This is a genomic window from Paraglaciecola arctica (genome assembly GCF_018861065.1).
Taxonomy (GTDB): domain Bacteria; phylum Pseudomonadota; class Gammaproteobacteria; order Enterobacterales; family Alteromonadaceae; genus Paraglaciecola; species Paraglaciecola arctica_B.
The window spans coordinates 1-57,671 of the sequence record NZ_JAHKQO010000026.1 but is presented as its reverse complement, the minus strand read 5'-3'; the positions used below and the strand labels follow the sequence as shown (position 1 = coordinate 57,671).

40 protein-coding genes (1 of these 40 running past the window's edge) are annotated in these 57,671 nt (G+C 41.7%); 20 read left to right on the top strand and 20 right to left on the bottom strand.

Annotated features, from left to right (window positions below):
- Nucleotides 1–792: the 5' portion of a sigma-54 interaction domain-containing protein gene (locus KO534_RS10090; RefSeq protein WP_252732071.1), read on the bottom strand. It extends 519 nt beyond the left edge of the window; 792 of the gene's 1,311 nt are visible here — the first part of the coding sequence; it begins with the start codon at nucleotides 790–792; its stop codon lies beyond the left edge, outside the window.
- Between the two features lie 270 nt (nucleotides 793–1,062).
- Between KO534_RS10090 and KO534_RS10085 the strand changes: the two genes are divergently transcribed.
- Entirely contained in the window at nucleotides 1,063–2,076 is a 1,014-nt protein-coding gene (locus KO534_RS10085) for a hypothetical protein (protein ID WP_215929530.1), read from the top strand.
- Between the two features lie 32 nt (nucleotides 2,077–2,108).
- Here KO534_RS10085 and KO534_RS10080 read toward each other — a convergent pair whose 3' ends face one another.
- Nucleotides 2,109–3,245 (bottom strand): ROK family transcriptional regulator, encoded by a 1,137-nt coding sequence (locus tag KO534_RS10080; RefSeq protein WP_215929529.1) that lies wholly within the window; start codon nucleotides 3,243–3,245, stop codon nucleotides 2,109–2,111.
- A gap of 319 nt (nucleotides 3,246–3,564) precedes the next feature.
- Here KO534_RS10080 and KO534_RS10075 point away from each other — a divergent pair, with 319 nt between their 5' ends.
- The 5 genes from KO534_RS10075 (at nucleotide 3,565) to KO534_RS10055 (ending at nucleotide 11,905) form a co-directional block, all read left to right on the top strand.
- Complete coding sequence (locus KO534_RS10075; RefSeq protein WP_215929528.1) at nucleotides 3,565–6,288, top strand: TonB-dependent receptor; 2,724 nt, start codon at nucleotides 3,565–3,567, stop codon at nucleotides 6,286–6,288.
- A gap of 113 nt (nucleotides 6,289–6,401) precedes the next feature.
- A complete protein-coding gene (locus KO534_RS10070) occupies nucleotides 6,402–8,045 on the top strand; it encodes a phosphodiester glycosidase family protein (protein WP_215929527.1) in 1,644 nt (547 codons plus the stop codon).
- Nucleotides 8,046–8,047: 2 nt separating this feature from the next.
- Nucleotides 8,048–9,049, top strand: coding sequence for an N-acetylglucosamine kinase (gene nagK, locus KO534_RS10065; RefSeq protein ID WP_354667922.1), 1,002 nt, complete (start codon nucleotides 8,048–8,050; stop codon nucleotides 9,047–9,049).
- 89 nt (nucleotides 9,050–9,138) lie between these two features.
- Nucleotides 9,139–10,464: a sugar MFS transporter gene (locus KO534_RS10060; RefSeq protein ID WP_252732070.1), complete on the top strand. Its 1,326-nt coding sequence runs from the start codon at nucleotides 9,139–9,141 to the stop codon at nucleotides 10,462–10,464.
- Nucleotides 10,465–10,528: 64 nt separating this feature from the next.
- The gene (locus KO534_RS10055) at nucleotides 10,529–11,905 is read left to right on the top strand and encodes an alkaline phosphatase (protein WP_215929526.1); all 1,377 of its coding nucleotides are present in this window, start codon (nucleotides 10,529–10,531) and stop codon (nucleotides 11,903–11,905) included.
- A 199-nt stretch (nucleotides 11,906–12,104) separates the two neighbouring features.
- On the opposite strand, the gene KO534_RS10050 is transcribed toward KO534_RS10055, so the two are convergent.
- Nucleotides 12,105–13,400 (bottom strand): methyl-accepting chemotaxis protein, encoded by a 1,296-nt coding sequence (locus tag KO534_RS10050; RefSeq protein WP_215929525.1) that lies wholly within the window; start codon nucleotides 13,398–13,400, stop codon nucleotides 12,105–12,107.
- A 411-nt stretch (nucleotides 13,401–13,811) separates the two neighbouring features.
- Here KO534_RS10050 and KO534_RS10045 point away from each other — a divergent pair, with 411 nt between their 5' ends.
- Nucleotides 13,812–14,705: a ThuA domain-containing protein gene (locus KO534_RS10045; protein ID WP_215929524.1), complete on the top strand. Its 894-nt coding sequence runs from the start codon at nucleotides 13,812–13,814 to the stop codon at nucleotides 14,703–14,705.
- Between the two features lie 92 nt (nucleotides 14,706–14,797).
- Here KO534_RS10045 and KO534_RS10040 read toward each other — a convergent pair whose 3' ends face one another.
- From KO534_RS10040 to KO534_RS10030, 3 genes are all read right to left on the bottom strand, one after another.
- The gene (locus KO534_RS10040; RefSeq protein ID WP_215929523.1) at nucleotides 14,798–15,226 is read right to left on the bottom strand and encodes an FKBP-type peptidyl-prolyl cis-trans isomerase; all 429 of its coding nucleotides are present in this window, start codon (nucleotides 15,224–15,226) and stop codon (nucleotides 14,798–14,800) included.
- A 53-nt stretch (nucleotides 15,227–15,279) separates the two neighbouring features.
- Nucleotides 15,280–16,083 carry a zinc-dependent peptidase gene (locus KO534_RS10035; RefSeq protein WP_252732069.1) on the bottom strand — a complete coding sequence of 268 codons (804 nt, stop codon included), beginning with the start codon at nucleotides 16,081–16,083 and terminating at the stop codon, nucleotides 15,280–15,282.
- A gap of 129 nt (nucleotides 16,084–16,212) precedes the next feature.
- Nucleotides 16,213–16,623, bottom strand: coding sequence for a BLUF domain-containing protein (locus tag KO534_RS10030; protein WP_215929521.1), 411 nt, complete (start codon nucleotides 16,621–16,623; stop codon nucleotides 16,213–16,215).
- Nucleotides 16,624–16,874: 251 nt separating this feature from the next.
- Between KO534_RS10030 and KO534_RS10025 the strand changes: the two genes are divergently transcribed.
- From KO534_RS10025 to KO534_RS10015, 3 genes are all read left to right on the top strand, one after another.
- Complete coding sequence (locus tag KO534_RS10025; protein ID WP_215929520.1) at nucleotides 16,875–17,339, top strand: immunity 22 family protein; 465 nt, start codon at nucleotides 16,875–16,877, stop codon at nucleotides 17,337–17,339.
- 143 nt (nucleotides 17,340–17,482) lie between these two features.
- Nucleotides 17,483–17,824, top strand: a complete 342-nt coding sequence (locus KO534_RS10020) for a hypothetical protein (protein ID WP_215929519.1) — start codon at nucleotides 17,483–17,485, stop codon at nucleotides 17,822–17,824.
- A 63-nt stretch (nucleotides 17,825–17,887) separates the two neighbouring features.
- Nucleotides 17,888–18,475 (top strand): CBS domain-containing protein, encoded by a 588-nt coding sequence (locus KO534_RS10015; protein WP_215929518.1) that lies wholly within the window; start codon nucleotides 17,888–17,890, stop codon nucleotides 18,473–18,475.
- Between the two features lie 87 nt (nucleotides 18,476–18,562).
- Here the strand turns inward: KO534_RS10015 and KO534_RS10010 are convergent, their stop codons facing one another.
- From KO534_RS10010 to KO534_RS10000, 3 genes are read right to left on the bottom strand one after another with little or no spacing between them, the layout of a single operon-like run.
- Complete coding sequence (locus KO534_RS10010; RefSeq protein WP_215929517.1) at nucleotides 18,563–19,276, bottom strand: CPBP family intramembrane glutamic endopeptidase; 714 nt, start codon at nucleotides 19,274–19,276, stop codon at nucleotides 18,563–18,565.
- 17 nt (nucleotides 19,277–19,293) lie between these two features.
- On the bottom strand, nucleotides 19,294–19,584 hold the full coding sequence (locus KO534_RS10005) for a transcriptional regulator (protein WP_215929516.1): 291 nt from the start codon (nucleotides 19,582–19,584) through the stop codon (nucleotides 19,294–19,296).
- Nucleotides 19,577–20,059 (bottom strand): hypothetical protein, encoded by a 483-nt coding sequence (locus KO534_RS10000; protein WP_215929515.1) that lies wholly within the window; start codon nucleotides 20,057–20,059, stop codon nucleotides 19,577–19,579. The genes KO534_RS10005 and KO534_RS10000 overlap by 8 nt, the downstream gene beginning before the upstream one ends.
- 278 nt (nucleotides 20,060–20,337) lie before the next feature.
- Here KO534_RS10000 and KO534_RS09995 point away from each other — a divergent pair, with 278 nt between their 5' ends.
- The 4 genes from KO534_RS09995 to KO534_RS09980 are packed head-to-tail and all read left to right on the top strand — an operon-like array spanning nucleotide 20,338 to nucleotide 24,472.
- The gene (locus tag KO534_RS09995) at nucleotides 20,338–21,873 is read left to right on the top strand and encodes a PQQ-dependent sugar dehydrogenase (RefSeq protein WP_215929514.1); all 1,536 of its coding nucleotides are present in this window, start codon (nucleotides 20,338–20,340) and stop codon (nucleotides 21,871–21,873) included.
- A gap of 2 nt (nucleotides 21,874–21,875) precedes the next feature.
- Nucleotides 21,876–22,679 carry a nuclear transport factor 2 family protein gene (locus tag KO534_RS09990; RefSeq protein WP_215929513.1) on the top strand — a complete coding sequence of 268 codons (804 nt, stop codon included), beginning with the start codon at nucleotides 21,876–21,878 and terminating at the stop codon, nucleotides 22,677–22,679.
- A gap of 12 nt (nucleotides 22,680–22,691) precedes the next feature.
- Nucleotides 22,692–23,753 (top strand): sensor histidine kinase, encoded by a 1,062-nt coding sequence (locus KO534_RS09985; RefSeq protein ID WP_215929512.1) that lies wholly within the window; start codon nucleotides 22,692–22,694, stop codon nucleotides 23,751–23,753.
- Entirely contained in the window at nucleotides 23,750–24,472 is a 723-nt protein-coding gene (locus KO534_RS09980; RefSeq protein ID WP_215929511.1) for a LytR/AlgR family response regulator transcription factor, read from the top strand. Before KO534_RS09985 ends, KO534_RS09980 begins: the two co-directional genes overlap by 4 nt.
- 70 nt (nucleotides 24,473–24,542) lie before the next feature.
- Here KO534_RS09980 and KO534_RS09975 read toward each other — a convergent pair whose 3' ends face one another.
- Nucleotides 24,543–26,921, bottom strand: coding sequence for a penicillin acylase family protein (locus tag KO534_RS09975; protein ID WP_215929510.1), 2,379 nt, complete (start codon nucleotides 26,919–26,921; stop codon nucleotides 24,543–24,545).
- A 192-nt stretch (nucleotides 26,922–27,113) separates the two neighbouring features.
- Here KO534_RS09975 and KO534_RS09970 point away from each other — a divergent pair, with 192 nt between their 5' ends.
- Nucleotides 27,114–28,178 (top strand): ABC transporter substrate-binding protein, encoded by a 1,065-nt coding sequence (locus tag KO534_RS09970; protein ID WP_215929509.1) that lies wholly within the window; start codon nucleotides 27,114–27,116, stop codon nucleotides 28,176–28,178.
- Between the two features lie 98 nt (nucleotides 28,179–28,276).
- Here KO534_RS09970 and msrA read toward each other — a convergent pair whose 3' ends face one another.
- The 5 genes from msrA to KO534_RS09945 form a co-directional block, all read right to left on the bottom strand.
- On the bottom strand, nucleotides 28,277–28,774 hold the full coding sequence (msrA, locus tag KO534_RS09965) for a peptide-methionine (S)-S-oxide reductase MsrA (RefSeq protein ID WP_215929508.1): 498 nt from the start codon (nucleotides 28,772–28,774) through the stop codon (nucleotides 28,277–28,279).
- Between the two features lie 2 nt (nucleotides 28,775–28,776).
- The gene (msrB, locus tag KO534_RS09960; RefSeq protein WP_215929507.1) at nucleotides 28,777–29,223 is read right to left on the bottom strand and encodes a peptide-methionine (R)-S-oxide reductase MsrB; all 447 of its coding nucleotides are present in this window, start codon (nucleotides 29,221–29,223) and stop codon (nucleotides 28,777–28,779) included.
- Between the two features lie 322 nt (nucleotides 29,224–29,545).
- Nucleotides 29,546–31,255 (bottom strand): GMC oxidoreductase, encoded by a 1,710-nt coding sequence (locus KO534_RS09955; RefSeq protein WP_215929506.1) that lies wholly within the window; start codon nucleotides 31,253–31,255, stop codon nucleotides 29,546–29,548.
- The gene (locus KO534_RS09950) at nucleotides 31,243–31,812 is read right to left on the bottom strand and encodes a gluconate 2-dehydrogenase subunit 3 family protein (protein ID WP_215929505.1); all 570 of its coding nucleotides are present in this window, start codon (nucleotides 31,810–31,812) and stop codon (nucleotides 31,243–31,245) included. The genes KO534_RS09955 and KO534_RS09950 overlap by 13 nt, the downstream gene beginning before the upstream one ends.
- Before the next feature lie 311 nt (nucleotides 31,813–32,123).
- Nucleotides 32,124–33,695 (bottom strand): phytoene desaturase family protein, encoded by a 1,572-nt coding sequence (locus KO534_RS09945; protein ID WP_215929504.1) that lies wholly within the window; start codon nucleotides 33,693–33,695, stop codon nucleotides 32,124–32,126.
- A gap of 543 nt (nucleotides 33,696–34,238) precedes the next feature.
- On the opposite strand from KO534_RS09945, the gene amt reads away from it, so the two are divergent.
- Nucleotides 34,239–37,295 (top strand): ammonium transporter, encoded by a 3,057-nt coding sequence (gene amt / locus KO534_RS09940; protein WP_215929503.1) that lies wholly within the window; start codon nucleotides 34,239–34,241, stop codon nucleotides 37,293–37,295.
- A 39-nt stretch (nucleotides 37,296–37,334) separates the two neighbouring features.
- Here amt and KO534_RS09935 read toward each other — a convergent pair whose 3' ends face one another.
- Nucleotides 37,335–38,723 (bottom strand): M20/M25/M40 family metallo-hydrolase, encoded by a 1,389-nt coding sequence (locus tag KO534_RS09935; protein WP_215929502.1) that lies wholly within the window; start codon nucleotides 38,721–38,723, stop codon nucleotides 37,335–37,337.
- Between the two features lie 173 nt (nucleotides 38,724–38,896).
- Here KO534_RS09935 and iadA point away from each other — a divergent pair, with 173 nt between their 5' ends.
- From iadA to KO534_RS09915, 4 genes are all read left to right on the top strand, one after another.
- A complete protein-coding gene (iadA, locus tag KO534_RS09930; RefSeq protein ID WP_215929537.1) occupies nucleotides 38,897–40,084 on the top strand; it encodes a beta-aspartyl-peptidase in 1,188 nt (395 codons plus the stop codon).
- Nucleotides 40,085–40,086: 2 nt separating this feature from the next.
- Nucleotides 40,087–40,905, top strand: coding sequence for a cyanophycinase (locus tag KO534_RS09925; protein WP_215929501.1), 819 nt, complete (start codon nucleotides 40,087–40,089; stop codon nucleotides 40,903–40,905).
- A gap of 176 nt (nucleotides 40,906–41,081) precedes the next feature.
- Nucleotides 41,082–43,898 (top strand): cyanophycin synthetase, encoded by a 2,817-nt coding sequence (cphA, locus tag KO534_RS09920; protein ID WP_215929500.1) that lies wholly within the window; start codon nucleotides 41,082–41,084, stop codon nucleotides 43,896–43,898.
- A 13-nt stretch (nucleotides 43,899–43,911) separates the two neighbouring features.
- Entirely contained in the window at nucleotides 43,912–45,591 is a 1,680-nt protein-coding gene (locus KO534_RS09915; RefSeq protein WP_215929499.1) for a Mur ligase family protein, read from the top strand.
- 130 nt (nucleotides 45,592–45,721) lie between these two features.
- Here KO534_RS09915 and KO534_RS09910 read toward each other — a convergent pair whose 3' ends face one another.
- The 4 genes from KO534_RS09910 to KO534_RS09895 all read right to left on the bottom strand — a co-directional run bounded on the left by KO534_RS09910 (nucleotide 45,722) and on the right by KO534_RS09895 (nucleotide 57,358).
- Complete coding sequence (locus KO534_RS09910; RefSeq protein WP_215929498.1) at nucleotides 45,722–47,683, bottom strand: hypothetical protein; 1,962 nt, start codon at nucleotides 47,681–47,683, stop codon at nucleotides 45,722–45,724.
- Nucleotides 47,684–48,034: 351 nt separating this feature from the next.
- Entirely contained in the window at nucleotides 48,035–51,067 is a 3,033-nt protein-coding gene (locus KO534_RS09905; protein ID WP_215929497.1) for a sigma 54-interacting transcriptional regulator, read from the bottom strand.
- 2 nt (nucleotides 51,068–51,069) lie between these two features.
- Nucleotides 51,070–52,836: a two-component system response regulator gene (locus KO534_RS09900; RefSeq protein WP_215929496.1), complete on the bottom strand. Its 1,767-nt coding sequence runs from the start codon at nucleotides 52,834–52,836 to the stop codon at nucleotides 51,070–51,072.
- Nucleotides 52,826–57,358 carry a hybrid sensor histidine kinase/response regulator gene (locus KO534_RS09895; protein WP_215929495.1) on the bottom strand — a complete coding sequence of 1,511 codons (4,533 nt, stop codon included), beginning with the start codon at nucleotides 57,356–57,358 and terminating at the stop codon, nucleotides 52,826–52,828. Before KO534_RS09895 ends, KO534_RS09900 begins: the two co-directional genes overlap by 11 nt.
- Nucleotides 57,359–57,671 lie beyond the last annotated feature (313 nt).

Here is a 57,671-nt window from a genome sequence, read left to right as displayed (position 1 = left end):
TCGAAAGTCTGCTTTTTTCTGTTGCGTGCCACCTAGGGTACGATAACTTCTGGTTTCGATAAGACGTAACAATTTGACTTGCATACTCAAAGACACATCAGCAATTTCGTCAAAAAATACTGTGCCGCCATTGGCGATTTCTATTAAGCCTTTTTTATTTTGAATCGCTCCAGTAAAGGCCCCTTTTTCGTGACCAAATAATTCTGACTCAAATAGGTTTTCGTTTAGGCCAGTACATTCTATCACCACAAAAGGTTGAGTTGCCCTTGAACTGGCGTCGTGCAGAGCTTTTGCTACTAACTCTTTACCTGTGCCTGTTTCGCCATGGAGTAACACCGAAATATCTGCTTTGGCAGCGCGATTAATTTTCGATAACATGGCTTTAAAAGGCTTGGATGAACCGATCATTTTGTTGTTGTGGGATTCGGTCGTGGCAAAATCAATTTTGTCCAACACTTCAAGAAAACCAATAGTGATGCCATCATCATCTTTAATGGGCTTCATCAAAATGTCGCAATAGGTTTTGCCGAACTCGGTATTGTGCACGTGCATCACACTGGTTGCTTTTTGGGTTTGCATACAGGTTTGAATCGGGCAGTCTTCGCCGTGATTATCGCAAGAGCTAATGTTGCCGTGGGATATTTCGAAACAGCGACTATTACCTAGCACTACTTCGTTTTCGTAGGTGTCACGGTAGGCTTGGTTCACCGCTAAAATAGTATACTGGGTGTCGATAAAAATGGCGGGTTTGTCGACGGCGTTTATCATGCTTTGAACAACGGAGATATTCATTCACTTACCTTAAGCCCATGTCAAAATTGAAATTTATAGTGTCAAAATTGACAACGATATCAAGTTTTCTTTAAAAAAGAAGATGAAAAGGAAGCGAAACAAGCGTGTTGTTAATGCTTAATCACTCTGCTTAGGTAAGGATTAAGGGAATTCAGATCTCTGCTGATTGTGCTTGACTAGCAGTATAAAAATCAAATCAAGTTGCCCTTGTTCTTAATTACGAGATCTCATGTTAACCTAATGAAAATAAACATAAAAAGTGTAAATGCAATGATTAAACCCTTATCTTTTTTAGTGAGTGCCTTACTTAGCGTGACAGTGTTCGCTGGTTCAGTGCAAGTGGTTGATCCTGATGTGAGTTTTCAGGCGGTTCATCGTATTGGTAAACATATAGTCGCCAGTGGTACCAATGGTGGTATTTATCAAAGTACTGACAATGGTGAACATTGGAGCAAGATTATAGGACCTAAGAATAGCTCTGCTTTGCAGTTTAGGGATAATCAGTTATTGAATGAAGGTGGACTCACATTGATGGCGGCCGGAGAAGGCGGAGATTCGCGCATATACCGTACTGATGATGGTAAAAATTGGCAGTTACAAATTGCGGGTAAACAGTCTGCTACCTTTTACGATTGTATGCATTTTATCAATGATCAGCAGGGTTGGTTATATGGCGATTCTGATGAACAGGGTTTGTTTATATTGGGTACGGTCGATGGCGGAAGTCATTGGAAAAGAGAGAAATTACCATTTGACGCTCAAGCAAGTGAGGGCGGCTTTGCCTCTAGCGGTACTTGCCTAAATAAAGGGCGTGATAACAATATTTACATCGGTACAGGTAATGGGCCTGCTCCCAGAGTGCTGATAAATGGCGGCGTAAATTGGCAAAGTCTTGATACTCCATTTAAGGGAGGTGAAGCGGCGGGGGTGTTTAGTGTGCAACAATCCGCTGAGTGGCTTTACATTTTTGGCGGAAGCTTAAAAGATCAGCAAAGTCCAGCCAAAGCCCAGCGTTATAATTTACAAAGCAAACAATGGCGTGCCTTACCTGACGTGCCATTAAAGGGGGCGATATATGGTTCGGATATTATTATTAAAGACAACAAAACTCAGATACTGATTGGTAATCCTCAAGGAGTCGCCATTTGGCAAGAGGGTGCCAGTTCGTGGAAAAAACTCAGTGATAATAATATTTGGAGTATCGCCTGTGATGATAGTCTGGGATGTGTTGGCGTAGGCAAAGATGGAGTGATTGAGCGCTTTACTTTTCATAGCGAAAATTGAAAGCGCAATTTACATTTCCCAATACCCTTAATTTATCGTTTAAAAAAGTAAAATGCAGGTATTGCAGTGACGCCTTTTTCCAAAATATCATTGCCATGAGCTAAGTGGATTTTAGGCGTTGGGGCAAATACATCACCGTAGGATGCGCCAGACACTATAACTTTTTCAGACAGTAATTTTTGTAATTCAATTGGTAACCTACCGGTAAAAACAATCGCTTCAGGGTCGAGTAAGCTTTGAATAGCTTTTAACGGAAACTTCATCGTTTCTACACATGCGGTCACCCAAGACATGATATTGCTGTCTTGTTTATCTATGGCTTCTTGAACTCGTTCGGGTGTGGCTTGTTCACCCCAAATTGCACTTAAATGTTTGTAAAGTGAACCTAATGTTGGTTTGGGAAGTGATTTGTCACTACTGAAAAGAGCTGATATTTCACCCGCGTTACCAAAAGCGCCATCCACTACGTCACCTTCAAAAACGAAACCTCCACCAATATCTAAGGTAAAAAGCATCAAATAAAAACTTTGCAGATTGGCTCCTTTCTGGGTCAGAGAAAAGCCAATTGATGCTGCGTTGCCATCATTTTCAACAAAACATTGTTGTTGATAGCGTTTCGCAAAGGTTTCTTGAAAATTAACTTTTGACCACCCTTGGGGATCTTGTTGAGAACAAATTCGACCTTCTATATTGGTAAAAAAGCCTGAAATTGAAATACCAATACCTAACACATTTATTGAAGGTTCTAATTCCTGAAATAATTGATCGAGCATAGAAGTTGCGGCTTCAATAGCGAGTTCGGCAGAAAGGAAAGTGCCGTCTTTGCAATATCTGACGATATTGGTTCTGTCGAGATCGTCTAGTAATACCACCACTCGATCGTGCTCGAAAATAACGCCCACGCTCGCGAAAACGCCAGGCAGCAAAGTTAAATAGGTAGCAGGTTGACCGCGTAATCCAGCAATTTTTGAATGCTCTGACACTATGCCTAGGGATAGGAGATGTTGGGTAAGCCTTGTGAGAGTTTGATTCGATAAACCTGTAGCTTTGGCTATTTCTGCTCTTGTAGCTTTTCTGTTTCTACGAATGTTTTCAATGACTTTTTTGTGACTACTGTTTAACTTTTTTTCTACGTCTGAAATAGAACTAACCTTTTGGTTTGTATGCATATTTATCTCCTTGAATGGCTTGGGCGATAAATGTCTAGGACACAAACCGTTACAAGTCGCAAACTAGAATAACAACTACTCATTTTAATTACCACAGTGATATTTAAATATCGCATCTGCATTCATAATCGAATATTTACAAATAAACTAAAATCCATAACTCATTGATAAATAGCTATTTTTATTGTGTTGATATAGATGGCCTCATTTAATAAGTACCATTGTGGTAATTAAGTATTGACAATTATTAACCTCATAGTTAGTTTAATTACCGACGTGGTACTTAATTATAAAAACACTACAATGTTGAGGAAAATTCATGCATAGAACATCTGTTACTCCCAAACAAAAGAAACTCAGTAAAATTTCAACCGCCGTTATCTTTGGTCTATTGAGTGGTGCATCCACTAACCTCTATGCCCAAGAAACAAGTGAAGGTGATATTGAAGCCATAACGATTACCGGTGTTCGTGGTAGTTTATTGAAATCACTGAATCAAAAACGATATTCGAATAAGGTTGTTGATGTTATTACAGCTGAAGACATAGGCAAGTTTCCCGAAGCTAACCTATCTGAGGCGATACAACGAGTACCAGGGGTAACACTGAATCGTAATCCTACTGGTGAAGGTACGGCTATCAACCTAAGGGGACTAGGACCAGAATTTACCTCAACAGAAGTGAACGGTATGTTGGCTGGTGGTAGTGAAGGTACACGAGGTTTCTCTTTTGAAATTTTCCCTGCAGAGTTATTTAATAGTGTTGAGATATCCAAATCAGTGACTGCTGATCAAGTTGAAGGGGGGATTGCTGGTAGCGTTTCTTTATCGACACCTGATCCCCTTTCGACCAAAGAACAAGTGTTAAACGTCTCTGTTTACAATAATTACAGTGAAAATGCGGGTGAAAACAGCCCTAAAGCTTCAGTGGTTTTTAATCATAATTGGAACGATACTTTTGGAGTTAATGCTGCTCTTGTCTATTCAGACACAGCAATGCAAAACAATGAAGTACGCGGCAGTAGTCATACGCCCTTATCTGCTGTTTGGGTCGGGCCTGCTGTTGGTGAAGAGGGCGGGGCAACACAAGAGCAGTTAGATGCCTTATACCCTCGTATCGAAAGTTTTGGCTATACCTCAGAGCAAAGAGAAACCTTAGGGGCCGTGTTAGGTTTGCAATGGCGACCTAACGATAACTTAGATATTAAATTTGGTGCCTTGATGGGAACGATTGACGGCGACCGCGTAGAAACCATTCTTGATGCTCCTTCTGAAAGTAACATTACCGCCGTTAGTAATACGGTAATAGAAAATGGCGTTGCTACTCAAGCCACTTTAACAGGTGTTCAACAACGTGTTGGTGCCAGACAGGGCTTAATTGATGAAGATGTGAAACAGTTTACCCTTAGCGCTGATTGGCATTTGTCAGATAGTTTGACTTTTTCTCCCTATATCGGCCATTTCAGTCGCGAAAAATCTGATAGTAATGATTTGTTCTCCTTTAGAAGAATGGCTGACGATGGCAATTTTTATCCCGCTGATGTTAGCTACATCATGCGAGATAACCATCTCGAGTGGTCAACAACTGGCACTGACTTTGCCAGTAATCCTGAAGAGTTTGTGGTGAATGTATTTATTCGTCGCCCTCTTGAAAGAAAAGACTCTAACAATACCTACAAATTTGATTTTGAATATGACAATGGCGATTTAATGAAGGTCGATTTTGGCTTGCGTTATACCGACAGAGAGTTAGAGCAAGGCCAAACTCGAACTAACCTTAGAGCTGATACTTATTTAGCTGATGGAGTAACGCTACTTAACCGTCGTACAGACATACCTACTTTAGCCGATGTTTATACCCCTTTAGATAGATTTGAAGTAGATGGGGCAGGTTTTGCGCCCTCTACGTTAATTGGCGCGGATCCAGCTAAAGTGTTTGCTGCTTACTTTAATGCTGATGGCTCGCTGATTGATGGTATGACTGCGGATGTTAATGAACCTTTTGAGCTTATCAATAGCTTTGAATTGGAAGAACAAACCATTGCGATTTATGCACAAGCGAATATAGAAGTAAGTGATGATGTGACCTTAAGTACAGGTTTACGCTTTGTTAAAACGGATCAAACCATTGGTTCACAGGTCACAACAGACTCGTCTGATCCTGATGCATTTACTCCAGTTACCTTAGAAAGTGATTATCAAGAAGTCTTACCTAACTTAAATCTGCGTTATTCATTAAATGACGACATGGTTGTTCGTGCTGCTTACTTCAAAAGTTTAACCCGACCTGCATTAGGTGAATTAGCGGCTTTCGAGAGCTTTAATGGTATCGATGAAGGGGGCGGTCTTGGTAGTCGCGGTAACCCAGACTTACAACCTTTTACCGCTGACAACTACGACATTGGCTTTGAGTGGTACTTTTCTAGTGAAGCGGTTGCGGCAATCAATATTTTTTATAAAGACTTAGATGGGTTTATCGATACGTCTTCAACCACAGAAACTAGAGAGTTCCCAAGACAAAGTGATGGCGTCATCGTGAGTGGACCTATTATCTTTACACAGCCTACTAACGGTGTTGCGGCAACTATCACAGGTATTGAGTTGGCGTATCAATCTAGACTTGGGTTTATCAGTGAATCGTTGGATGATTTTGGTTTGCTTGCTAACTACACCCTGATTGATAGTGATGCACAGTATTCTGATGAAGGCGATGTAAGAAACTCGGGCTTACCTGGTCTTTCTGAAAGCAGTTACAACCTTGCGGTGTATTATGATGTAGAAAACTTCAATGCACGTGTGTCTTATACTTGGAGAGACGAATATCTTGTGGCCTTCGCATCAACTGCAGGGATCCCACAATGGCAAGAAGAGTATGGACAACTTGATTTTTCAGCGAGTTATAATGTGACTGATGCATTGCAACTGCAAGTTCAAGGCTTGAATATTCTAGGTGAACAAGAAGTGAATCGTTCTGTGGAAAATACCCCTTATGACCTTGCACAAATTGATAGAAGATTAGTAGTGGGTGCTCGATACTCCTTCTAAAAACTAGCAATACGCCTAAATATGGGAGTGCCGCAAGGCGCTCCTCTATTGTTCTAACCAATATTTAAGTCATTATTAATCACTATTACCTTCCATAAGCAGAGTTGTTGAACATGTATTCATTGCGTCTTTTAATCACAGTTGTGTTGTTTGCAAATACAATACTCTTTAGTGCTTGCTCGACATCTTCGTTTTCGTACTCTGAGGAAAATAAAAATCTACAGCGGTCTCAGCAACAAGTGATTGCCCCGGGACTAAATTACCTTGAAATTCACAAGGGGCAGGCTACGGGCTACTTTGTGTTGAGCAGTGACATTGTTTCTCTAGAAGCGGCCAACTTATTAAAACTAAAACTTGAAACATTTAACGCAACTGTTGCCAACTCAAGTGAGCAAACGTCTCAGCTTGTCTCTGTTATCAAACCGGTTGAAAAAGGCCCTAACGGTAATGACTTAGGTCGACTGGTGACCTTTGGTCAATTTGATACTTTGAAGCAAGCAACGGCCATGCAAGCGGAACTCGATGCTATTGGTTTACATTTTAAGCCAACTCACAGTACCCAAAGAAGTGCAGGGGCAGGCAAACAACAAATCAGCATACTTGAGCTAGCGCCAAGTGTATTCGAAGGCCAAGTTATTTCAGCCTTAGCTAAAGACAGTGTGTTAGATATTCAACAGACGTCAAAGATAGCTCAGAACAACGCCGCTGTTGCCGCAGTTAATGGTGGTTTTTTTGCTTTTCAAACACATCAAGGCTTAGTAGGCGATCCCGCAGGAATAGCAGCAGTTGACGGCACCTTAGTGAGTGAAGCGGTAAACGGCAGACCAGCATTACTGCTGAGTAATACGCCGGCTTTGTCGCTGGATATATTAGAAAATGTGCATACCCATTTAGCTATGCGTATTGATGAACAACAATTTCAAATAAGTGGTATTAATCGCCAAGCAGGTAAAATTTTTAATTGCGGGCAGCGAAATGGCGATAAAACCATGACCGCTATCCATGATTACGTGTGCTCGGAGACAGACGAAATAATTATCTACAATCACTATTTTGGAAATCTCGAGGTTATCTTAAAGGAGCAACAGACATTCCAGTTCTTTTTAGATCACAACAACAAGGTCTATTTTACCCCACCATTGGCCGATTCTGTCTTGCCTAAAGGACATCGTTTGGTGAGTGCGTCTGGCAAATACTTCAATATTTTCAAACAAATGGTTAAGTCAACTTCACGTATCAATATTACGCAGCGTATTTGGAGTGATGGGGGTGAAGTAGTTTTGGAAAAAGGCATGTACATTATTAACGGTGGTCCTACGCTGTTAAATGGCGGTAAAACCCAAGTAAGTCAACGTGCACAGCAGGGCTGGGATATTGCACCTGTGAATATAGGCACTGCCGCAGTTGATAGCAGAGATGAAATTAGTCAAACCGAACAAGCAGACAACAGCAGAGTGAATTTTTATCAAAATTGGATATTACAAAGACATCCAAGGACAGCCGTTGGGATCACTGAAACAGGCACAGCGTTGTTTGTTGTCGTGTACGGGCGAGACCCATTATTAAGTATTGGTGCGTCGGTGTCGGAAATGGCTGACATTATGAAAGAACTAGGTGCGGTTAAAGCGATTAACCTTGACGGTGGAGGATCGAGTGTGATGGTAATTGAAGGTCAAATTACCGGAAAACCATCAGACACGAATGGAGAAAGAGCTGTGGCAGAAGCACTGTTATTTATTGCTGTAAAGAAGGTATAAAAGTGGAAAACGTGATTACAAACCAATTTGAAGGCAAAGAGCCCTCAGCGGGACAAGAACATTCAGCTGGAAAGAAGCCAGTAGCGCAACAAGAGCCAACAGAGCAACTATTTCTAGGGATCGATGGCGGTGGTACCAAATGTAAAGCTGTATTGATGTCTAGCAACAACGATATTCTGGGAGTGGGTGTGTCAGGGCCAGGTAATCCCGTATATGGTTTAGAAGAAGCGATTCAGTCAATTGAAAACTCTGCTCTTATGGCGGTTCAGGACGCAGGATTGGATGCCAAGGTGTTAGGCGATTTAATCGTTGGTATGGGGTTGGCAGGAGTCAATGTTCCTAGCCATTATCGAAATATCATGGCGTGGCGACATCCCTTTAAAAACATACATTTAGCGACAGATTTGTTGATTGCAAGTATGGGAGCCCATAACGGTAGCGATGGCGCTGTGATAGTAGCGGGAACAGGAACCTGCGGCTTTTCCTATGTTGCTGGCAAGACCAGTATTTTAGGTGGTCATGGGTTCCCTCAAGGTGATAAAGGCAGCGGCGCTTGGTTTGGCTTAAAGGCAATTGAGCAAGTTTTACTGACACTGGATAATATTGCTGGGCCGACACTATTGGTCGAGCTTGTTTTGCAGCAACTTAACGTTAAAACGGGACAGGAAGTAGTGGAACAAGTGGTCGGCAAGTCGGCTTCATTTTTTGCTCAATTTTCAGCAACTGTGTTCACTGCCGCAAATTCACAAGACAAAACCGCAATGGATATCGTGCAGGAAGGCGCGAAGTATATCAGTGAGATGGGCCTTAGACTTATCGGCACTCAGCCTCCTCGAATCTCACTTATTGGTGGCTTAGGTCCTTCGTTATTTCCTTGGTTAGATGACGTCATTAAAGGCCAATTATCTCAACCTATCTCTCCACCTGAAGTGGGTGCTGTGCTGTTTGCAAAACAACAAAGCCAGCTCAGTAGCAATGTAGGATTGTTGAGAAGTGCTATCTAGGTGGATAAAAACGAATATGGTTTTTTCAAAACAGAATATAAACCACTAATTTGTTCGCCAAGCTAATCACAAATAAAAGAGTAAATAATATGGGGCATTCAGCGCTAAAAAGTCAGAGTACATTTGTTCCAATGCTGGTTGTTGGCATACTTTTTTTCATCTTTGGGTTTGTGACATGGCTCAATGGTTCACTCATTCCATTTTTGCAGATAGTGTGCGATTTAAATGAATTTGAAGCCTTGTTTGTGACCTTTTCTTTTTATATCGCCTATACGGTTATGGCCTTGCCTATGTCGATTATCCTTAAAAAAACAGGTTATAGAAATGGTATGGCCATTGGACTGGCCATTATGGCATTGGGGGCCTTGTTGCATATACCAGCGGCAATCAGCGCCAATTTCATGTTTTTTTTGGTGGCTTTATTTGTGTTGGCGGCAGGTTTAACAATTCTGCAAACCGCCTCTAATCCCTACATTGTTTATTTAGGCCCTGAAGAAAGCGCGGCGATGCGCATCAGTATTATGGGGTTAGTGAATAAAAGTGCAGGGGTATTAGTGCCTATATTATTTACCTCGCTAATTTTAGCCGACATGGGGGATGTGTCAGCCAACACTTTGGATGGCTTAGACGAGGTAGCTAGAAATCAACGAGTCTTTGAGCTCTCCCATAAACTGATTGTGCCTTATATTGTGATGGCCATTGCTCTGGCCTCATTAATACTTCTAGTTAAATATACTCCCTTACCTGAAATTGAATTTTCCGATACTAGTACTCAAGAAAATACTTCAAAAACATCGATATTCCATTTCCCGCAAACTGTCTTAGGGGCCATTGCTTTGTTCTTTTACGTCGGTGTTGAAGTGATCGCTGGGGATACCATAGGACTCTATGGCACCTCATTGGGTGTGGATAATTTTGCCGGATTAACCTCATATACAATGGTCTTTATGGTGTTAGGCTACTTAATTGGTGTAAGCTGTATACCGCGATATATTTCTCAACAAAAGGCGTTGCTAGGATCGGGTATTGCCGGCTGTATTTGTATTTTTGGAATTGTATTCTCATCAACTGAATCCACCTGGCTTGCGGCTATTTTATGGGGCTGGAGCGGCTTACCTGTCATACCTAATTCGATTACTTTTGTTGCCTTAATGGGCTTGGCTCACGCCTTAGTGTGGCCATCGGTATGGCCATTAGCATTGAAAGGGCTTGGCAACTATACGGCTCAGGGATCCGCACTACTTATAATGGGGATCTCAGGTGGGGCTATTTTGCCATTGTTGTTTGGAAAAATATCTCATGAAATAGGAGATATTCAATATGCCTATTTTATTGGATTGCCTTGTTATTTGTATATTTTATTTTACGCACTTCGAGGGCATGCAATTAAAAATTGGGGCAAGTCTGTAAGGTGACTGTTCGCATCCTGTTGTGTGCCGTTTATCGGTTTATTTCGACCATTATTTATAAGGTTTTAAGATGAAAAGTAAGTTAACTGTAATAGCCGTGACATTGTTAGTGTCTGCATGTAATTCCACGAAAATTAGCAAAGTTGAGGTAGTTGAACCGTCTCATCCTAAAAATATAATTATGATAGTGGGTGACGGTATGGGGCCTGCCTATACCAGTGCCTATCGTTATTTTAATGATGATCCCAATACCTCAGAAATTGAAGACACAGTATTTGACCGAACTCTAGTTGGGATGAGCAGCACTTATCCAGCCAAAGTGTCTGGTGTAGTAACTGATTCTGCCGCTGGAGCTACAGCGCTGTCTGCGGGAGTCAAAACCTATAATGGTGCTATCGGTGTTGATGTGAATAAACAACCAGTAGAAACCGTTTTAGAACGAGCTAAAAGTCTAGGTAAAAAGACGGGTGTGGTAGTAACTAGTCAAATTAACCATGCGACTCCTGCCAGTTTTATGGCCCACAATGTCAAACGTAGTAACTACAATGAAATTGCAGATAGCTATGTTGAAAATCATGCTAAATACGATTTTGTGTTAGGTGGTGGTTGGAAGTTCTTTTTAAGAGAAGATAGAAATTTGATTACAGAATTTCAAGACTTAGGTTTCCAATATATTGACGAGTATGCCGGTTTAGCAACATTACAAAAAGATAAACCGGTAATCGGTTTGTTTGGTGATGTTGGATTACCTTGGGCGTTAGATGATAGTGATCCTTCGCGATTAAAAACAATGACAAAAGCCGCTATTGAGCACATTGAAAATGAGCAAGGTTTTTTTATGTTGATTGAGGCTAGCCAAGTTGATTGGGCAGGTCACAGCAATGACATTGCTGCGGCAATGGGCGAAATGCAAGACCTAGCAATGACACTGGAATATTTGGAACAATATGTGGCGACCCATCCTGACACCCTTGTGGTGCTCACCGCAGATCATAGTACTGGAGGTTTTACCCTTGGTGCTGATGGGCAATATAGCTGGTTCCCTGAGGTGTTGAAAACGATACAGCATTCCCCCAGTAAAATTGCTGAAAAGCTTGTTGATACTGAAATTACACAACAATACGTTGATGAATTATTTGGTTTTACATTGACTGAAGCAGAACTGGCGCAACTCGAAGAAGCCAAGGAGCCTACTAAAGAAAAACAACAGTTAGACTCAAAGGGGAATCCCTATGCCGATTCATCAGCGAATATTCAGAAAAAAGCTTTATATGCAGCCGCTAAACACATAGTGGATAAAAGAACGATTACAGGTTGGACGACTGGTGCTCACACAGCAGTAGATGTTCCGGTTTTTGCATTTGGTAGTCAAAGCGATATTTTTAATGGCCTTATTACTAATACCGAGATTGCGAATAAGGTGTTTTCTTTGTTGGGTGAAAAATAACGGTACTTAACAACCCTTATGGGTAGATAAGTAAGTCACCATAATTGCATTGATATCGATGGGGCTTTCGTTATTTACATGACAAAAACGGCCAAGATTATTTAATTTTGGCCGTTTTTTTTATTCAAACTATTACAAAATAGAAGACGTCTTCCCCTTTGCGTTAGTTTAGGGTTGATGGCTAAAGTGACACCAATAGTTAAAGCAAAGCGGATACCGATTTAGAGACGTTTTCAGCCCCTTCTTGTATTTCTGTTATCACCGAGGCAACTTGCATTATTTGGTTGTTATTTAATTCGGCGTTTTCTTTTACTAACCCCATATTTTCGGTAACGGTTACCGTTAACGCTTCGTTTTCTTGAACCACTTGTTCAATCTCTACCGTTGATTGACTGGTTCTTGCTGCTAATGACCTGACTTCGTCCGCTACTACCGCAAAACCTCTTCCTAAGTCTCCTGCTCTCGCGGCTTCAATAGCGGCATTTAGCGCGAGTAAGTTGGTTTGGTCGGCAATACCTTTGATTGTCGAAACTATGGTGGCGATATTTTTGGATTGTTCATTTAAACGTTCTAACAGCGCATTGGTTTTAGTGATTTGTTCAACGATACCGTTTGAGTCTTCAACAGATTTTGTGAGTAAGTCAGCGCCATTGATTGCTATTTGTGCCGTTTCTTCAGCGGTTGAAAAAGACAGTTCTGCCGCTTGGGTAATGGCCATATTGCGCTCTTCACCGGCCGTGATATCCGAGGCAAACTTGATTACCTTTTCTACCACACCTTTGTCGTCAAATATTGGGTTGTAAGACGCTTCTAACCAGACTTTTTCGCCTCTGGCGTTTTGTCTTTCAAACTGCCCTGATTTAAATTCGCCCTGCGCCAATTGTGTCCAAAAATTGGGATTTTCTGTGTAGAATTTGTCATAGCAGAACATTCGATGATGTTTACCTTTAATATCATTAAGGTTGTAACCCACCACATTTAAAAAGTTTTTGTTGGCTGTAATTATTTCGCCGCCTGGGGTAAATTCAATCCTCGTCATTGAACGGTCTAATGCCTGGTTAACACTATTAAGATCTCTTATGTTTTCAGTTTGAACCGTTACGTCTGAGGCAATTTTGTATATTCGTGTGAGTCTACCGTCGTTATCGAGAATCGGGAAATATGTCGCTTCAAGCCATACCGATTCACCATTTTTTTTATGTCTTAAAAAGGTTCCAGTTTGTTTATTCTTCAAGGATAGTTGACGCCAGAACTCTGCATATTCTGGGAGTGCTATGTAATCTGTATCGCAAAATATTTTGTGATGTTGCCCGGTCACTTCTTCAATGGTGTAACCCATCAGATCCAGAAAACTCTGATTAGCCGAAAGTATTGTGCCATCTGGGGTAAAAGAGATGGTTGCAATGTTTCTTTCAATTGAGTTAACCATTGCTGTCAAATCCATGACCTTTTTAACAGAATCATCCAATTCTTGCGTGTTTCTCTTAAAAAACATCTACTGCTCCGATTTGAGTAATTAACTTCATCTAATGATGTTAGTTACGCGGATCTAAACACTGTTAGGTTCTCCCGGCAATACGACTAAAGACTAATTGAAATGTAGTCGCTGATTATTATTCGACTCGGTGTTTTTATTATTATGTTTATTTATCAGATGGTTACGTTTTTTCATAAAGCATGGAAATAAAATTATTAATTAACTGCTTGGTCAGACTATTGGTCAATAAAGTGAATGTTTAATACACCGCTACAGCAGGTATGACTAGGCAAGAATTGACCAATGACTAAACAAACAGCCAATTTAAACGTCAATGGCGAGAAGTCTTTTCAACATTTTTGGCTGATTGCAAACTATATGTAAAGAGTTTTATACTTGATTTACATAATCAAATGATAACGTTTACATATGAAACTCTATTACTTCATTGCTTTGCTTTTTTTGTTCGCATGTTCTTCACATACAACCGAGTCTAAGTTGCCAGAATCTAAACCTGCAGTTTCGGTCATGGGTGAACAAGTAACCACAACTGGTCGCTATTTCGATTACGTTCCCACGCCTTCTATTTTAATTTTTTCTGAAACTCGTGATTGGCGTCATGAGGAGGGAATTGCCGGTGCAACTCTGGCTATTATGAAAATTGCAAAGGAAATGGGGCATGGTTATTTCACCACTGAGCACAGTGGTATTTTTAACGATAACGATTTAGCTCGTTTTGATGTCGTTGTTTTTAATAATATGACCGGTGATTCATTAACTCCTGAGCAAGAGGCCGCTTTTGCGAGATGGCAGTCTAAGGGAAATGGTAGTGTGTTAATTCATGGTGCTGGTGATTCGTCACATCAGGATTGGGGGTTTTACCACAAGGAACTGTTAGGGGCGTTGTTTGTCAGCCATCCAATGTCACCACAATTTCAAGAAGCTCGGGTTGAAGTCTTAGCCCCTGCCCATCCGGTTATGGAAGGAATGCCCAGTGAATTTATGGCGATTGATGAATGGTACACTTTTGAATCGCCGCCAAGTGAAGATTTTATCATTCTAGCTGGCTTGGATGAAAGTACTTATAGCCCAGTGAACAAGGTTTACGGCGAGCGCTCTGATTTACGAATGGGGCCTAATCCTGCTGATCATCCTATCCTTTGGGCTCGTTGTATGGGTGATAATCAAGCGCGTTCAGTTTTCACCGCCATGGGACATCGCTACGAAACCTATGAAACTAAGGAAGCCTTGTTATTATTGAAAAATATGCTGAATTGGGCTGCTAAGAAAACCGATCCTCAATCAATGGGATGCAATAAATAAGCGTTATTTTGATTGACGAAAATTGATTAGCGTAACTTGATTAGATACAGCCTAAAAACACTCATGTTAGGCTGTGCTTAATGGCTGGTTTTTCAGGCGATATCTATAAGTCGTACATCAAATATCAAAACTGCATTTGGACCAATTTTATTGCCAACACCGCGTTTCCCCCATGCGAGTTCTGGGGGAACAACAAACTCAAAACGACTTCCTAGAGTCATTAACTGCAACCCTTGTTGCAATCCCGGGATAGCTTCTTGCAGAGTAAAACGGTCGCTAAACCCACTTTTATAGGTGTCGGCAATCACACTGCCATCAAAATTCAAAATACGTTGATTCACGACTACTTCATTTTGCATAGTGGGAGAGGGACCCTCTGACGTCTCTAAAATACGATACATCAGCCCCGAATCATCTTGAATAACGTCAGGTTTGTTAGCGTATTTTGCGATAAAGGCTTCGCTTCCTTTGCGATTTTGACCTCTAGAGCCTTTGTTGAGTGCCTTTTTATTTTTTGCCATCGATTCTTCTTTTTAATTTAAATGCTATTACAATGGTTTAATTTTACAGCTCATTATTCTTTGGATTTTGCCCAAGGTTTGGGATCAAGCAAATAACACTGTTTAAACTGTTCGTATAGTTTGGGATGGTGACGTTCAAGTTGTACAGGTTTCTCAAAAAATGTTTCTGTGACAACGGCAAAAAACTCTGCAGGGGAAGTGGCGCCATAGCTGTCAATCACGTCTTCATCGCCATCTGCCCACTTTTGTTGTTGCACTTTGAATTCGGCATTGAGTACTTGCGACCATTGTTGATATTGCTCTGGAGTGGGTAACAAAGGTAGTCCGTCCATTGCTGCATTTTCCTCATCTAACTTGTGGGCAAATTCATGCATCACCACATTGCGCCCATCTCTACTGTCTCTGGCTCCTTGTAACACATGATCCCAAGCTAAAACTATTGGACCTCGATGCCAAGATTCGCCGGCTCGGGTGCTGGTATCGGTAATCTGTAACATACCTTCGCGTCGAGTATTTTTGGCCACGTAGCTACTAGGATAAACTAATATGCTGCGAAATCCTGGATAATAATTGCCTGGTCGGTTGAGTATTAATATGCACGCTTGAGCGGCGATTAGCAGCCTCACTCTATCCGTTATTTCGAGGCCGTCGCGACCCACTATATCTTTCTCGTCTAAAAATACCTGGATATGCCCTGCTAACTTGCGCTGCATGTCATCTGGCAAGCGTAAATACAAAGGAAATTCACTTTGCAGAATGTTGAGGTACTCAGGAGGTAACGGTTGGGCTCTTAACCGCTGGCGTTTAAATTCACGCTTTTTTAAATTGTGTTTCTTAAGGTAAAACCAAACTAACATAATTAAAAAAGGCAAACTCAGTAAACAATATATAAGATTTTGGCGCATAGATTTTTTGTTGGTAATAGAGTGTTGATTGCTCGCTATACACTATAGATGTGCGAGTTTTTGCGGTGGATATTATTGGCGTTATTCATGACATAAACTTTTTAGTAGCAACTTTAAACTTTGACGATGAATATCGCTAAAATTTTGTTTTTCACTAAAGTTGTTCAGTATAAGTCGTGCGTCGTCGAGTTGCGATGGATCTAAGTCTTCCGAAAATCCCATATCCCAAGATTCCATTTCTCTGGCTCTGGTTTTCTCTGCCAATAACACGCGAATATTGGTATGTCTGATATCTTCGCATATGAGGTTAAAGGTGAACTCAACTTTGTCTTGTGTACCTTCTAATATCTGTATGAAATGCTCAGGCAGTTCTACTAACAGACCGGTGATGCCATATTGGGCATTATTTTTTCGCGCCTTACACAGAATTTCTTCCATATCACTTGGTGTAAAAGTCTCTATTTTGTCACTTACATAGATAAGTTGATACATGGTAACCACAAGATTTGGTTATTAAGGAAGCAACACGGTAAAACACTCTGCCCACCGAAGCCATTATTTTCGACTTTTTTAGGTGTTTGGGCCCCAATCCAAAGGAAATGTTCGTGATTAAACAATTATGGTTTTTTTGGTCGTGTCTGTGTTGATTGCTTAGGAGGAGCGATAGATGGGTAACCACCTATTTATTTCTCTGATACTAACATAGTATATCTCACTACTCAGTCACAGGCAGTTTTCTCGAAATGAATCAAGATACACATTCCACACCTAATAACGGCTTACTTTATAATACTAAAGGCAAAGTATCCGTTTGGGTTTCGCAACATCCTTATGCCGATATCCCCGATGAATATTTTGAGGAGAGCTTTTTCAAAAAAGGCACAAGAGCGAAAAATACTTGGTCAGACAATTATAAAATTCGATATTTTTCTCCAGAGTTTATGGAAACTAATGGTGCTCACACTGGCACCATTGATATACATGAAGCGGCTGGTGGTTGTTCTTGCTCAAGTTCTTTTATTGTGAATTTGATGAGTAAAGCCAAAAAAATCAACATGCTGCAAGTAACTTGGATTATCTTACTGTTTGAACAGCAATATAGTGTTAAAGCTAGTGGTGTTTCCGAGGATGAATACACAACTTTTTTAGGGGCTTTTAATTACGATGCCGCTAGTGAAAGTTTGTTTGCAGAAAATGAAGCTGAGTGAGTACAAAACAATTACTTAATTGTGATGGTTTGTTGCTAAAAAATAGAGTCAGTTTTATAACGTTAGCATTATTAAGTTGAAGCGACTGAAATTTGCGACCAAGTCTATTTGTATTTTTTAGTTGCACCCATATCATTGGGTGTATGAAGCCTAATTTACTTTTCAAAGACCCACTCAAAAATTGCACGATTAACTGCAATCTAGCTTTGTTGTTGCTGGTGTTCTTGTCGGTATCGTTTTTTAACGTTGCGCAATCCCGCGAACTGGCGTCTCATGACAAAACACCTTACTTTGGTGATTTTGTTTGTATTGCTGACAGTGCTTCTGAAACGGATTCAGATGATCATGACGCTACCCTACCTTATGCAGCAATCGCAAACTTCGGTAGCGCTTTTGGTTATGTAGATGCAAGCTACACAGTCAATTATTTTACCCCTTGCTACCTAAGGCCGCACACTCGCGCTCCACCAAAAGTCTCTATTTAAACATCTTTCAAGTCTGCAAAGTATTTTGCAGGTAGTTTTATAGATTTTTTTTGGTGAATAAAAATGAATACTTTTAAAATAATTCCGACTGTGGAAAGCAGTATTTCTTGTGCAAGCATGTCAGATCTAGCCCTGACAAATATAGATATCAATAGCCCCGCAGAATACCTAGTTAATGATACTAAATGTGTTTTATCACAAATGATCTCTCCCGATACTAGTATTGATGAAGCGCTGACCATAATGAAGCTGAGTAATAAAAGGTCAGTGCTTTATGTGGGTGTTGATTTGAAATTATTGGGCGTGATAAGTGGTGTAACTTTGGTGAGTCGAGTGGTGCTTATGGTGGCAAAAAGAAAAGGTGTGGCAAGGGCTGATTTAACCGTCGCAGATGTCATGAATTACACTTATAAGATGCCTGCCATACATAAAAATCAAGTGCTTAAAGCCCGTGTTGGTGATATTAAACAAACCATGGAATCTCTCGGGGTGGCACATATTCAAGTAGTGGATGAAAACAACAAAATATGTGGAGTCATTTCTTCAACCGATATAAGTAGGGTGTTGCATGAGCCTGTTTATATTAATGCGACAGCGCATTCCTTTAAGGACTTTTTTGATGTGTTGCACGAACACGAAGAGTTGGTTTAATGCAGTAATAAACTAAAATACCCTGATAGTTGGGGAGGCTGCAATAAGCTCCCCTATTCTTAATTATTAATAATCAGGGAGTATTTTCTAAACCCTATCTAACATTGATATTGTATTAAGTAAGCAGTGGGCAATAATCAAAGGCCATAGGTTTCGACCAAAACAAACGTAACCTATCCCCATAGCGAGTCCAATTAACCCGACAGTAATCGACCTATCAGATATATCGTAAGAATGCCGAAAACCAAAAATACATGCTTGTAATATCACTGCGATTAATGTTGCAATCCAATAACTACCCAGTGCTCGTTCAATCCAATTTAACATAAATCCTCGGTCTAGCAGTTCTTCCAACATTGATTGCACCCAAATGAAAGGAATGATGCTGAAAAACAGAGGCCAATTACCTGATAGATTGCCAAATTTAGAGGTGGCCTTTTGATTCGACATATCAGCGGCTGTTTGTAAACCTAGCTGTTCTTTAAGGGTTTGAAAAATAACAATTGAAATAATGGTGAACGCAAAAATAAAGGCGGTGGCAAACAAAGTCTTTTTATAATTTTCGGGCTTACATAACCCCAATTCTTTCCAAGAAATACCGCGTATCCTCATTAAAATCGTAGCCACAATTAAAGTAGTCAATGACCAAAAAAGACCGTTGGCAATAAAATTAAATTGAGAAAAATAGACTTCTCTTATCAAAAACATCACCGCTAGATAGATGATTAAATCAACGCACAAAATCCAAGGATATCTAGTGTATGAAAATTGTGTTGCGCCTTTTGGTTTTTTGGAGTACATCGAGTCAAATCCGAGGTTTAACTGTTAGCAACGATGTTTTGTAGCGCTTTAACATGCTCGCTGTAAGCGATACGTCCGTCTGATGTTAATGACAGCCAAGTCCGTTGCCGTCCCATTTCCTTACGTTTGGTTAAGCGCACATAATTTGCTTCTTCAAGTGATTTTAGATGTTTAGAAAGCACGGAATCACTGACCATCAATTTATCACGCAATACTTTGAATTCGAGTTCGCTTGTTAGGGCTAATATGGCGCATATCTGCAGTCTATGTTGGGCATGAATCAGCGGATTAAAATTAGCACTAGTCATGTTTGTTAATGCCTGTTTTATAATCACCCGATGGGAAACGGTGCATAACATAACCCAATGTCACAGCGGTAATCATTGCTCCTGCGTAGGATGCCCACCAAATGTCCTCCTTGGACAACTCCCGGCTAAACACAACAACGGCACCAAAGCCTATTGCCAACAACACGCCGAACACTAATTCTGAACGACTTTTCGGTGCCACCTTAGGTTTTACACCTAAAAGGCGGCTTCTATATAGGTAAACTCCTACACCAATACAAAACACAATGGCCGATAGAATTACTCCTAAAATCCACAAGTTATCGTGTCGAGACGAAGCCCAAGAGAAAATCCCCATACCATAAGAGCAAGATATAATAATGTTGAGCCATAGCGGGGCTCTAAGGGAAATTGTTGTGTCTTTTTCAATCTCAGCCAATGACTCTAAGGTCGATTTAGCCTCGGTGACTGAAATATGTTGCGTGTTCTTAGTCATAGTGAATCCCCATTTACTTTCCATCTTGGAAAGTAATGTAACTTACACTTTCCATAGTGGCAAGTTATAATTTTCCGCTGTGGAAAGTAATGTTAGGGTTTACTCAAAATAGGACTAATTTAGCGGTGTATTTATTCGCTATATTGACCGCTTAACCCTGTATCAGGCCTTTTAAAGATTTCTTCTAATTGTTGTTCGATATTGCCTTATTGTGTCACTGCGAATTATCACCAAACTAACAAGTGTTGCAGGCAGTGTTACCTGCAGAGGATGGAGTTATGTATAAATATTTAATGAAGAGCCTATTGCTGTTTTGGCTGCTAGTTGCGTTGCCGGCGAAAAGTCAGACTATTAATCTCATTGAAGGTATAAAAATTAAAAATGGCCACCACGATGAGGCATTATTCTATTACAACAATAATTGGCGTGCCCTTCGTCACAAGGCATTAGAGCTAGGCTATATACAGTCATTTGAATTCATAGAATCTAGTTTAGAGGCTCCCTTAGAATTCGATATTTTGTTGATTACCAAGTACGCGAACCAAAGCGATCAAGAGCAAGCTGAAGCGCGCTTTGAAGCGTTCATCGCTCAAAGTGGAGCTGTAAAACTGCTTAATAACATCCAGCCTAACGAGTTTAGGGAAAGAGTGTTTGTAGCGTCGGGTAAAGGTTTACAGCAGCAACAGTTAAACTCGTATGAACCTCTAAAAGAAATCTTGGTGGACGGGCTAGCGCACCCATGGAGCATGGCATTTTTATCTGAAGATGAAGTGTTGGTCAGCGAAAAAGACGGTCACCTACTCAAAGTTAATTTGCTAACAAAACATAAGTCAGTGATTCAGGGGTTTCCTGAGGATCTTGCGAATAATATTACTATTGATGCGTCGCAGTACGAACCAGGGATTTATCCCAGCTCTTTAAACGGCAGGACGGGTAGTTTTAACATGGGGATCTTTGACGTGGTGCTCGATCCTAATTTTGCCGATAATCAACTGGTGTATGTTGCGTATGCCGCTCAAAAAAGCGATAGCTTTACGACAAAAGTGATCAGGGCGACGCTGCAAAATGACCGCCTAGTAGACGTCAAATCAATATTTGTGGCTGATCCTTATACCCCTGGCGCTTGGCATTTTGGAGGCGGCTTGACCTTTGGAATAGACGGTAAATTATATATCACTATTGGCGAACGCCTGTTCAACGAAGTGAATCAACCGGATATGCCAATAGCGCAAAACCTAGCTGACAAGCGCGGCAAAATTCACCGAATTAATCCCGATGGTTCGATCCCATTCGACAACCCTAAGTTTGCCAACAGCACTGCAACTAGCATTTATGCAGTGGGGATTAGGGCTGCGCAAGGTTTAACTGTTGATCCCAGCACTGGGCATATTTGGTTTTCAGAACACGGCACTCATCAAGGCGATGAAATCAACCTTTTACAAGCGGGCGCTAATTATGGCTGGCCGATAAAAACTACTGGTACTTACCGCCACAAAAACTATACGCCTCCTACTTTGTCCGATCGCACTTTCACTGATCCGGTTTGGTACTGGCGTCATACAGTAGCACCTACAGGGTTAACCTTTTATACGGGCAACGAGTTTCCACAATGGAAAAATGACCTGTTCGTTTCTGGCCTCAGTCGCGGCAGCCTTTGGCGACTGAGAATAGTTGATAACAGCATTAAAGCTGTTGAGGAGTTGTTTGTTGACGATAGAGTTCGCTCCAGAAAAATAGTGCAAAGTCCCGCCGGCAAGTTGTATCTATTAACAGATGAAGATGACGGCAAAATTATTAGTATAAGGAAAAAATAACCATGAAAAATACTCTAATGATACTCATTTTTTTGTTGCTGACCTTTAGTGTTAATGCACAGAAAAATACTCAGTTGACAGATATAGAAGCCATCACAATTCCCTTACAAAACTACCTAAGCGGGCATATTAAAGGGGATAAAAACGTTCTTGGTAAAGCCTTGCATAGTGAGGGAAAACTAAGCTATTTACGTGATGGAAAGTACGCAAAGTTAGAATTTTCAGATTACCTCAGTAGAATGAAATTGCGTAACAAAGACGACTCAGTCGAGCGTATTCCTTATATCAAAAGTATCGATGTGACAGGCAATGTGGCGGTAGCAAAGTTGGTTTTGGATTATTCGAGTATAATCTTTACTGATTACATGACCTTGCTAAAAATTGCGGGCGAATGGAAAATCAGCAACAAGATCGCCTACTCGGTGCGCGACCCCAAAAACAATAAAACTCGAATCACCAATATTACTGAAATTATGGCGCTATTGTTACGTTATGAGCAGGCTTTGAAAAGCGGTGACCCAAAAGATCTGGCAGGTATTTTTCATGCTGAAGCTAAGATTATGTCCAGTGAAAATGGCAAGTTTAGGGGGGTGACTCTTAATCACTTTAAAGATAGGTTTGCTCAAAAGACCTCTAAAGCTCCAGTGTTGATAAGCCACAAAATTCAAAGTGTAGATGCCTTTGGGGATGCAGCTGTTGCAAAAATACAACTGAATTATCCTAATTCAACTATTACCCATTATTTGTCATTATTGAGAATTAATGGACAATGGCAGGTAGTGAATAAAGCTATTGATAAAAATTAGTTAGGATTTTAAATGGCTGTGCAGCAATCAATGAATTTTATAAAACTTAGCAATTCACCATGGAAATGGCAGGTGATTGGCTGGCTGCTGTATTTTTTGTTGATGTTTTTAACCTTTTTACCTAGAGATTCTGAAGAATCAATTGCTTACATTTTTTGGGTGAAATCGTTGCGTACGCTGGTAGGTTTTTCTCTGAGTTGCTTGTTATGGCTGATTTATCGAAAACTTATAACAAGTCCATCTATGCCAAAAACGGTATTGATTGTAATTATTGCTACTGGTTTATTTGGCATAGTGTGGACTGCATTAGAAACCTTATTTTTTGGGCTTACGTTGCCCAACTATGATTTGATGGGTTCGCTGCAATATAAACCAAGAGTGGCGTTAACCTATATGGTGACTCTCTTGGCTTGGAGCGCGATATACTTTGGTATCGAATATTGGAAACAAGTACAAGTCGAACATCAAAATGTTCTACATGCCAAAATTTTAGCCGAAACGGCTCAACTTGATATGTTGCGATATCAAGTCAATCCGCATTTTTTGTTTAATGCGTTAAATTCAATTCGCGCCTCTATTAGCCCAGATAACCCAGTGCCCAAACAAATGATTACGCAACTCTCTGAATTTTTGAGACATTCTTTAATGAGTAAAACCAGTAATCAGAATACTTTAAGCGAAGAACTTGAAGCGGTGGAAAATTATTTAGCGATTGAAAAGGTTCGCTTTGAAGAAGCCTTAGAAGTGGAGTTACACATAGACGAGGATGTAAAAAAAATTTTGATTCCGTGTTTTATACTTAACCCATTAGTAGAAAACGCCATTAAACATGGGTTTCAAACCAGTCCTGAAGTCTTAAAAATAAAAGTCTCTGCGGTGTTAGAAAACAACGTATTGGTTATTGAGGTGAGAAATACTGGCACTCTGAATATTGATAAGGATAAAGAAACAACAACAATTGGCTTGAATAACGTACAACAACGCCTTGAGAAACAGTTAGCAAACGCTGGGTCTTTCTCGCTGCATGAAGAACAGGGAGAGGTGGTTGCCAGAATAGAGATCTTACAGTTATGACTTATCGGGCGCTGTTAGTCGACGACGAAAGATTGGCTCGCCAAGAGTTGCGGGAGTTGCTATCCGATTTTGAAGATATTCGGATAGTTGGTGAAGCAAAAAACTTGACTGAAGCTGTCAACATCATCAAGGGTGAAAAACCTGATGTGGTGTTTTTAGATATTCAACTGCGCAATGAAAACGGTTTTGATTTGCTCGAAAAAGTGGAGCATAACTTTAAACTGATTTTTGTCACCGCTTTTGATGAATTTGCGATTCGCGCGTTTGAAATCAATGCCTTAGATTATCTACTTAAACCAGTGAACCCCAAAAGACTACAGGCTTCTATTGATAAACTGCATAAGCCAGATGCAGGGGTGTTACCAGAACAAAAGCTTAATATTGAGGACCGTATTTTTTTAAACTTGGGAGAGCATTCACAGTTTTTACAAATCCAGCATATTTCACATATTTGTGCTTGTGGTGATTATAGTGAGGTATTTACCACAAATGCAGCAAGTAATGCGCTTTTGGTAGAAAAGTCTCTTAAAGAATGGCAAACTCGTCTTCCTGGTAAGTTTTTTGGGCGAATTCATCGTTCAACTATTATCAACATTAGCCAAATTGACTCTATTGAGACACTCCCTAATCGTACAATGGAGCTCAGTTTAAAAAACAGCAGCCGTTTATTTACAGTCAGTCGACGTTACGCCAGTAAATTTAAACAACAATTTTCATAAATTTAGTCATAAACACTTACCCCAGTTTCAATAGAAAGGCTGGGGTGAGCTCTTTTCATTTTTTGCGGTATTAATGAGTCGGCACAAGTCGTAAGGTGCTTTGGGTATTAGCCGCCACATTGGCTTCGCTAAAGTGCTGTTGTATGTACTGCCCTTTAATATAGGACTCTGCTTGGTCGTGGTAATGTTGATCAAATAACACGCCACTTTGCCCCACAGGATTAGTTCCAAGGGCCTCGCTTGGCTGTGCAAAGTCAATCAAGCGCCGTGTCGACGGGCCATAAATCACTTGCCAAGGGGCAGGCCCCAATTTATGTGATAAGTTATTCGGGGTTTCGTGTCCACCTGGAGCGGCAAATTGCCCCACGTTAAATAATTTATCTAAAGGTTTTTGTTGGCCTAATGGATGTCCATGGGTGAGAGTATGGACTGCTCCCCATTTCCAATTTTCGGTATTGACTCCTAGTGTCGCGCGTAAATGTTCTAAACTTGCTTGCCAAGCCAAATTGACTATTGCAGCGCGATCTTCAATATCAGCGGTGTTGCGGTTATCCCACCAAGCAGACTGAGCGTCGGCGGCCAAACGTGGTAAAGCAAAGTCGATGACACGGGTTTTGAGTAAGGTTTTAAAAGAGTCCTCGCCCATTTCGTCTTGCATCGCCTCATAGGCCAACTGGTATACCAACTGATTAAATAGGGTTGGTGCGATGTCGTTAATCTGGTGGTCTCCATTCCAATTACCTAGTAACTGCAGCAATTCTTGTTCATGTGTATTCGAATTGACTCGTATTAATGGTAATAAAGGTTTAAGTAAACGCTGTGCATATCCGCTGCCTGCATCGAGTTGTAAAGCCTGGCTGTTTTTTGTGTCCCACTTCGCATCATTATCGGCTAAGCGTTGGTTGAGGCGAATGCCCCGGGCGGGCAGGTTATAGTAGCCAGGCACTTCAATACCACTGTCTGGCACAGGTTGGTAGTTAGCTGACACTATATAGCCACGGTCTGGGTTTTCTTCTTGAGGATTGGCACTAAAAGGCAAAAATCCTAGTTTATCCGATTCAGAACTACTGCCATCCAATATAAAATTAGGATTCACTCCTTTTGGGCGCAGCGGCAGTTTAGCTGCCGCCCACCAACCTATGTCTCCTTTGGCATTGGCCCAGACTATGTTGAGGCCAGGAGCATGAATCTTTTCACTCGCTGCCCGCGCTTTTTCGAGGGTTTCAGCGCGATTAAGTTGGTAGAAACCTTCAAGGATTGGGTTCTGTGTCTCTAGGAATGCCCACCACATAGCAATGGGGGTTTTGTCTGCCTGGTCGCCTAGCGCATCATTGATAATTGGGCCATGAGGAGACCGGCGCAATGTGAGTGTGACTGGTTCGGTACCCTTAACTTCAATTTGCTCGCTACGGCTCTTTAATTCTACCCACTTGCCTTGATACCAAACTTGATTGTCATTGTCGGGGTTGAGTTTCTCGGCGATAAGATCGATATCGTCGTTTTGAAACATTGTCAGGCTCCAGCCAAAATCTAAGTTATGTCCTAAAGAAGCCGTGGCACTAAGGGCTTGATGATGACCGTAAAGTTCAAAACCGGGATAAGACAAATGCGCTTCGTACCACACTGACGGCACCGCAAACCCAATGTGGGGGTCTCCCGCCAATAAAGGTTTACCGCTAGCAGTACGACTGCCTGATACTGCCCAAGCATTGCTACCTTCAAACAAGGCTAAACCACTATCCGTCACTGCTTGTTGGCTGAGCTGTGCAAGTTGATTGAGGTTTTGCCAATCATGGGCTAACAATTGTGGTGCGATAACTCCCGTGGGGTGCCAATCTAAATCAAATACCTCAAGATATTCGCTACCTAATTGATCTCGTATATAGGTCAATACTGGCTCGGTTCGAAACGCCGCGGCAAAACTGTAGGCCATATAACCTGCAACACTTACCGAGTCCTTAGCAGTGAATGGGCGTTTTTTAATGCCTAGAATGTCGAACTCTAATGGAGCAGGATGGTTGTTCTGATATTGGTTAATACCATCTAAATAGGCTGCTAAGGCCTTGTTTGCAGGGGTATTTACATCCATATTTTTAGCATAGTTATCCGCATGCTCGCGTATTCCTAGGCTACGAAATAACTTATCACTGCTGAGCAATTTCGGTCCCAAAATAGCGGCCAGTTCCCCTCGCGCTAAACGCCGCACCATTTCCATTTGAAACAAGCGATCTTGGGCATGGACATAACCAAGGGCTCGATACATATCGGATTCGTGCTGCGCTTGAATATGCGGTACACCGCGTTCGTCATAGCGCACAGTAACTGGCGCTTGAAGATTGGACAAAGTCATTTCACCACTGCGCTGTGGCTGTTTGTTAAAGATATACCAAGCCCCAAGGGCAACGATGAGAGCAATAATTAAAATAAGGATTTTTAAAAAACGCGCCATGGGAAGAGTCTATTGTTTGTGATTGATTAAATAATCCTAACATCAGACCAGTGATTCACGCACCAATTTTGTGCGCAGCATATGGAGTGGCAACCTGTATATGCTTGGGGAGTTTAACTGTTTCTAGGTAAACTAACGAGTTTCAACTATGCTTGCTAGTAATCATCTGTTGTAAAATGGATTTGGCCGCTTATGACCTTGAAATTATTTGCACTAGTATCGACCCTTGTTTTTTCTCAATGTGTTTTTGCAGTAAGAGTCATTTTAATTATTCCTGACAAGGAAGGAGCGGCGTTTTGGGACATGGTGTATCAAGCCAGTTTCGCCTCAGCTAAAAGTTTAGGAATGTCACTTGAAGTCATTTATGGTGGTGATAATCGGTTTACCACCTTAGCCATAATTGAAGACATAGTCACCCAGCCTAGCCAACCAGATTATCTTATATTTCGTCCCTATCATGGTAATACTGCAAACGTGTTTGACACAATTGAAGCCAAAGGAATCGATTTTGTTACTTTAGAGCAAGCATTTGCTGATAACGAGACAACAGAGTTATTAAAACCCAAACAAAAATACAAACATTGGATAGGTGAAGTTGCCTATGACAATGTCAGTGGAGGAGCGTTACTGCTAAAGGCGTTAATCGATGCACACCTTAGCCAGCACCCAGATATCAAACCGTCAATTACAGGAATAGGGGGAAACTTTGATTATTTGTCGCGCACCAGAGAACAGAGTTTAAACGCATTATATCGACGCAATGATATCGACCTAAATCAAATCTTTCCAACCTATTGGGATCCCCAAAATATCGCGACTAACTTTGAAACTATACTTAAACGCTATCCGCACACCAATATATTCTGGTGTGCAAGTGGTCAACTTACTCTAAAGACATTGCAGCAGTATCAGCTTTTATCTAACAAGCCAACAGTTATAGGTGGCTTTGACTGGCTTCCAGAGGCGCTACTGAAAATTCAGCAGGGCGAACTTACCGCTTCAGTAGGTGGGCACTTTTTGATGGGGGCAATAGCGATGACCAAAATTTTTGATTATCAGCATGGGGTAGATAGATTTTCTAACCACAATGCACTCTACGATTTTGAGGTGATTAATAAAAATAACGTCACTGAGTATCTAGATGTTGTGCAACATCAAAAATGGCAAAAAGTGGATTTTGGGAAGTTTTCAGAATTCAAAGCGGGTAAAAATCTACAAACACTCAATATGCAAAACATTATCAACTCATTAAATTAATGACGGCTTGTAGAACTGCTGGATATATTGCGCGGTTATTTTATCCCCTTAACCCTTTTGGGAAAAGGGGAATCGAAATTGTTATTCTCTACTACAATTTACGCTGAAGGTAACTTCCAATCAGGTCTAGGGAAATGACAAGTGTAACCGTCGGGGCGGGTTTCTAAATAGTCTTGGTGTTCAGGCTCAGCTTCCCAAAAATCACCAACTGGCTCTACTTCTGTGACAACTTTCCCCGGCCACAATCCCGATGCATCAACATCAGTAATGGTCGTCAACGCCACAGCTTTTTGTTCCTCAGAGGTGTAATAAATAGCGGAGCGGTAAGAGCTTCCAGTATCATTTCCCTGTCTATTTACAGTGCTAGGATCATGAATTTGAAAGAAAAACTCTAAAATTTCTCGGTAACTGATGACGTCAGTATCGAACATTATTTCTATCGCTTCTGCATGATTGCCATGATTACGGTAAGTGGCATTGGCGACTTCACCTCCTGAATACCCCACTCGAGTGGAGTTGACACCGGGACGTTTGCGAATAAGATCCTGCATGCCCCAAAAGCAGCCTCCGGCTAATACTGCACGTTCAATTGCCATGTCTAAATATCCTCAACTTGATCTAAATAAGCTTCATACCCTTGGTTTGCCATGTCATCTTTATGAACAAAACGTAGTGAAGCAGAATTAATACAATAACGCAGGCCACCTTGATCTTGCGGACCATCTGGAAACACATGTCCAAGGTGACTGCCACCATGTGATGACCGTACTTCTGTACGAGTCATACCATGGGAATGGTCGATAATTTCGGTTACGTTAACCTTATCTATCACTTTAGTAAAACTTGGCCAACCACATCCAGATTCATACTTTGCCGATGAAGCAAATAATGGCTCGCCTGAAACGATATCTACATATATGCCGGGTAACGTATTATCTAATAATTCTCCGGTTCCTGGATGTTCGGTTCCATTTTCTTGGGTCACTCGGAATTGTTCTGGTGTTAAAGCAGCTATTGCATCCTTGGTTTTTTGATATGTACTCATAATTTCCTCTTTAGCATTAATGCGAGGTACTTGTTGCAGCGTAACAGACCTATTCTAAGAGTATTTTATTGCGAGCGGGAGATAAAGATCACTATTTTTAAATTATAAGTCAAACCATTGATGAGCGGACTGAGTTAGTAGCAGTAAAAACAATGTGAGTGTTGCGCAGAAAGCGTGAAATTAGCCCAGCCGAAGCTGAGCTTTTGTTTTAGTTTTATCTTTGGAGCTTAGTATGACAAACAGTGCATCTCGGTGAAGGCTGTATTAGTGCTGTGATTGAGGCACTGTATACATTTACTTCTAATAATAAATATGCACAGTTCTATAACTTACCAGCTTGTATTTGATTATGAGCGTAGTCCACTGCGCGAGCGGTAAGCGCCATATAAGTAATACTAGGGTTTTGTGTTCCAGAACTGGTCATGCAGGCACCGTCGGTAACAAAAACATTGGGTACATCGTGCATTTGATTCCATTTATTCAAAACACTGGTTTTTGGATCGCGGCCCATACGTGCTGTGCCCATTTCATGGATACATGCTCCAGGAGCGGTAAGACTGTTATAACTGCCCACATTTGTACAACCCGCTGCTTCTAACATTTCTACCGCACATTTTACGCCATGCTCACGCAGCGCCATTTCATTTTCTCGCAATTTAGCGTCAAACGTAATGATTGGCATACCATGTTGATCGCGCTGTTCGAAGTCGAGGTACATACGATTGTCGTGATGGGGTAACATTTCACCGAAGCAAGTCATGCTCACGTGGTAACCACCAGGTTTAAATATTTCGCCTTTAAGATCGGCGCCTATTTTCCCGTCAGGTATGTTTTTGCCACGCATTGCTTGCCCTTGATATCCAAAGCCTCGGGAGTAATCACTTCGTTTGCTTTGTTCATCTATATTGGTAAAACGTGGAATGTAAAAACCAACGGGTTTGCGCCCTTGGTAATAATCGTCTTCATGATTAGGCAGTTGCCCATAAGCCCCCATTCCATAATGGTGATCCATTATATTGTGTCCAAGCTCGCCGCTACTATTGCCTAGTCCGTTAGGAAAGGTTTCAGAACGGCTATTAAGCAATATGGCTGTGGTGCCTACAGTACTGGCATTACAGAATATAATTCGCGCTGAATAATCGATTACCTCTCCAGTCTTGGCGTCTTTGACTCGGACTCCAGAGGCCTTGCCTGACTCAGCGTCGTATAAAATTTCCATTACTATGCTATCGGGTCTAAGGGTTAAATTACCGGTTTCAGTGGCAACCGGTAAAGTGGCTGACTGACTACTAAAATAGGCGCCAAACGGACAACCTCGCCAGCAACGTGAACGGTTTTGACATTGTCCTCGAGCACCTTTATGAACTTCGGGATTGTATTCACTTAAATTGGCAACACGTCCTGGAGTGACAACACGTTCGGGATAAGTTTCGGCTATTGCTTCACGAAACTTTTGTTCAGCACAATTAAGAGGAAAGGGTTTTAAAAATACTCCATCAGGTACTTGTTTTAATCCCTCTGCTTGGCCACTGACACCCACAAATGTTTCTACATAGTCATACCACGCTTCAATGTCGGCGTAACGGATAGGCCAATCTACTGCAACACCTTCTTTAGCATTAGCTGTAAAGTCGATATCACTCCAACGGTAACAATGACGCCCCCACATAAGGGAACGCCCTCCAACATGATGCCCTCTAATCCAGTCAAAACGCTCATCTTCGTTGTAGGGATATTCATCATCTTTATTAATAAAGGGTTTGTTTTCTTCGTTCACCCACCACGCCAATCGACTTTGTTTTGGGTAGTGTTTTTCGACCTCTTGTTTTGAAATCTTTCCTTGGTTGGGCATATCCCATGTATCTAGATGGGCGGTAGGGTAATCACCGTGTTGCACCATCGGACCACGCTCTAAAACTAAGGTTTTGTAACCCTTAGTACAAAGCTCCATTGCGGCATAACCGCCGCTAATACCTGAGCCAATGACTATTGCATCAAAGTTATTATTCGGATTCACTTTTATATCGCCCATGCTTTGCCTCCTAAATCTTCAACGGACACACAGGGTTTGTATTCTCCGGGAATAGGTAAATAGTTAAGATGATTTTCCGCGATTTCCTCAGTGCTAAGATAGAAGGCAACCGTTTGTTGTTTAATATCGATATAGGACCAATAAGCGTTATCGCGCTCACTTTCAGGACGCGCCTCTACGGATAACAACAACGACTCTCGCTCGCTTTTAGTTAAGGTGCTAAAGTTTTTAGACTTTAAAAGAACGCTTAGCTCCTTAAAAAGTGTCGTAAATTTTTGCTGATAATCCGCCTTGTAAACGTTTGCAAAAATACCGTCTAAAATGAAATTGACTTTAACCTCTGAGGCAGAAGGTGTATCTGTTTTTGGCAAAATTACATCCATGATTTGGGTGAGTAATTCAAAGTCTGCAGCACTGAAAAATACAGACGGAGCAAGGGAGGCTGAGGTAACTTTTGCTTTGTCGTTGCAACCAGAAAGCATGATCCCCGTTAAAGGTGCACAAATCGCCGTACCGGTGAGCATGGCGGTGTACTTTAAGATTTGTCGTCTATCCATTTTTTCCTCTTAATCATTGGTTCGCCTCTACACAAAGCATAGGTTGCCAAATTGTATTGTTTTTACTTTTAGTGTGTTTAATTAATGTTAATTTTTAGCTTATGATTTTTCGTTTTATCGCAATGGATGCCATAAAAAACATTGCAAATACTTACTTGGTTGATGATTATTTGAGAAATAATTGGTGACGCGCTAGTGAATGCTGATGCTCGGATTTACGCGTATAATCTATAATGCGTGGCACACAAATAATGTGACTTATGGTGGCCGCGTTTAATTACTTATCATAAATACTATGTTGCTTTTTTGACTTAGTTATCTCGTATGATCTCACGTGCCGCATTGTGGCCTGGGGCCCCAGTGACACCGCCGCCTGGATGAGTACCAGCACCACACATATATAAGCCTTTAATCGGTGACCGATAATTGCCGTGACCCAAAAGCGGTCTGGTGCTAAACATCTGATCTAGGCTCATATTGCCATGCATAATGTCACCTTTTATGAGTCCAAAAATTCGTTCTAGATCAATAGGGCTCAATACTTGTCTTCCCAGTACAGATTGTTTAAAACCCGGTGCATATTTGTCTACTTGTTCGATGATTAAATCGGCCGCGGTCTCACGGTGTTTATCCCAATCAATGTCTGGGTCAAACTGTTGGCAAAATAAACTGGCGACGTGTTGCCCTTGTGGAGCCAAAGTATCATCCAGTGTTGAAGGAATAAGCATTTCGACAATGGGGGCTTTGGACCAGCCAAGTTGTTTTGAATCACGATACGCTTGGTCAATATAATCACAAGTTGCACCTATAATAACGCCACCCGTTAAGTGATCCGCGCTTGCCCTTTTCTGATGCGCTAAACAAGTAAACTTAGGTAGTTCACTTAACGCTACGTTCATGCGAAAAGTGCCTGAGCCGTTTTTGTAATGTTTCATGCGCCGCGCAAAATCTTCGGGCAATTGTGTTGCTTCAAGTAATTGGTTATACAGTAGACTTGGATTGAGGTTAGATACTACGATAGTTGCTTCAATAGTTTCGCCATTTTCCAGCAGAACACCATAAGCTTGATTATTTCGCACTAACACTTTTTTTACCGCAGCTGCCGTTTGGATTTCTACACCTTTGGATGTAGCCGATTTTGCCATAGCCTGAGTGATTGCGCCCATGCCTCCAATTGCGTGGCCCCAGACCCCTTTTTCACCATTGATTTCACCAAAAGCATGATGCATCAAAACGTAAGCAGAACCGGGAGTTTGAGTATCGGCATAATTTCCTACAATGCCATCAAATGCAAATGCACCTTTGACGTATTCATTCTCAAAATATAGATCCAAAAAATCCGAGACAGATTTAGTCAATATATCCAATACAATACGTTCATCTTCGATAGGTAATTTACGCAGGCGATTGCCAAATTTTGCCGCTTTAAAAATATCTCTGATGCCACCTCCTGCATTGGGTGGAGTCTCAAGTAAAAAGTCACGAATGATATCGGCGACCATGGCTGTGTCTCTGAAATAGCGCTCGAGTGCATCGGCATCATGTTGAGAAAAGCGCGCGATTTCAGCTTTGAGATTGTCTGAGCCAACTTCGAATGCTAAAAAATCATGGTTGTCATGTGGCCATAAATTGTTAACTTTCCTGTGAAGGATTTTTAATCCATTGTCATGTAGTGCTAGATCATTAATGACTTTGGGGTTGAGTAAACTCACGGTGTATGACGCCACTGAATTTCGAAACCCAGGATGAAACTCTTCAGTCACTGCAGCGCCACCTACTACATCGCGTCGTTCTAGTATGCGTACTTTCTTACCTGCCATAGCAAGATAGTTAGCACATACTAACCCATTGTGTCCTGCACCAATGATGATTGCATCTAACATCTGTTCTCCTGAGAACCTTACTGCGATGACTGCCAGTATTTAGTACGACTTTAAAACTGTCAATCGTGTTGTTTTAACAGAATATTTTCCGAGGTATCGTCATAAAGTGTTTGTCGAGCCCCATAATGAAGCGTCGAAGGCTATTATTCTCAAAAGTGGGCATGACTACGATTTTGAACCTCAGAAGCAAAAAATCCCGGATGACCTTAATCCATATGGTGATTAGGGTGAGCCTGAATTCGCCCGCTACTATGTGAAAAGTTCTTTGGATTTTATCCATAGAAATAAACGATGTTATTGAATTGCTTTAGTTTAAAGTCTTTGACTCTACAAGCGTCTAACGCTCTTGCAAAGTTTTGGTTACATCGAATCTTAAAGTAGTACTTCAAACGCCCTGTTTCAGGGCGACGTTGTTGTGCCATATTACGGTTGCACCGTTGTGGTGAAAATTTTGTGTTTTTATGCTCAATGCGGGACATTTTAGTAGGAACAATATTTGCAAAGCTCGTTAAATTATACCCATAACTTTGAGTGCAGAAGCACATGTTAGAGCACCTCTGGCTGCTAATTTCTACAATGTTTGTTTTTTTAATGCAGGTGGGCTTTTTATGTTTAGAAAGTGGCAGAACTCGCAGTAAAAATAATATTAATGTAGCAGCTAAAAATGTCACCGATTTTATTATTTCCGCTAGTGTTTTTTGGTTATTTGGTTTTGGTTTAATGTTTGGGCCAAGCCTTGGAGGGTGGATAGGAAGTGGAGAATTTCTATTCGGTCAAAATAACACTCCTTATCAAGTCTTATTTTTTCTGTTTCAAATGATGTTCTGTAGCACTGCAGCAACACTCATGTCGGGAGCCGTAGCAGAACGTATGCGGTTTTCAGGGTATATCTATATCACTATCATTTTAAGCGCAGTTATTTATCCTTTGGTTGGCCATTGGACATGGGCGAGTGCCTTTACTGAAAATAACCAAGGGTGGCTAGAAAAACTCGGTTTTATCGATTTTGCAGGCGCAACAGTAGTGCATTCAGTAGGTGGTTGGGTGGCACTGGCCGCGGTTCTTGTTATTGGGCCAAGGTTAGGGCGTTTTCAGTCAAAACATGCTTTTCCTTCTGGTAGTAATTTACCAATGGCCGCTTTGGGTACCATGTTAATTTGGTTTGGATGGTTCGGTTTTAATGGGGGGAGTGCATTAACTTTTGATGAATTAGTGCCGGTGATTATTTTAAACACCTGTTTAGCCGGCATTTGGGGCGGGCTAGCAAGTACTGTTTTGCACCAGTTTACTGAGCGATATGTTGACGTTGGCTCTAGCTTAAACGGAATTATCGCTGGCTTAGTGGGGGTGACAGCAGGCTGCCATGCAGTGTCGCCAATTGAAGCTGCATTGATTGGTATATTGGCAGGAGTCATCGCGCATTATGGTTCGATATTGTTAGATGTATTGGAAGTGGATGATGCATTAAAGGTGATTCCCACCCATTTATTTGCCGGAGCTTGGGGGACCTTAGCTGTGGGACTTTTTGGGGACCCAGTGATACTTGGTACCGGGCTATCGATAATTGAGCAGATAGTGGTGCAATTAACGGGTATCACAGCCATTGGTATCTTTAGTTTTTGCGTGAGTTTTGTATTAATTGTTGTTCTCAATCGTATACACCCACTTAGAGTTTCGCAAAGCGACGAAAACCGAGGGCTAAATGTAAGCGAACATCACGCTACCACCGAGTTGATTGAACTATTAGATGACATGCAAACTCACCAAATTCAGGGCAATTATAGTTTCCCTGTAAAAGAAGAACCTTTCACCGAAGTAGGACAAATTGCAAAAAAGTATAATCAAGTCATTGCACAAGTGTCTCAAGAAATGCTCGCGCGGGAACAGGCAATTAACCAATTTAAGTTGAGCGAAAAACGTAAAAGCGCGATTTTAGACTCTTCGATGGATTGCATTATTTCTATCGATTACAAGGGTCATATATTAGAGTTTAACCCTGCTGCTGAACGTACTTTGGGGATATTGAAAAAGCATATTTCTGGTCTCAGTTTTATTGAAAATTTTGCTCAGGATGAAGACAAAGAACTCTTCACTACCAGTTTGTCTCATCAGTTTTCCAATGCTAATGGATTAGTGTTAGATAGGCGTTCTAAGCTGCAATTAAAACGCGCTTCAGGTCAAACTTTTCCCGCTGAAATTACAATTACTAGCGCAAGAGTAAGTATGGACAAGAGACTTGAGTTTACTTTGCATCTAAGAGATGTGACCCAAGAGCAGAAAATTCAATCAAGATTGCACTTTCTAGCTTACAAAGATCCACTCACACATCTTTCTAATCGTACCCACTTAATGCGCGAGCTCAACTTGGCGGTAAGTGAATCTAAACTCAACAAAAGTGTAGTCGCCTTGTTTTTTCTGGATTTAGACAACTTTAAGAAAATCAACGATACCCTAGGACATAAAGCCGGTGATTTTTTATTGATCCAGGTTGCTTCGAGGCTTAACGAAGTCTGTAGCGAAAATGATGTGGTAGCGCGTTTGGGGGGAGATGAATTTATCATTGTCATAAAAGGGGCGCTGACAACTGAAAGTATTTGTGAGAAAGCTCAGCAAGTATTAACCGCGTTACGCGATGCGATAGTGATAAATGAAAAAAGTTACCGCATTCCGGCGAGTATCGGCATTGCCGTTTCTGATTCAGGTAGCGTGACTCCCGATGAACTCATACAGCATGCTGATATCGCCATGTATCATGCTAAAACCAAAGGTAGAGATAACTACCAACTGTATACTCATACAATGGGTAAAAAAGCTCTTGAAGATGGCGAGTATGAAAGACGAATACAAGCTGCATTGGAGCTCAATCAACTCAGCATGGTGTATCAGCCTAAAGTCACTGCGGATGGCACCTTAGTTTCATTCGAAGCCTTAATTCGATGGCATCATCCTACCTTAGGGAGTATTTCTCCTGCGGAGTTTATTCCTATCGCTGAGCAAAGTAATTTGATTGTCGCTATCGGCGAGTTTGTTATTGTTGCAGTGCTAACAACGTTAAAACAATGGTTTGAAAAAGGTTATCAAGTGTTGCCTGTTTCTATCAATATTGCGGGGCGACATCTTGTTAGCCCTGAATTTTTGCCTTTTATTAAAGCTCAATTAGCGCATTTCAACATTGACGGTAAGTACCTAGAAATAGAAATCACCGAAAGCATGCTAATTGAAGACATAGACACTTGTGTTGCTATTTTAAAAGAGTTGAAATCCCTCAATTGTAACGTTTCGGTGGACGATTTTGGAACGGGTTATTCGTCGCTTAGTTATTTAAAAATATTACCACTCGATATCCTAAAAATAGATCGCTCTTTTGTTGCTGAAAGTGACGTAAAAGTCGAGGATGCCGAAATTTGTGCGACTATCGTTAACTTAGCGAAAAGTCTTAAATTAACCGCTATTGCTGAAGGGATTGAAACCGAGTCGCAACTTGCAACCCTACAGAAAATGGGATGTGAATACTTTCAAGGTTATTATTTTCACCGACCTAAAAGTGTTGAAGAAATTACTAAGCTTTTAAACAAAAAGTTAACACACACAGGTACATAAAGGGGGGAGACGACTCCCCGTTTGCTAATATGTTTGCGACTATTTCCCCGTCAGCTCTTTCAAAATAATGCTCCAATGATCCAGTCCATCATAAAAAGTCTTCTTAGGTAAACGCTCATTCAAACCGTGAGCAAACATTTCATCTGGGTTCATAAACGCGCTGGATAAGGCCCATGTGGGGATACCTGCTTTGCGAAAATGCTTGCCGTCTGTGCCACCTGATTCCATGTAGGCAATGATTTGTAAATCCGGATAACGTGCATGTACCGCTTTTTTGATCGCGCCCATAACGTCATCCCGCAATTCGGATATTGGGCTTTCTACCGGTGTATCTAAAGTGACAAATTCAATCGCATCGTTTTTAACGACTTTTTGTAATCTTTGTTTGACCTGAGCAACACTTACCCCTGGAAAAATTCGGCAGTTGACGGTAGCTGTGGCAGATTGGGGTAAGGCATTTTCGGCGTGCCCTGCCTTTAACATAGTGGTGATACAGGTAGTGCGAGTGGTGCCTACGAATGAGGATTCTATTTCAAGTCGGTCAGAGGCTTTTTTGTTGCTTGGGTCATCTGCAAATGCTGTCATAGCTTTTCCAAGTTCGCCGCCCAATTGTGCGCCTGATACTTTGAAGAACTCACGAGTCATGTCACTCCACCTTACTGGGAAGTGATAGTCTCTGATATTAAGCAGTGCTGTTGAGAGTTCATAAATGGCATTGTCGGGTCTGGGTCTTGAGCTATGCCCGCCTTTGTTGCGCAACGTGAGTTCAAAGCTGACATAGGTTTTTTCAGCCGCTTGTACTAAGTAGGCAATAGCTTTGCCCGTTTTATCGAGATCACCACCACCGGCATCAGAATTAAGGGCATATTCTGCGTTTGCCAATTCAGGGCGTTCATTTGCGAGCATTTTTGTAGTCACCATGCCGGTTTCTTCGTCGCCTGTGAAAACCAGAAAGATATCTCGGTTAGGGACAAATCCTTCTTTTTTCAAACGTATAAAAGTGGACGAGAGCATGGTGATACCCAGTTTATTGTCGATAGTGCCGCGGCCGTAAAAATACTTATCATCTTGCGCGAGCTTATAAGGAGGGCGTTCCCAATCTTTGTCTAGCGCTTCTACTACGTCCATATGGCCGAGTAATAGAATAGGTTTATCTACAGAACCATTTCCTTGATAGCGAACAGTCATACCGACGGTTTCACCTGTAGGAATAATTTGGATATCTTCATCTTGAAAGCCGACCGCACGAAATTCCTTTGCTAGGTATGCAGCCATTTCTGGTACCTTGCCACGACCCGCTACTGTGGGAATCTCAATGATGGTTTTGTAGATTTCTAAGGTTTTTACTGCATGCGGCGTGTCTTTTACTGCAGCGAAAGTAGGCATTATCGCTAACAACAATATTGTGAGTGACAGAATTTTAGTCATGCTAGTCTTTCCATGTATAGATGATGAACAAGTCAGCACTTTAGTCCTATTTTTTATGAATTGCAGTTACCTACTGCACTTTATCTTGGTTTTATACTGTGATTAAGCTGACAAAGCCTTTGCTAAGCGGCTTTGAGTGCTTTAGGATCGCGCTGTTTTCATCTTATTTTTATATGTCGGTAAATTCTGTGGCTTCATCTAGTTCAATAACTTTATTCAAAAATGCTAATGTTTATGCGCCACAGGCCATAGGCATGAAGCATCTTGTGGTGGGCGGTGGAAAAATTCTGTATTTAGGTGATGAGTTACCTGAAATGGACTCGCTGTTTGAATGTGAAGTAATCAACTTGCAAGGCCAAGCATTGCTTCCTGGTTTTATCGACGCGCATACTCACATTACCGGTGGTGGAGGTGAAGCAGGTTTTTCAACCCGAGTTCCTCCCGTGCCCTTAAGTCAATTTACTTTAGCAGGAGTCACCACTACGGTTGGGTTATTGGGAACCGATGATTTAACGCGGAACACTGAATCGTTATTGGCTCAAGTTTACGCGCTACGTGAAGAAGGTTTGTCCGCTTTTTGTTACACGGGCGGCTATCACTTACCTCCTACTACGCTTACCGGGTCAATAAGAAGCGATATTGTTTTTATTGAGCCCATAGTGGGGGTGGGCGAACTAGCTATCAGTGACCATAGATCATCACAACCCACACTCAATGAATTATTAAAAGTCGCATCAGAGGCTCATGTTTCTCGTTTAATGACTGGAAAAGCGGGAGTCGTGCATTTGCATTTAGGTGATGGCGAGCGCGGTTTAGAATTAGTGCGCCAAGCGTTATCTTCTTCGGAAATCCCGGCCAAAACCTTTAACCCTACCCATGTAAACAGGCGCAGAGAACTATTTGCTGAAGCCTGTGAATTAACCAAGCAAGGTTGCTGGATCGATGTCACCGCATTTGAAACCGGTGAGGTAGGTTATGAGCCAGCCGATGCGTTACTGCGTTATATTAATAGCGACTACCCCCAAGACAAATTAACCATCAGCTCAGATGGTGGTGGGTGTCTGCCTAATTTTGATTGCCATGGTCATATGACCAAAATGGATTTTGCTAATTCGATAGCCATGACTCATGTGTTTTATGAATTGCTGGATCAAGGAACAAAAATTGAAGATTGCTTGGCATTTTTTACAAGCAATGTTGCAACGCTAATGAACTTTAAAAATAAAGGTCGAATAGCACTTGGAATGGACGCTGATTTAATCGTTTTAGATACACAAAACCGAATAAGCCATGTGATGGCAAACGGTGTTTGGCATATCTACAATAAAACAGTTGTTAAGAAAGGTACGTTTGAGGAATAAAAATGCCGTCTCCAGATATTAAAGGGCAGCAACGCGGGTTTGTGATACCTATTGGTGGTGCTGAAGAAAAAATTGATAACCCAGAAATCTTAAAAAAGTTTGTTGAGTTATGTGGTGGTAGTGAAGCCGATATTTGTATCGTTCCCACAGCTTCACAATTACAAGATACCGGTGAAAGATATCAGAATATATTTAGAGATCTAGGCGCAGGGAATACTCATTGGTTACCTATTAGTGATCGCAATGACGCTAAAAAAGAACAATATGTTACCCAACTAGAAAGCTGCACTGGCATATTTATTACTGGTGGAAATCAATTGCGGCTGTCGACTATTTTAGGCGGTACACCCATCGCCCAAACCATTCGAAAGCTAAATGCTCAAGGTGTACATGTAGCTGGCACCTCAGCGGGTGCGGCCATAGTGTCACAACATATGATCACCGGTGGTAATACTGGCATAGTGCCTACTGAAGACGGTGTGAATTTAGCGCCAGGCATGGGACTAATCAATACCATAGTCGTCGATCAACATTTTAATGAGCGAAATAGATTGTCGCGGTTGTTAAGTGCTGTGTCCTACAATCCGTTTTTGCTCGGTATGGGGCTAGATGAAGATACTGCTGCGTTTATCGATGGTGACAATGAATTTACAGTAGTGGGCAGCGGCGCAATTACGGTTATTGACCCTTCAGATATAGAACATTCTTCAATGGCTGAAGCGCGTAGTGGTGATGCGCTTACATTGCTAAATTTAAAACTTCATATATTGGCCAATGGAAGTCGCTACAACATTAACGACCGAAAAGCCTACATCGAATAACCCATCTTTTTAAAACGGGCCACTGATATTTATAGTGGCCCATTTTGATTCCAAACAATTGTTGCAAACACGCTAAAAAAATTGGCGCTTGTGGTCGTTTTTCTATAAGTTAGTTTGGTGCGTAAACAATCAGCGCATTCTTATTTTAGTCACTCTCGATCAGGAAAACTTAGCCTATGAAAATCCTCAGCAAAAATGTGTATGTTGGTCCTAATATCTACGCTAACTTCCCGGTTATTCGCTATCAAATCGATATAGGCGAATTAGAACAATGGCCTTCGGCAAAATTAGGGGCCGAATTTATAGAGGGATTGATTACAGCCTTGCCTACTTTGCAAAGCCATGGATGTTCTTATGGAGAAGAAGGTGGCTTCATCAGGCGTTTGCGAGAAGATGAGGGCACTTGGATTGGACATATTTGGGAACACGTGGCGCTTGAATTACAAAACTTAGCAGGCTCATCAGTTAACTTTGGTCGCACTAGGAGTTTGAAAAAGTCAGGCTGTTACAATGTTGTTTATCAATATCAACAAAGAGACGTAGGGCTCGAAGCGGGTGCGTTAGGCATGCGTTTATTGACTCACTTGATGCCAGCGAACGTGCAACAAGCTATTCAAGCTGATATTGACGACGACTTTGATTTTACCGATGAACTCCGCAGTTTTGTGCGTATGGCGCAGCGCAAAGAATTTGGACCAAGTACTGGCTCATTAGTGGCAGCGGCAGAGCAGCGAAATATCCCGTGGCTAAGACTTAACGAATACAGTCTAGTGCAGTTTGGTCACGGAAAGTATCAACAACGTATTCAAGCGACTATTACCAGTCAAACTAAACATATTGCAGTAGAAATTTCCTGTGACAAAGAAGACACTCATAATTTACTGAATGACTTAGGATTGCCGGTACCCAAACAAATGATGGTATATGGCGAAAGGCAGGCTACACGAGCAGCCAATCGCATAGGTTACCCTGTGGTAGTCAAACCTCTCAATGCTAATCACGGAAGAGGCGTGAGTATTAACCTCACAACAGATGAAGAAGTAGTTACCGCTTACCATGAAGCCCAGAAACACGGTACCAGCAAAGCGATTTTAATTGAAAGCTTTTTGACTGGTTTTGATCACAGAATGTTGGTGGTTAACGATGAGCTCGTTGCCGTTGCAAAGCGAGTGCCTGGCCACGTTGTCGGAGATGGCGTGAGCAATATTGAAGAACTGGTCGATATTGTAAACTTAGATCCCCGCCGAGGTATTGGACATGAAAAAGTCCTAACAAGATTAGAGTTAGATAGCCAAGCCGAACGATTATTAGAAGAGGCAGACTACAACAAACACACAGTGCTGGAACAAGGTCAAGTTTTCTTTTTACGCTCTACAGCCAATCTTTCAACTGGCGGTACCGCTATAGACGTGACAGATATTGTGCACCCTGATAACAGAGATATGGCAGTACGCTCGATTAAGGCTATTGGGCTTGATGTTGGCGGGGTAGACTTTTTAACAGATGACATTAGTAAATCTTATAAAGAAATTGGTGGCGGTATTTGTGAATGTAACGCAGCGCCAGGCTTTAGAATGCATGTTGCACCCAGCGAAGGTACCCCAAGAGATGTGGCTGGAAAAGTTATCGACATGTTGTTTCCCGTTGGTAGTCATTCGCGAATTCCAATTGCCGCTATTACCGGAACCAATGGTAAAACTACTACCTCTCGTATGTTAGCCAGCATCATGAAGTCGTCTGGATTTACCACAGGTATGACATCAACAGATGGGGTGTATATTGACGGGCATTTAAGCGTAAAAGGCGATATGACGGGCCCCACTGCTGCGCAAATTGTATTACGTGACCCTAATGTTGATTTCGCCATAATGGAAACCGCAAGAGGTGGGATCCTAAAACGTGGATTGGGTTATACCAGCTGTAACGTTGGCGCTTGTCTTAACGTGACCGCTGACCACCTAGGCCAAAGGGGAATCAATACAGTAGAGCAATTGGCGCAAATAAAACGCGTTGTGGTTGAGGTGGCTCAAGATGTGGTGGTACTCAACGCTGACGATCATTTATGTCTACAAATGGCTGACTTTTGTGATGCTGAGCGTATTTGTTATGTAACCATGGACTCGGGTCATGGATTAGTGCGAGAACATATTCGCAGTGGTGGATTGGCGGCTGTGCTCGAAAAGGGTATCAATGGAGATATGATCACTATCTATGATAAAGGTGCGCATATACCATTACTTTGGACCCATTTAATCCCGGCAACCGTTGAAGGTAAAGCGATGCACAACGTGCAAAATGCTATGTTTGCCGCAGCCATTGCTTATAGTTTTGATACCTCTCTGGAAAATATTCGCCAAGGTTTGCGAATTTTCAATACGTCTTTCTATCAGGCTCCTGGTCGATTGAATATATACGATGAATTACCTTTTAAAGTTATTCTCGACTACGCCCATAATCCAGCAGCAATTGAAACCATCACTGATTTAGCGACACGATTAGATGTCACTGGAAAACGCCGAATTATACTGGCTATGCCAGGAGATAGACGCGATGAAGACGTTATTGCGGCTTCAAATATCACTGCTAAGGGATTCGATAGCTTCATTTGCAAGGCAGATGATGATAGACGTGGCAGAGGGCACGACGAGGTGCCGCAATTACTGAAGCAAACTTTACTTGAAGCCGGGATCGATGAAGCAAATATTCAAATTATTCCATCTGAAGAAGAAGCTGTTGAACAAGGACTCAGAGATTGTAATAAAGGGGATTTGTTAATCATTTTGGGCGACAACATTACCCGTTGCTGGAAACAGATTGTGCACTTTAAGGGAAGTGGCGACTTGGACAAGCAAGACGAAACACCATCTCAAGATTTTCCTGAAAAACTATTTGAACCAACAGAGCATAAGTTCGAATTAAATGCAGGGGAGTCACTAGTTCATGATGAGCGAGGCGTGCGTTTAGTGATTGAGCATGACGAAGATTCTGATTGAGGAATAGTGGATCATGCGATTAGAGCTAGACGAAGCTAGGCGCTTAACTGGGCCAAATTTATTGTGGGAACATCCCGGCGCCATTGTCGATGTGTTTATTGCTGGCATTGATAAAAATGCAGTCGTGACACTTTGGCAGCGCTGGGCAACAACGCTGCTAACTGAGTTTGGTTGGCAGCAGAAAACTACCTATCGGTTGCATAAAGAAGGGGCAAATTTAGCGCTCAGCGCCCCTATGGATGCACTGTATTGTGCTTGCGACCTCGCTGAATTAGCGTGGCACTGCGCTGTAGCAGAGTTACAAAGCGCAGTTACACCTGATTGGCGGCAACGGCTCAACGAATTGCAGCTCGAATTGGCTGAAGAGCGTAATCCTGAGTTAATCGCTCTTTTGCAAGCTGCACATCAACATAACGTCAGTTGTATTGTAGATGACGACGAAGTCAGTTTGGGGATGGGGAAATCGTCACAAACTTGGCCGGCTCGCGCTTTGCCCGCGTTGTCTAGTATTCAGTGGCAGCAATACCAAGATATTCCACGGGCTTTTATTACTGGTACCAATGGTAAGTCTACCAGCGTGCGCTTAGCCTCGCACATTGCTAAAGCGGCAGGTTTTGTTGCTGGAGTTACGTCCACTGACTTTATTCGTGTGGGTGAAGACATCATTGACACCGGTGATTACTCGGGGCCGGGCGGGGCGAGAATGTTACTCAGGGATCCGCGCACTGAACTTGGGTTTTTAGAGGTTGCTCGTGGTGGAATATTAAGAAGAGGCATTCCAATTGATGCAGTCAACGCGGCTTTGATTACTAATGTTGCCAGCGATCATTTAGGCCAATATGGAATCAATACCGTTACAGAGTTAGCGCAAACCAAGTTTGTGGTGGCCAAAGGATTAGATGAAAATGGCACGTTAGTATTGAATGCTGACAATAAACTCGTGGTCGAACAGGGACTACAACTCGATAAAAAGATTTGTTGGTTTAGCACCCAAGAAAGTAATCCTCTGATCCAGGGTCAGTTAAGGTCAGGTAAAGCGGCTGTCTTTATTCGTGATAAGCATATTATTTATGCCTTAGGCAGTGACGAAGAATGTATCGCAGCATTAGACCAGGTTCCTATGACGCTTAATGGGGCTGCCCAGCATAATGTTCAAAATGCATTGGGTGTAGTGGGTTTATGCAAAGCAATGAATCTATCTACACAGGCAATCTACGAGGGTCTACTGAGTTTTGGAAGTAATGCTCAAGACAATCCCGGAAGAGGCAATTTTTACGACACTAAAGGTATTAAGGTGCTGGTGGACTTTGCTCATAATGAACATAGTATGCAAGCGGTAGTAAAAACGGTTAATCAATTACCGGCTAAGCGCAAGATTGTAATGTTTAGCCATGCTGGCGACAGAAGTGATCAAGAAATTTGTGATCTCACCGACGCAGTCATAGCGTTGGATGCCAGTTTATATGTTGTTACTGAATTACAGCGATATCTGAGGGGGCGCGAATTAGGTGAGGTGCCACAAGTTGTAGCTGAGCATTTACGCCAAAAATCGGTACCTGCACAAAAAATTCAGTTTGCGACTGACCCTCTAGCAGGTGCAAAAATTGCCATGAATTACGCGCAAACGGGTGACGTGGTTTTGTTATTTGTTTTATCGGAAAGGGAACAAGTACACCAATATTTATCTCAATAGTATTGCTGGACTGGATTGCTAAAGCCTTAAATATCTGGCAAAAAAATGGGACTCTATAATAAACTAGCGTTTGCTGTGTTTATTATAGAGTCCCGGTCATTACGGTGTTAATGACGCCAAGAAATAGTCTTTATTTTCTTGGCGATGCTTTAACGCCGCGGCGCATAGCAACTAAGAGTAATAAAAACATCACAGCATAACCTAAAGCGCCACCATCAGATTTTTCAGCAATTTCCGCAATGTCGACTAAGTCAAATTCAGCTTTAGAATCCGGGCCAACAAAAAATGATACTTCAATCGGTTGGCTTTTAAAGGTGGCATTGCTCACCACTAATTCAACGGTGATACGTACTAGTTCATCTACAAATGGAGCAACAAAGGTGAGTTCCTCATCATCAGTCAATATAGTTAATTGTGGACCTTCAACTTGTCGCCACGTGAAGTTAAGGGATTCGCCATTAAGATCATAGGAATCAGCCCCTTCTACTTTGCCCCATTGATTTTGCTGTACGTAATTAAAAATTGCATTGGCGATAGCCACTGGAGGATTGCTGACTGCAGTGATTAAGCCTCCGCTTTCACTCAGTTTAACCACAAACGCATCACGCCCACCTGAGCCAATACCATCCTTTGTTGTTGCATTTAACACACTGACTGAAGGGTCCAAGTCTATGGTATTTTTGAACTGACCTGCAAAGTACACGTTGTTGTCACTATCCTGTGCAAAAGAGTCGCCAGTGTCGTAGTCGGTACCACCAAAGTTTCTAGCCCAGACAAAACTGCCATCAGAGGCATTTAGTTGTAATAGCAATGCATCTTGGTCACCGTTAGAGGCAGGAATATTATTTGCCCAGGTAGAGATACCTGCAGCTGTGCCACTACCAACAATTGATACGCCGCTATAATCACCGGAGATATACAACTTGTCGTTTCCAAAATGAATAGCGTCAATTCCTTCGTCGGTATTTCCAGCTTGATTGCCTAAAACGCCATGCCAAAGATAATTTCCAGAAGCATCTAACTTAACAAAAAACAAGTCCTCATCTCCGCTACTACCAGTGGTTCTATTGGCAGTAAAAGAGGGGTCAAAATCAATTAGATAATCAAAGTTACCTGCTACAAAGACTGAATTGTCAGCCAAATTTACGGTAATGGTACTGACTGAACTGTTGGATTCGTCATCACAATCATCAGCTAAAAATACTCGACTCCATACAAGGTTACCGTCCGTGGTTTGAATCTTTTGCACAAAACCAAAGTCATAACCCGATTCAGTACCCGAATTGTCTGTTGCACCTGCAGGTGATTCAGAATCAAACTCTAAGGTGTTGATGTCTCCATCCAAGTTCACGCCATCGGAATCAGAAGATAAGGTGCCACCTATGTATAGAGCGTTATTGGCACTATCAATTGCCATATCATTGATTTGATCACCAGAGTTTTCACCACCTAAGGTTTTAACCCATAATAAACTACCACTATTGGATAATTTTATGACAAAAGCATCACTGTTATCGTCGTCTTCACCATCATTCGAACTGATTAAGGTGCTATTCGCATTGGGATCAAAATCAATTTCGTCTCGAAATTCGCCGCCAACATAAACATTCTCAGCGTCGTCTATTGCAATAGCCCTCCCTGCTGATTCACTGTCTGCCCCAGAACCATCTAATATTTTAAACCAAGTTAAGCTTCCACTTGGTGACAGCTTCAATATAAACGCCATTTCATGATTGGCGGTAGTGGAGAAAGAGCCAAGTTGGGTAACGACACCATTGGAAGAGATGCGGTTCAGTTGCATAGAACCTTGTACTGTGCTGTTAAAGTAACCGGTAGCATAAACGTTTCCACTGACATCAGCGGTAACTGCATATACTCGGCTATTGTCTGCACTTTGCAAGGAAACAACCCATTGCAGTTCGGTATTAGCTTTATAAGCTACAATAAAAGCATCGTCTGTATATTCGTTAACTTGTGTTTCAATGGTGCTGCTTACTAAACTATTGTTGTTAGTAAAATTCGCAGAAAAATTGATATCGGCACCTAAAAAATCGCCTCCAATATACAAATAACCGTTTCCGCCAACAGCCATAGTTTCAGGATTGTCAGAGTTTGAGTCAATATTTAACCCTAAAGTAGGGTCGTCATCATTGACACCACCAAAAACAAAGGGGTAACTAGCACTTGCTAAAAAGTACTGACTAATAAAACTAATGTTAAAACTGCTTTTGAGAATTTCGGTATCCGAAAATTAATTACCATGTTTTTGAGCCTTGCTATGTTTCGGGAGTATGTATAAGGCTACCCTATACTATTAGTTGTGGGCAATATCTTTACTCTGCATTTGTTTAGTTATTTTTTATTTTCAGTCGGTTACTTAAAGTTAGTGAACATCACCTTGCAGGCTGTAAACCAACAGATTGTATTGCAAGTTGGCTGCGAGTTAGACTGACAGTTGAACCTTTTGTATAATTTTACGTAGCGTGGGTTGTGTCACGTTGAGTAGTTTGGCTTTGTGTTGTTGACTAATATCAAGTTGCAACACTGTAGAATGTAATGACGTTTCAATAGTTTGCCAAAATGTACTATGAGTTTGGTTGTGTAATATAGTATCGAAAAGTCGGGTACAATCGTCTGTTAATGGCTGTAATTGAGGCATTTCAAATACTTGGATATCGAGTTTAGCGAAACGTCGCCGTATCGTGGATTCTGATTGGTTAAGATGCTGGGCCACTTGATACAAACTTCCCCATTTGGTTAGACATCGCGCCAACCATTGTTTTTCTAACCAGTCACCGACCGAGAATAACTCAGTTTGCTGCTTAGCAAAATCCACTAACTTAACCAGTAAATTGGTTATTTGCTCAGAGTCGTCTGGACTTAAAGTTGATCTGCTTGAAATATCGGATTCTACAACCACAGGGTTAGTCGATGGGCTTGGTAAATAACTGTTACTTGAAGTGTCTTGTTGCAATACCAAATGTTCTGTCTCGATATAGTGGCCCGAGCACAGTATTACGGCGCGCATCATGCAATTTTTGAGTTCACGAACGTTTCCTGGCCAAGTGTAGCTTTGTAATTTGAACAGAGCGGTTTCGGAAAAATCACTGATGTCTTTTTTATATTGTTGGCTAAATTTTCTTAAAAAATGCCGACACAGTAACAGCGGGTCATCACCACGTTGATTGAGTGTGGGTAAGCTTAGGGTAAATACGTTGATCCTATGATACAAGTCTGCGCGAAATCGTCCTGCGGCGACTTCTTCTGGTAAATTGCGATTGGTAGCAAGAATCAAGCGCACATCTACCTTTCTGACCCGTTGATCGCCTACAGCGATATAGGTTTTTTCCTGCACAAATCGTAATAATTTTGACTGGATATCCAAAGGTAGCTCACCCACTTCGTCCAAAAATAGTGTGCCACCGTCCGCCTGCGCAATTTTTCCCGGTTGATTATTGATTGCCCCAGTAAATGCGCCTTTTCTATGGCCAAATAACTCACTCTCAATTAAATGCCCGACAATAGTTGAGCAATCAAGAGTGATAAAAGGTTTATCCGGATGCAAACTTAGGTTGTGAAGTTGCTCAGCGATCACTTCTTTGCCGGTTCCCGACTCACCTGTGATCAAAACTGAAGCATCGGTTGGCGCAACAAGTTGCACTTGATGCATTAAAGTACGCATGGCGGCGGACTTAAAAATCAACTCGTGTCCATCGCCATTAACTTTTTCAGCTGTAGTACTTCTATTTTTTTCTTGTTCAAGAAGAACAATTCGCTCAAGTGCCGCGGCTAAATTAGGAGAGATTTGTTCAAGTTGTTCGCTAGATTTGTGAACTTCATGATTGACTTCTGGTTGCCAACAGACTACCAAGATGGCTAAACATTGTTCGCGAGTAATAAGAGGAATGATAACATTCTGATAAGATAAAAGTGTCGTGTTGGTTTGAGTTTCAAAACTGTCAAGAGTGTGCAGACTAATGCTGTTTTGTATTCTGCTGTGAATTTCTTGAACCGCTACCTTAGCGTTAGCTGTACTACTTGCTAAATGAGTTAAATTATCACCTTGTGGCAAATATAGGCCAACAAACTCGCTTTGTAATCCAGAATTCAATAACTGACAAACTTGCGACGAAAACGCCTGTAACGAATGGGTATTACCTATCAAACGAATAATGTCCCATTGCAAATTCATCAATCTAAAATCATCATTGGGCGCTTCAGAAAATTTGCCGCTCATACGGTCTAAATTAGCCAGAATGTTGGCGTCAAATTGAGGTTGCCAACTCACCAATTTACCACCACCTACACTTCGTGCAGCTTGCAAGGCGGTATTGGCTCGACGAAATAATTCCAGCGGCGATTGTTCGCCCAACTGCTCTTCGGCTTCTAGCGTGGCGAGTCCTAGACTAAATTCTAGTTTAACCTTGTTTTTCGAAAACGACTGAGTCCGCAACATCTGTAACATACGTGTTGCTAAAATTTGCCCTTGTTGCTCATTTGTATCAGGCAAATGAACAGCAAATACGGCACCACTAAAACGACTCGCAAAGTCGTCGTTACGTAAAACCTTGGCAATACTTTGGATAATCTCCGTTAAAACTTGATCGCCTACATCTCGACCATGAGAACGGTTAAAATCAGAAAAGTCATCGGGATTAATCAACAGTAAGGTAACAGCCGTAGCTTGTTGATTGAGTTGTTCGAGCCATTCATGACTCTGCCAACTGGCGACTTGACGTAAAATCAGTAAACTCTCATCCCTTGGCAAAGGACCTACAAAGCCATCCACCATCATAACCGTGTTATCTAGCTGAATAGGGAAAGGCGGCAACCGCGTCATAGCATGAGTATGCTTCAAGTCGGCCAAAATTTGCTGCATGCGGTTTTGAGCGGTACTTGAAGGAATATGTAAACTCTCGAGCCAATTCTGTCCTATGGCTGCGACCCCATGGTTTTGAAGTAAGTCGCTTAACTTAGGGTTAATATCAACTATGTTACCTTGGGGGCTCAGAGTAAGTGACAGGTCTCCTAAACAATTCGATAGTAGCGCCAGTTTGTGCTGTGCATACAATTTATCTTGGATCGCCTGTGTTTGTTGCTGTAACAATTGTAACAGTAGTTCAATGACTCCAAACGCTTGCCAATCCACCACTTGATGTTTATCAGGTAACCGATTAACTTGCCATCCCTGAGTATCGGCAGGCAACCAGAATAGGTTGCAATCAGCTAATTCAAACTTTGAAGTTAACGCTAAGGCATGGTCCAAATTTTGACAAACCATTAATAACGGAAGAGATTGCTGCAGAGCACTGCGCATAAGCTCAGCAGTCAGGGTAATCGCCTCAACCTTAAACTTGGGACTGGCTAACTGTTGTAACAACTCCTCAATCATTGGGTTAGTTGGTTCTTCTACATATAATAAGACCACTTCAATGTCTTCAATAGCAGCTGGAAAGTCGGGCGTTTGTTTAATCATTATTACGGCATCAAGTGGTTGAAGTTTTGTTGCAGTAAAGGGGAAATATATTCCGAGGCCACAGGGCGCGAGAATAAATAACCCTGCAACAGAAGATTTTTGGTGTTTTGCAAAGTGGTGATTTGCCCGCTGTATTCAATGCCTTCAGCGATCACTCCCAAATTTAAGCTCGCAGCTAGGGCTAAAATAGCCTCGACTATCGCAATGTCATCCGGTGGTGAATTGATATCACACATAAAAGAACGGTCAATCTTGAGAATATCAATGGGGAATTTTTTTAAATAACTCAAAGAGGAGTAACCGGTACCAAAATCGTCTACCGCTAGGGTGACACCTAGTGCTTTCAGTTCTTTAAGTCGCGCAATGTTTTCTTCTGCGTCACTCATAATCACTGATTCAGTCAGCTCTAATTCCAACAATGATGCTGGAAGTTGAAATTCTTCGAGTACTTTTCTAACTACCTTCGGAAAATCAGGTTGCTTAAATTGATGTCCTGATACGTTCACTGCCACGCGGATAGCATGACCACTTTGTTGCCAAGTTTTGGCTTGTTGGCAAGCATGATAGAGTATCTGTTGACCTAATTTGATGATCATTCCCGTTTCTTCTGCGATAGGAATAAATTCATCAGGAAAAATCGGCTGACCTTGCGGTTTTTCCCATCTGGCCAAAGCTTCTACACCTAAGATACGGCCTGTTTGTGCACACACTTGTGGTTGGTAGAATGGGATCACTTCATTATTGTCCAAAGCCTTACGTAAGTCTTGTTCAAGCTGCAACCGAGCTGCGGCTTTCGAGTTCATAGAGTCTTGATAAAAACGATAACAGCAACGCCCAGACTCTTTGGCAAAATACATGGCGGTATCAGCGTTTTTAAGTAAACTTTCCGCGTCTTCACCATCGTGAGGAAATACGGAAATACCAATGCTTGGTGTGATCACCACTTCAAATTGTTCTAGTTGGAAGGGCGTGCTGAAGCTTCGGATCACTCTTTCAGCTACTAACATCGCTTCGTTAGAGTTATTTAGGCGACTTAGGAAAATGGTAAATTCGTCGCCTCCAAAACTGGATAACTGTGTTGCCTGGGATTCGGAGTCTTTGGTGGTACGAGCGCACATATCGCTGTCACGTAAGTTTGCCTGTAAGCGCAGCGCTACTTTGCGCAGTAACTTATCACCGTAACTGTGTCCCATGGTATCGTTGATGCGTTTGAAACGATCGAGGTCAATATATAACATTGCAGCTTGATAGTTATTACGTTTAGCCATGGCTAAATAACGTTGTAAATCCTGCATTAAGTACTGGCGATTCGGTAACCCAGTTAGCGTGTCATAAAACGCCAGTTGATGTAGCTCTTGTTGTTGTGTGACTAAATCAGCAAAGGCTTGACTAGCCCGCAATATATACTTAACTCGCTCACCTAGAATCGGCCATTTGATAGGTTTTGCGATAAAATCCGTTGCGCCTACCGCATATGACTTATGTATAGAGGCGATATCGTCCGAACCCGTCACCATAATAATGGGGATGTGTTTACCATTTTTATGCGCGCGGATAGTTTCGCACACCTCAAAACCGTTCATTTCAGGCATAGACACATCGAGTAACAGCAAAGCGGGGCGATGTTTTTCGAATTGTTCTATTGCCTGCCTACCGTTTTCAGCCTCGATGACTTCAAGAACATCGCTACTTAAGGTTTCTTTCATTAAGATACGTGCAGTGAGATCATCATCGCTGACTAAAATTTTGGTTTTCACATCACTCGACATATTTAAATTGCTCCAATTTCTCACAGCTGATAACCAATGTTTCCTGAACGCGTTGCGTCAAGGAAACAATGTTGTCAGCTTGAGAATTCTTCATTTGTTCTTCAAGCTCCTTGCAAAGTTCAAATAAGGCTTTCGCCCCTGAATTTCCCGCCATGGATTTTAGTGCATGGGCAGTTTCACCAATTGCGATAAAATCAGGCTCATCTGCGCTACTTTGCTCACCAAGTTGGGTGACTAATTTTTGTGATTCTTGAATAAACGCATCCAGTACTCGATTGAATACTGGATTTCCTGTGTCTTTGGATATTTTCAATAAAGTGTCTACCGTGCCCATATCTAACAAAGTTTGCTCAGCAGCTGGGTCTTGCTCATCAGTAACTAGGCTATTTGTTTGCCGGTCGCCAACTAGTTGTGACTCTTGTGACTGGTTTGAGTCTAAGTCATTTGAGTGTTCAGTAACGGGTAAAAAATGCAATAGAGTCTGTTCTAACTCTTGCAAAGAGTAAGGTTTAGACATGACTTCATTCATGCCTGCATCAATACATTGCTGGCGCAGGTCATCTCCCATACCCGCAGTTAGGGCGATAATTGGGATCTCAGGCCAATTTTGGCGGATGGCTTTGGTTGCAGCATAACCATCCATTACCGGCATTTGGCAATCCATTAGAATTAAATCGGGTTGCTTTAAATTGACCTGTTCAACGGCTTCGGCACCATTATCAGCTAGCCATATTTCGCATTCCAAAAGTCCCAACATGCTTTTGGCGACTTCTTGATTGGTAAGGCTATCTTCTGCGACTAGAATATTGGCATTAAAATGTTGATGATTAGAATGATTTTCGTCGAGACGTTTTTGATCTTCACTTTCAATACCTAAGGCGCGGCGCAAGCTATTTTGTAAGCCCCTGTAGTGCACAGGAAGGGGTAATATATTACGGGTATCGTTTTCTTGCCATTGTGAAGTAGGTAACAAACATATCCAATTATCTAGAGAAATCCCAGACTCTTGTATTGCATGTTGATGTTCTGCTTGGCTGATCCACAAACCATTTTTTGCTGTGGCCAATTCTGCTTTGATCCGCGACACATGCACTGCACGAATGTTTAACTTCACTAGCATAGTTTCGATAGATTTACCCAACCCACTTGGCAAATTTACTAGGTGTATAGTGGGGCAGTCAGGAATTGATTGAGGCTCAATCAACGAATTTTCAATCAAAGGTAAATCCACTTCCAAACTAAAGCGGCTGCCCTCACCAATGTTAGATTGCACCCTTAACGAGCCCTTCATTAAAGCGGTGAGTTGTTTGCAAATTGCTAAGCCTAAACCCGTGCCGCCATATTTTCGGGTGGTAGAAGCATCTGCTTGGGTGAACATTTCGAACACTTTTTGCTGACGATCTGCCGCCATACCGATTCCGGTATCTTGCACGCTAAAAACAAAACCACTGTAATTGTCGCTATTAGCAATTCTCTGGGGACTTTTACTGAAACACTCAGTCATGGTGACACTGAGGTTCACCTCGCCACGTTCGGTAAACTTTATCGCGTTACTGGTTAGGTTTGCGATTATTTGCCGTAGTCTGGCAGGATCGCCATACACTTGTGGTAACGGGGCAGCTGACAAAATAGCGTTAATGTTTAAGCCTTTGTTATAAGCGGATTCGCTGAACAAGTCACATACATCTTCGAGCAACGCTTCTAGGTCAACAGGCACAGATTCTAATGTGGCTTTTCCGGCTTCTAATTTGGAAAAATCTAAAATATTATTCAATAAATCGAGTAATAACCTGCCCGAGCGATACACTAATTGCGCAAAGTGTTGTTGTTTAGGTTTTAAGTCTGAGCTTAATAACACCTCAGTCATGCCCAACACGCCATTCATTGGAGTACGTATTTCGTGGCTCATGATGGCCAAAAAGTCACCTTTTTCTTTGCTAGCTTGTTCTGCAAGTCGCCGGGCTTTTTCAGTTTCTTCCATGGCATGTTCGAGTTGTGAATTGGCGTTTAGCAACTCTTGAGTACGTTCCGCTACTTTTTCTTCTAATTCGATTACTTGTTGCATTTCTAGTTGACGCTTGCGGCGATAGCGCCACACAAAATTAATGACAATTAACAAGACACATAACCCATAGAGGCTATAGGCCCATAGGGTTTTCCACGGAGGGGGCAACACCTCAATAGGTAACTCTACCCCTTGGGTGTTCCATAACCCTTGATTGTTACTGGCTTGTACTTTGAGCACATATTCACCAGAAGGTAAATTGGTAAAAGTTGCTAATCGTCTATGTTCTAGCTCAATCCAATTCGGGTCCAATCCTTCAAGTTTATAGCGATACTCGTTTTGACCCGGAGAATTAAAATCAAGAGCCGAAAATTCGAATGAAATAAAGTAATCCTTGTAACTCAGTTTTAACTTTTCTAAGTGCTGATAAGGTTGATCAAACCATACCTGCTCATTAAGTTTTTTAATACGAACCAGCACAACTGGAGGTATCACTGCGTTGTCTTTTATGTCGTCAGGATGAAAACGTACTAGGCCAGTATTTCCACCAAAGTACATAATGCCTTGGCTATCTTTAAAGCCAGCGCCAAAGTTAAATTCACTGTTTTTTAAACCTTGAGAAGAATCGAAGTGACGCATCTTTCCGGTATCAGGATTAAGCCTTGTTAACCCTGCAGTACTGCTTAACCATAAATGGCCATTGTTGTCATCGAGAATGGAATAAATATGACTGCTTGGTAGGCCACTTAAACTATCATAATGGGTAAATGTATTGTTCAACGCAGAAAAGTCTTGAGGTAACCATTTATTTAGACCGCCTCCTTGGGTTCCTACCCAGAGTTGCGCTTTAGGATCTTGGTAAAATGTCCAAGCCATAGAGGCCGATAAACTATCAAAGTTATCTGGTTGGTGCTCAATATGGTCAAAATCCAATCTCTTGTGATCTAACATATTAATACCTAAGACTGTGCCTACTACTATGGTGCCGTCGACTAATTGGTAGACGGCCAAGACTCGGTCGCTGTTTAGACTTCTTGGGTTGGTATCGTCAAAGCGATAATGCACAAAATCACTGCTTCCAGCGGCTAGGAAATTTAAACCTCCACCGAAGGTTCCCACCCAAACGTTGCCTTCACGGTCTGGAAAAATGCTAGTGACACCGTTGAAGCTCAAGCTATTGGGTTTTTCAGGATCATGCACAAAATAATCTAGCTGCATGTTGTCTACATTTAATCTTCCTAAGCCACCATTGCGTGAGCCAAACCATAATATGTTGTTATTGCCACGCACCGTCATTATTCGAGCATCTCGCAGCGCTGGCACGCTGTCTTTATTGATAACTTGCTGTACATCACCATCACTATTTAAGCGAGTGATCCCACCGTAGCTGGCCACCCAAATAGAACGTTCACCCTGTGACGACAATGTTTCAGCAAACCCCAATACCACTTTACTGGCTAAGCCCACGTCTATGTGTACAAAAGGGATCTCGATACTTTTGCTAATGCCGTTATAGGTGCCAAACCACAATAACCCAGATGGGTCTTGTAAAATTGATAAGATCTTATTATCGCTCAGCCCGTCATCTACATTAAAAGTACGAAATTTATTGTTTCCGTCCCATAAACTTGCTCCAGCCTCAGTACCAAACCATAAACGTTGGCGTTGATCTTGATAGATAGTGTGAACAAGGTTGCCGGCAAGGCTATTGGGCTGTTCTTCATTATGTTGAAAACTAGTAAATTTATTTCGTTGTGCATCTAATACACTCACTCCGGCATCATAACTGGCTAACCAAAGTCGCTTCTGAACGTCGATAAATAATTTGGTTAATCGATCACTAAACAGTGCTTCAGCAGAATTACTGTGAATGTGGGAGAGTTGCTTATCTTGTGTGTTTAGCTTGAGTAGGCCATTACCATCTGTCGCTAGCCATAGGTCACTGCCATCTGCAATCATTGCGGTAATGGCTGCATTTTTTTCCAAATTTGGCAAAAGTGCACGAGTCTCAAAGTGTTCGAAGGTCATTTCGTTCGGGTTCATGCGGCTAAAATCGCCGTTGTTATAACCTAACCAAATAAAACCAAGCTCATCTAACGCAAGGCTGCGAATACGATTAGAACTAGGGGTTTTTCTTAAGTCGTCTCCCTGTTTCCAAGTAGTAAATGTTTGTTTGGCTGAATTGTATAAGTTAAGACCGCCGCCGTCAGTGGCTAGCCACAAACGTTTTTGTTTATCTTCCAAAACCACTCGCACATTGTCAGAACTAAGTGAGTCGGATTTACGCGAGTCGTGCACAAAACTAAGTAACTGATAGCCATCATATCGACTGACACCTTCTTGGGTGACAACCCAAACGTAACCGGTAGTGTCTTGGTAAATTTGGCGTACTGTTTTCTGGGATAATTGGTTACTTAGTTCACTCGGTGTAAAACTAAAGTTACTACTGTGGGCAAGGTGGGTTTTGAGGCAGCAAGTAAGGAAAAATACGAACCAAAATTTTCCGTTTGTAAACATACGCGAAAGATGTCTTATTTTTATAATTTATGGAGCTAGATTAACGCAAAGGCATACAGATGCCAACATTTAGCCATTTACGTAATAAACATTGTGAACTTAGGCACTAAAGGGAGCTGGGCAATTTTTTTGCAAAGGTTTTGAATAAGTATGATTTTTGTGTCGGGGTGAGATAGATGGCTATTATTTTAAGGTAGGGAGAATACAAATAAGCCGCCAAAACCCAAGGTTATGGCGGCTAAATATTGGTGGTCTACTTATTCTTGTAACATGAAGTTTTCTTGATTCATATGAGCTTCATCCCACATGAACG

Excerpts from the sequence above, each read along its gene's own strand:
- KO534_RS09985 (WP_215929512.1), top strand. The coding sequence starts at position 22,692 with ATGGCTGTGCAGCAATCAATGAATTTTATAAAACTTAGCAATTCACCA.
- KO534_RS10010 (WP_215929517.1), bottom strand. The coding sequence starts at position 19,276 with ATGTACTCCAAAAAACCAAAAGGCGCAACACAATTTTCATACACTAGA.
- KO534_RS09970 (WP_215929509.1), top strand. The coding sequence starts at position 27,114 with ATGACCTTGAAATTATTTGCACTAGTATCGACCCTTGTTTTTTCTCAA.
- KO534_RS09945 (WP_215929504.1), bottom strand. The coding sequence starts at position 33,695 with ATGTTAGATGCAATCATCATTGGTGCAGGACACAATGGGTTAGTATGT.
- amt (WP_215929503.1), top strand. The coding sequence starts at position 34,239 with ATGTTAGAGCACCTCTGGCTGCTAATTTCTACAATGTTTGTTTTTTTA.
- KO534_RS09950 (WP_215929505.1), bottom strand. The coding sequence starts at position 31,812 with ATGGATAGACGACAAATCTTAAAGTACACCGCCATGCTCACCGGTACG.
- KO534_RS09935 (WP_215929502.1), bottom strand. The coding sequence starts at position 38,723 with ATGACTAAAATTCTGTCACTCACAATATTGTTGTTAGCGATAATGCCT.
- KO534_RS09900 (WP_215929496.1), bottom strand. The coding sequence starts at position 52,836 with ATGTCGAGTGATGTGAAAACCAAAATTTTAGTCAGCGATGATGATCTC.
- KO534_RS10085 (WP_215929530.1), top strand. The coding sequence starts at position 1,063 with ATGATTAAACCCTTATCTTTTTTAGTGAGTGCCTTACTTAGCGTGACA.
- KO534_RS10005 (WP_215929516.1), bottom strand. The coding sequence starts at position 19,584 with ATGACTAGTGCTAATTTTAATCCGCTGATTCATGCCCAACATAGACTG.
- KO534_RS10055 (WP_215929526.1), top strand. The coding sequence starts at position 10,529 with ATGAAAAGTAAGTTAACTGTAATAGCCGTGACATTGTTAGTGTCTGCA.
- KO534_RS10040 (WP_215929523.1), bottom strand. The coding sequence starts at position 15,226 with ATGGCAAAAAATAAAAAGGCACTCAACAAAGGCTCTAGAGGTCAAAAT.
- KO534_RS10080 (WP_215929529.1), bottom strand. The coding sequence starts at position 3,245 with ATGCATACAAACCAAAAGGTTAGTTCTATTTCAGACGTAGAAAAAAAG.
- KO534_RS09915 (WP_215929499.1), top strand. The coding sequence starts at position 43,912 with ATGCGATTAGAGCTAGACGAAGCTAGGCGCTTAACTGGGCCAAATTTA.
- KO534_RS10000 (WP_215929515.1), bottom strand. The coding sequence starts at position 20,059 with ATGACTAAGAACACGCAACATATTTCAGTCACCGAGGCTAAATCGACC.
- KO534_RS10025 (WP_215929520.1), top strand. The coding sequence starts at position 16,875 with ATGAATCAAGATACACATTCCACACCTAATAACGGCTTACTTTATAAT.
- cphA (WP_215929500.1), top strand. The coding sequence starts at position 41,082 with ATGAAAATCCTCAGCAAAAATGTGTATGTTGGTCCTAATATCTACGCT.
- msrA (WP_215929508.1), bottom strand. The coding sequence starts at position 28,774 with ATGGCAATTGAACGTGCAGTATTAGCCGGAGGCTGCTTTTGGGGCATG.
- KO534_RS09995 (WP_215929514.1), top strand. The coding sequence starts at position 20,338 with ATGTATAAATATTTAATGAAGAGCCTATTGCTGTTTTGGCTGCTAGTT.
- KO534_RS09895 (WP_215929495.1), bottom strand. The coding sequence starts at position 57,358 with ATGTTTACAAACGGAAAATTTTGGTTCGTATTTTTCCTTACTTGCTGC.
- KO534_RS10060 (WP_252732070.1), top strand. The coding sequence starts at position 9,139 with ATGGGGCATTCAGCGCTAAAAAGTCAGAGTACATTTGTTCCAATGCTG.
- KO534_RS10015 (WP_215929518.1), top strand. The coding sequence starts at position 17,888 with ATGAATACTTTTAAAATAATTCCGACTGTGGAAAGCAGTATTTCTTGT.
- KO534_RS09980 (WP_215929511.1), top strand. The coding sequence starts at position 23,750 with ATGACTTATCGGGCGCTGTTAGTCGACGACGAAAGATTGGCTCGCCAA.
- KO534_RS10045 (WP_215929524.1), top strand. The coding sequence starts at position 13,812 with ATGAAACTCTATTACTTCATTGCTTTGCTTTTTTTGTTCGCATGTTCT.
- KO534_RS09905 (WP_215929497.1), bottom strand. The coding sequence starts at position 51,067 with ATGATTAAACAAACGCCCGACTTTCCAGCTGCTATTGAAGACATTGAA.
- KO534_RS10070 (WP_215929527.1), top strand. The coding sequence starts at position 6,402 with ATGTATTCATTGCGTCTTTTAATCACAGTTGTGTTGTTTGCAAATACA.
- KO534_RS09925 (WP_215929501.1), top strand. The coding sequence starts at position 40,087 with ATGCCGTCTCCAGATATTAAAGGGCAGCAACGCGGGTTTGTGATACCT.
- KO534_RS10075 (WP_215929528.1), top strand. The coding sequence starts at position 3,565 with ATGCATAGAACATCTGTTACTCCCAAACAAAAGAAACTCAGTAAAATT.
- KO534_RS10050 (WP_215929525.1), bottom strand. The coding sequence starts at position 13,400 with ATGTTTTTTAAGAGAAACACGCAAGAATTGGATGATTCTGTTAAAAAG.
- KO534_RS10030 (WP_215929521.1), bottom strand. The coding sequence starts at position 16,623 with ATGTATCAACTTATCTATGTAAGTGACAAAATAGAGACTTTTACACCA.
- KO534_RS10020 (WP_215929519.1), top strand. The coding sequence starts at position 17,483 with ATGAAGCCTAATTTACTTTTCAAAGACCCACTCAAAAATTGCACGATT.
- iadA (WP_215929537.1), top strand. The coding sequence starts at position 38,897 with ATGTCGGTAAATTCTGTGGCTTCATCTAGTTCAATAACTTTATTCAAA.
- KO534_RS09910 (WP_215929498.1), bottom strand. The coding sequence starts at position 47,683 with ATGGCTGTTGGCGGAAACGGTTATTTGTATATTGGAGGCGATTTTTTA.
- msrB (WP_215929507.1), bottom strand. The coding sequence starts at position 29,223 with ATGAGTACATATCAAAAAACCAAGGATGCAATAGCTGCTTTAACACCA.
- KO534_RS10035 (WP_252732069.1), bottom strand. The coding sequence starts at position 16,083 with ATGTTAGTTTGGTTTTACCTTAAGAAACACAATTTAAAAAAGCGTGAA.
- KO534_RS09990 (WP_215929513.1), top strand. The coding sequence starts at position 21,876 with ATGAAAAATACTCTAATGATACTCATTTTTTTGTTGCTGACCTTTAGT.
- KO534_RS09975 (WP_215929510.1), bottom strand. The coding sequence starts at position 26,921 with ATGGCGCGTTTTTTAAAAATCCTTATTTTAATTATTGCTCTCATCGTT.
- KO534_RS09955 (WP_215929506.1), bottom strand. The coding sequence starts at position 31,255 with ATGGGCGATATAAAAGTGAATCCGAATAATAACTTTGATGCAATAGTC.